The organism is Pukyongiella litopenaei, from assembly GCF_003008555.2.
Classification (GTDB): domain Bacteria; phylum Pseudomonadota; class Alphaproteobacteria; order Rhodobacterales; family Rhodobacteraceae; genus Pukyongiella; species Pukyongiella litopenaei.
The window spans coordinates 57672-112909 of the sequence record NZ_CP027665.1 but is presented as its reverse complement, the minus strand read 5'-3'; the positions used below and the strand labels follow the sequence as shown (position 1 = coordinate 112909).

The 55238-nt window shown below is 67.2% G+C and carries 57 protein-coding genes (2 of these 57 cut by a window edge); 14 read left to right on the top strand and 43 right to left on the bottom strand.

Going from position 1 to position 55238, the window contains the following annotated elements; genetic code table 11:
• The 21 genes from C6Y53_RS00580 to C6Y53_RS00480 form a co-directional block, all read right to left on the bottom strand.
• Positions 1-516, bottom strand: the 5' portion of a protein-coding gene (locus C6Y53_RS00580) for a phage baseplate assembly protein V (RefSeq protein ID WP_211299430.1). It extends 132 nt beyond the left edge of the window; the window shows 516 of its 648 coding nt (coding positions 1-516); it begins with the start codon at positions 514-516; the stop codon falls past the left edge of the window.
• Positions 513-1598, bottom strand: coding sequence for a hypothetical protein (locus tag C6Y53_RS00575; RefSeq protein WP_106470666.1), 1086 nt, complete (start codon positions 1596-1598; stop codon positions 513-515). The genes C6Y53_RS00580 and C6Y53_RS00575 overlap by 4 nt, the downstream gene beginning before the upstream one ends.
• Positions 1598-4522, bottom strand: coding sequence for a M23 family metallopeptidase (locus C6Y53_RS00570; protein ID WP_149615427.1), 2925 nt, complete (start codon positions 4520-4522; stop codon positions 1598-1600). Before C6Y53_RS00570 ends, C6Y53_RS00575 begins: the two co-directional genes overlap by 1 nt.
• An 11-nt stretch (positions 4523-4533) precedes the next feature.
• The gene (locus tag C6Y53_RS00565; RefSeq protein WP_106470664.1) at positions 4534-7959 is read right to left on the bottom strand and encodes a hypothetical protein; all 3426 of its coding nucleotides are present in this window, start codon (positions 7957-7959) and stop codon (positions 4534-4536) included.
• A 1-nt stretch (position 7960) separates the two neighbouring features.
• Positions 7961-8557, bottom strand: coding sequence for a hypothetical protein (locus C6Y53_RS00560; RefSeq protein ID WP_106470663.1), 597 nt, complete (start codon positions 8555-8557; stop codon positions 7961-7963).
• On the bottom strand, positions 8554-9576 hold the full coding sequence (locus tag C6Y53_RS00555) for a hypothetical protein (RefSeq protein WP_149615426.1): 1023 nt from the start codon (positions 9574-9576) through the stop codon (positions 8554-8556). The genes C6Y53_RS00560 and C6Y53_RS00555 overlap by 4 nt, the downstream gene beginning before the upstream one ends.
• Before the next feature lie 3 nt (positions 9577-9579).
• A complete protein-coding gene (locus C6Y53_RS00550; RefSeq protein WP_106470661.1) occupies positions 9580-10029 on the bottom strand; it encodes a hypothetical protein in 450 nt (149 codons plus the stop codon).
• A 1-nt stretch (position 10030) separates the two neighbouring features.
• A complete protein-coding gene (locus tag C6Y53_RS00545; protein ID WP_106470660.1) occupies positions 10031-10516 on the bottom strand; it encodes a hypothetical protein in 486 nt (161 codons plus the stop codon).
• A gap of 15 nt (positions 10517-10531) precedes the next feature.
• On the bottom strand, positions 10532-11614 hold the full coding sequence (locus C6Y53_RS00540) for a phage tail sheath C-terminal domain-containing protein (protein ID WP_106470659.1): 1083 nt from the start codon (positions 11612-11614) through the stop codon (positions 10532-10534).
• A 48-nt stretch (positions 11615-11662) separates the two neighbouring features.
• Entirely contained in the window at positions 11663-12751 is a 1089-nt protein-coding gene (locus tag C6Y53_RS00535) for a LamG domain-containing protein (RefSeq protein WP_106470658.1), read from the bottom strand.
• Positions 12752-12989: 238 nt separating this feature from the next.
• Positions 12990-13817: a PaaX family transcriptional regulator C-terminal domain-containing protein gene (locus C6Y53_RS00530; RefSeq protein WP_106470657.1), complete on the bottom strand. Its 828-nt coding sequence runs from the start codon at positions 13815-13817 to the stop codon at positions 12990-12992.
• Positions 13807-14571, bottom strand: a complete 765-nt coding sequence (locus C6Y53_RS00525) for a Phenylacetic acid catabolic protein (protein WP_106470656.1) — start codon at positions 14569-14571, stop codon at positions 13807-13809. Before C6Y53_RS00525 ends, C6Y53_RS00530 begins: the two co-directional genes overlap by 11 nt.
• A 12-nt stretch (positions 14572-14583) precedes the next feature.
• Positions 14584-15654 carry a 2Fe-2S iron-sulfur cluster-binding protein gene (locus C6Y53_RS00520; protein ID WP_106470655.1) on the bottom strand — a complete coding sequence of 357 codons (1071 nt, stop codon included), beginning with the start codon at positions 15652-15654 and terminating at the stop codon, positions 14584-14586.
• A 12-nt stretch (positions 15655-15666) separates the two neighbouring features.
• A complete protein-coding gene (gene paaD, locus C6Y53_RS00515) occupies positions 15667-16125 on the bottom strand; it encodes a 1,2-phenylacetyl-CoA epoxidase subunit PaaD (RefSeq protein ID WP_106470654.1) in 459 nt (152 codons plus the stop codon).
• A gap of 1 nt (position 16126) precedes the next feature.
• On the bottom strand, positions 16127-16888 hold the full coding sequence (gene paaC, locus C6Y53_RS00510) for a 1,2-phenylacetyl-CoA epoxidase subunit PaaC (protein WP_106470653.1): 762 nt from the start codon (positions 16886-16888) through the stop codon (positions 16127-16129).
• A complete protein-coding gene (paaB, locus tag C6Y53_RS00505; protein ID WP_106470652.1) occupies positions 16888-17220 on the bottom strand; it encodes a 1,2-phenylacetyl-CoA epoxidase subunit PaaB in 333 nt (110 codons plus the stop codon). Before paaB ends, paaC begins: the two co-directional genes overlap by 1 nt.
• A complete protein-coding gene (gene paaA, locus C6Y53_RS00500; RefSeq protein WP_106470651.1) occupies positions 17217-18191 on the bottom strand; it encodes a 1,2-phenylacetyl-CoA epoxidase subunit PaaA in 975 nt (324 codons plus the stop codon). The genes paaB and paaA overlap by 4 nt, the downstream gene beginning before the upstream one ends.
• Before the next feature lie 414 nt (positions 18192-18605).
• Positions 18606-18992: a RidA family protein gene (locus C6Y53_RS00495; protein ID WP_106470650.1), complete on the bottom strand. Its 387-nt coding sequence runs from the start codon at positions 18990-18992 to the stop codon at positions 18606-18608.
• A 5-nt stretch (positions 18993-18997) separates the two neighbouring features.
• Positions 18998-20266 carry an ATP-dependent Clp protease ATP-binding subunit ClpX gene (clpX, locus tag C6Y53_RS00490; protein WP_106470649.1) on the bottom strand — a complete coding sequence of 423 codons (1269 nt, stop codon included), beginning with the start codon at positions 20264-20266 and terminating at the stop codon, positions 18998-19000.
• A gap of 150 nt (positions 20267-20416) precedes the next feature.
• The gene (locus tag C6Y53_RS00485; RefSeq protein ID WP_106470648.1) at positions 20417-21049 is read right to left on the bottom strand and encodes an ATP-dependent Clp protease proteolytic subunit; all 633 of its coding nucleotides are present in this window, start codon (positions 21047-21049) and stop codon (positions 20417-20419) included.
• A 113-nt stretch (positions 21050-21162) separates the two neighbouring features.
• Positions 21163-22095: a zinc ABC transporter substrate-binding protein gene (locus C6Y53_RS00480; protein ID WP_244614907.1), complete on the bottom strand. Its 933-nt coding sequence runs from the start codon at positions 22093-22095 to the stop codon at positions 21163-21165.
• 79 nt (positions 22096-22174) lie between these two features.
• Here C6Y53_RS00480 and C6Y53_RS00475 point away from each other — a divergent pair, with 79 nt between their 5' ends.
• From C6Y53_RS00475 to C6Y53_RS00465, 3 genes are read left to right on the top strand one after another with little or no spacing between them, the layout of a single operon-like run.
• On the top strand, positions 22175-22672 hold the full coding sequence (locus C6Y53_RS00475; RefSeq protein ID WP_106470647.1) for a Fur family transcriptional regulator: 498 nt from the start codon (positions 22175-22177) through the stop codon (positions 22670-22672).
• Positions 22669-23421 carry an ATP-binding cassette domain-containing protein gene (locus C6Y53_RS00470; RefSeq protein ID WP_106470646.1) on the top strand — a complete coding sequence of 251 codons (753 nt, stop codon included), beginning with the start codon at positions 22669-22671 and terminating at the stop codon, positions 23419-23421. The genes C6Y53_RS00475 and C6Y53_RS00470 overlap by 4 nt, the downstream gene beginning before the upstream one ends.
• Positions 23421-24251, top strand: coding sequence for a metal ABC transporter permease (locus C6Y53_RS00465; RefSeq protein ID WP_106470645.1), 831 nt, complete (start codon positions 23421-23423; stop codon positions 24249-24251). Before C6Y53_RS00470 ends, C6Y53_RS00465 begins: the two co-directional genes overlap by 1 nt.
• Here the strand turns inward: C6Y53_RS00465 and C6Y53_RS00460 are convergent.
• On the bottom strand, positions 24219-25055 hold the full coding sequence (locus C6Y53_RS00460; RefSeq protein WP_106470644.1) for a 3-oxoadipate:acetyl-CoA acetyltransferase: 837 nt from the start codon (positions 25053-25055) through the stop codon (positions 24219-24221). The genes C6Y53_RS00465 and C6Y53_RS00460 overlap by 33 nt on opposite strands.
• A 172-nt stretch (positions 25056-25227) precedes the next feature.
• On the bottom strand, positions 25228-25683 hold the full coding sequence (locus C6Y53_RS00455; RefSeq protein ID WP_106470643.1) for an Lrp/AsnC family transcriptional regulator: 456 nt from the start codon (positions 25681-25683) through the stop codon (positions 25228-25230).
• 72 nt (positions 25684-25755) lie between these two features.
• On the opposite strand from C6Y53_RS00455, the gene C6Y53_RS00450 reads away from it, so the two are divergent.
• The gene (locus tag C6Y53_RS00450) at positions 25756-26352 is read left to right on the top strand and encodes a LysE family translocator (protein WP_106473869.1); all 597 of its coding nucleotides are present in this window, start codon (positions 25756-25758) and stop codon (positions 26350-26352) included.
• Positions 26353-26364: 12 nt separating this feature from the next.
• Here the strand turns inward: C6Y53_RS00450 and C6Y53_RS00445 are convergent, their stop codons facing one another.
• A complete protein-coding gene (locus tag C6Y53_RS00445; RefSeq protein ID WP_244614906.1) occupies positions 26365-27204 on the bottom strand; it encodes an AraC family transcriptional regulator in 840 nt (279 codons plus the stop codon).
• Positions 27205-27318: 114 nt separating this feature from the next.
• Between C6Y53_RS00445 and C6Y53_RS00440 the strand changes: the two genes are divergently transcribed.
• The gene (locus C6Y53_RS00440) at positions 27319-28281 is read left to right on the top strand and encodes an acetyl-CoA carboxylase carboxyltransferase subunit alpha (protein WP_106470642.1); all 963 of its coding nucleotides are present in this window, start codon (positions 27319-27321) and stop codon (positions 28279-28281) included.
• A 39-nt stretch (positions 28282-28320) separates the two neighbouring features.
• On the opposite strand, the gene C6Y53_RS00435 is transcribed toward C6Y53_RS00440, so the two are convergent.
• From C6Y53_RS00435 to qhpG, 9 genes are all read right to left on the bottom strand, one after another.
• The gene (locus tag C6Y53_RS00435) at positions 28321-29211 is read right to left on the bottom strand and encodes a dihydrodipicolinate synthase family protein (RefSeq protein WP_106470641.1); all 891 of its coding nucleotides are present in this window, start codon (positions 29209-29211) and stop codon (positions 28321-28323) included.
• A 13-nt stretch (positions 29212-29224) separates the two neighbouring features.
• Entirely contained in the window at positions 29225-30946 is a 1722-nt protein-coding gene (locus C6Y53_RS00430) for an AMP-binding protein (protein WP_106470640.1), read from the bottom strand.
• Between the two features lie 244 nt (positions 30947-31190).
• The gene (locus C6Y53_RS00425) at positions 31191-31823 is read right to left on the bottom strand and encodes a S8/S53 family peptidase (protein WP_106470639.1); all 633 of its coding nucleotides are present in this window, start codon (positions 31821-31823) and stop codon (positions 31191-31193) included.
• Positions 31820-33562, bottom strand: a complete 1743-nt coding sequence (locus tag C6Y53_RS00420) for an ABC transporter ATP-binding protein (RefSeq protein WP_106470638.1) — start codon at positions 33560-33562, stop codon at positions 31820-31822. The genes C6Y53_RS00425 and C6Y53_RS00420 overlap by 4 nt, the downstream gene beginning before the upstream one ends.
• The gene (gene peaD, locus C6Y53_RS00415) at positions 33559-34638 is read right to left on the bottom strand and encodes a quinohemoprotein amine dehydrogenase subunit beta (protein ID WP_106470637.1); all 1080 of its coding nucleotides are present in this window, start codon (positions 34636-34638) and stop codon (positions 33559-33561) included. The genes C6Y53_RS00420 and peaD overlap by 4 nt, the downstream gene beginning before the upstream one ends.
• A gap of 11 nt (positions 34639-34649) precedes the next feature.
• Positions 34650-34973, bottom strand: a complete 324-nt coding sequence (qhpC, locus tag C6Y53_RS00410; protein ID WP_106470636.1) for a quinohemoprotein amine dehydrogenase subunit gamma — start codon at positions 34971-34973, stop codon at positions 34650-34652.
• Positions 34970-36406: a quinohemoprotein amine dehydrogenase maturation protein gene (gene peaB, locus C6Y53_RS00405; protein ID WP_106470635.1), complete on the bottom strand. Its 1437-nt coding sequence runs from the start codon at positions 36404-36406 to the stop codon at positions 34970-34972. The genes qhpC and peaB overlap by 4 nt, the downstream gene beginning before the upstream one ends.
• Positions 36407-36422: 16 nt before the next feature.
• Complete coding sequence (gene peaA, locus C6Y53_RS00400) at positions 36423-37958, bottom strand: quinohemoprotein amine dehydrogenase subunit alpha (protein WP_106470634.1); 1536 nt, start codon at positions 37956-37958, stop codon at positions 36423-36425.
• The gene (qhpG, locus tag C6Y53_RS00395; RefSeq protein ID WP_149615425.1) at positions 37934-39343 is read right to left on the bottom strand and encodes a flavin-dependent monooxygenase QhpG; all 1410 of its coding nucleotides are present in this window, start codon (positions 39341-39343) and stop codon (positions 37934-37936) included. The genes peaA and qhpG overlap by 25 nt, the downstream gene beginning before the upstream one ends.
• Positions 39344-39494: 151 nt before the next feature.
• Here qhpG and qhpR point away from each other — a divergent pair, with 151 nt between their 5' ends.
• The 4 genes from qhpR (at position 39495) to C6Y53_RS00375 (ending at position 41880) form a co-directional block, all read left to right on the top strand.
• A complete protein-coding gene (gene qhpR, locus C6Y53_RS00390; protein WP_106470632.1) occupies positions 39495-40535 on the top strand; it encodes an AraC-like transcriptional regulator QhpR in 1041 nt (346 codons plus the stop codon).
• Between the two features lie 90 nt (positions 40536-40625).
• Positions 40626-41009, top strand: coding sequence for an NADH:ubiquinone oxidoreductase subunit NDUFA12 (locus C6Y53_RS00385; protein WP_106470631.1), 384 nt, complete (start codon positions 40626-40628; stop codon positions 41007-41009).
• 50 nt (positions 41010-41059) lie between these two features.
• Positions 41060-41512, top strand: coding sequence for an outer membrane lipid asymmetry maintenance protein MlaD (gene mlaD, locus C6Y53_RS00380; protein WP_106470630.1), 453 nt, complete (start codon positions 41060-41062; stop codon positions 41510-41512).
• The gene (locus C6Y53_RS00375; protein ID WP_106470629.1) at positions 41509-41880 is read left to right on the top strand and encodes a DUF2155 domain-containing protein; all 372 of its coding nucleotides are present in this window, start codon (positions 41509-41511) and stop codon (positions 41878-41880) included. The genes mlaD and C6Y53_RS00375 overlap by 4 nt, the downstream gene beginning before the upstream one ends.
• Here C6Y53_RS00375 and aat read toward each other — a convergent pair.
• From aat to C6Y53_RS00355, 4 genes are all read right to left on the bottom strand, one after another.
• Positions 41844-42476 carry a leucyl/phenylalanyl-tRNA--protein transferase gene (aat, locus tag C6Y53_RS00370; RefSeq protein ID WP_106470628.1) on the bottom strand — a complete coding sequence of 211 codons (633 nt, stop codon included), beginning with the start codon at positions 42474-42476 and terminating at the stop codon, positions 41844-41846. The genes C6Y53_RS00375 and aat overlap by 37 nt on opposite strands.
• 16 nt (positions 42477-42492) lie before the next feature.
• On the bottom strand, positions 42493-43842 hold the full coding sequence (accC, locus tag C6Y53_RS00365; protein WP_106470627.1) for an acetyl-CoA carboxylase biotin carboxylase subunit: 1350 nt from the start codon (positions 43840-43842) through the stop codon (positions 42493-42495).
• A gap of 9 nt (positions 43843-43851) precedes the next feature.
• On the bottom strand, positions 43852-44349 hold the full coding sequence (accB, locus tag C6Y53_RS00360; protein ID WP_106470626.1) for an acetyl-CoA carboxylase biotin carboxyl carrier protein: 498 nt from the start codon (positions 44347-44349) through the stop codon (positions 43852-43854).
• Positions 44350-44488: 139 nt separating this feature from the next.
• Positions 44489-45598 (bottom strand): hypothetical protein, encoded by a 1110-nt coding sequence (locus C6Y53_RS00355; RefSeq protein ID WP_106470625.1) that lies wholly within the window; start codon positions 45596-45598, stop codon positions 44489-44491.
• Between the two features lie 81 nt (positions 45599-45679).
• Between C6Y53_RS00355 and C6Y53_RS00350 the strand changes: the two genes are divergently transcribed.
• The 5 genes from C6Y53_RS00350 (at position 45680) to C6Y53_RS00330 (ending at position 50306) form a co-directional block, all read left to right on the top strand.
• Positions 45680-46615 (top strand): LysR substrate-binding domain-containing protein, encoded by a 936-nt coding sequence (locus tag C6Y53_RS00350; RefSeq protein ID WP_244614905.1) that lies wholly within the window; start codon positions 45680-45682, stop codon positions 46613-46615.
• A 237-nt stretch (positions 46616-46852) separates the two neighbouring features.
• Entirely contained in the window at positions 46853-47704 is an 852-nt protein-coding gene (locus C6Y53_RS00345) for an amino acid ABC transporter permease (protein ID WP_106470623.1), read from the top strand.
• Between the two features lie 39 nt (positions 47705-47743).
• Positions 47744-48577, top strand: coding sequence for a transporter substrate-binding domain-containing protein (locus C6Y53_RS00340; RefSeq protein ID WP_211299429.1), 834 nt, complete (start codon positions 47744-47746; stop codon positions 48575-48577).
• Between the two features lie 59 nt (positions 48578-48636).
• Positions 48637-49542 (top strand): amino acid ABC transporter permease, encoded by a 906-nt coding sequence (locus tag C6Y53_RS00335; protein WP_106470621.1) that lies wholly within the window; start codon positions 48637-48639, stop codon positions 49540-49542.
• Between the two features lie 11 nt (positions 49543-49553).
• Positions 49554-50306: an amino acid ABC transporter ATP-binding protein gene (locus C6Y53_RS00330; protein WP_106470620.1), complete on the top strand. Its 753-nt coding sequence runs from the start codon at positions 49554-49556 to the stop codon at positions 50304-50306.
• A 6-nt stretch (positions 50307-50312) separates the two neighbouring features.
• Here the strand turns inward: C6Y53_RS00330 and C6Y53_RS00325 are convergent, their stop codons facing one another.
• The 6 genes from C6Y53_RS00325 to C6Y53_RS00300 form a co-directional block, all read right to left on the bottom strand.
• A complete protein-coding gene (locus tag C6Y53_RS00325; RefSeq protein ID WP_244614904.1) occupies positions 50313-50915 on the bottom strand; it encodes a helix-turn-helix domain-containing protein in 603 nt (200 codons plus the stop codon).
• A gap of 4 nt (positions 50916-50919) precedes the next feature.
• Positions 50920-51501, bottom strand: coding sequence for a carboxymuconolactone decarboxylase family protein (locus C6Y53_RS00320; protein ID WP_244614903.1), 582 nt, complete (start codon positions 51499-51501; stop codon positions 50920-50922).
• Between the two features lie 27 nt (positions 51502-51528).
• Positions 51529-52596 carry an aromatic ring-hydroxylating dioxygenase subunit alpha gene (locus C6Y53_RS00315; RefSeq protein ID WP_106470617.1) on the bottom strand — a complete coding sequence of 356 codons (1068 nt, stop codon included), beginning with the start codon at positions 52594-52596 and terminating at the stop codon, positions 51529-51531.
• Between the two features lie 185 nt (positions 52597-52781).
• A complete protein-coding gene (locus tag C6Y53_RS00310) occupies positions 52782-53546 on the bottom strand; it encodes a FadR/GntR family transcriptional regulator (protein ID WP_106470616.1) in 765 nt (254 codons plus the stop codon).
• Positions 53515-54474 carry an ABC transporter ATP-binding protein gene (locus C6Y53_RS00305; RefSeq protein ID WP_106473867.1) on the bottom strand — a complete coding sequence of 320 codons (960 nt, stop codon included), beginning with the start codon at positions 54472-54474 and terminating at the stop codon, positions 53515-53517. Before C6Y53_RS00305 ends, C6Y53_RS00310 begins: the two co-directional genes overlap by 32 nt.
• A protein-coding gene (locus C6Y53_RS00300) for a dipeptide/oligopeptide/nickel ABC transporter permease/ATP-binding protein (protein WP_106470615.1) crosses the window boundary here: on the bottom strand, positions 54471-55238 show its final stretch. The gene runs 1098 nt beyond the window's last position; only the last 768 of its 1866 coding nucleotides appear in the window; its start codon lies off the right edge, out of view; the stop codon is at positions 54471-54473. Before C6Y53_RS00300 ends, C6Y53_RS00305 begins: the two co-directional genes overlap by 4 nt.

Here is a 55238-nt window from a genome sequence, read left to right as displayed (position 1 = left end):
ATCGCTGTCCACGGTGATCTGCGCCTGCCCGCCGCCGACGTCGATCGACACCACCGGATCGTCATCCTGCAGTTTCAGGTCCAGCGACGACCCCAGCCGCACCGTGGCCGATGCCGCATCGGCCGAGGTCACATGCAGGTCGACGCCTTCGCCGTCGCCCGCATCCGACGGCAGCCGCAGCCGCGCGTCGCCCTCGGCGTTTTCGGGCGGGCGGTCCTCGTCATTGTAGAAGCTGCCCAGGATCACCGGCGCGTTGGCCGACCCGCCGAGATACTGCACGATCACCAGATCGCCCACATCCGGGATCGCGGCCAGCCCCTTGCGCGGCGTCATCACCGGCACCCGTTCCAGCACGGCGTCGCTGTCGCGCAGGCGCACGGTGCAGGCATAATTGTCGCTGTCCGAAGCGCTGGCATGGGGGTGGATGTCCTGCACGACGGCGAGTTCCGGCATGCGCAGCCCGCGCATTTCCTCGCGAATGATGCGGCGGAGATCCTGGTAGGCATCGGTATTCACAGCAATCCTCCCAACAGGCCGAGCGCGCCGGCATCCGCATCCGCGCGCGCCAGCGTCACGCGGTTGGAAAACCCGGTTTCCGGGTCCGTGCGCAGGGTCGATGACATCACCCGCCACGGCCCGTCCTGCGCGGTGCCCGACAGCGCGAGGATCGCACCGGGCTGCGCGTCGGGATAGGCGGCCAGCAGCAGCTCGCCGGGGGCGGCGTCGCGGGCCAGCGCCCGGCCGCGGGCCCGGGCGAAACCCTCCACCGCATCGGGGCTGCGCAGCCACGGGGCGGATATGTCGCGCAGGGGCGGCGCGCTGCCACCCTCGGCCTGGTTCGGGCCGGCATCCTTGCGCAGCCAGGCCCATTCGGTCGCGCCCGCGCCGGTGATGCGAACCGCCCCGGTGGCGGCGCGTTCGGTCAGCCGTGCCGACAGGATCGCATCGCCCGCCGCGACCGGGATTTCCTCGCCGGCGCTGGCATCGTCGATCAGTTCCAGCCGGCCCTCGTCGTCGAACCGGGCCAGCCGCCCCATCGACGCTGCCAGCCGCGCGACATGATCCAGCACCGACACACCGTCATCGGCGAAATAGCGCGGCAGGTTCGGCCCGCCCGAGGCGGTGGTGTCGACCCCGGCCTCGGAACACAGCGACGCGATCACGTCGCCCGGCGGCGTTTCGGCAAAGCTCGTCGATACCCGCGCCTGCGCCAGCCGCCGTGCCCCGTTGCCCAGACCCAGCCGCACCGACCCGTCCGAGCGGTGTTCGCGGCTGTCCAGCGTGAAGGCAAAGGTGACCGAGCGGTTGCCGACCGTGACGCCGAGGCTGCCGGTTTCGCCGAGCGGCGGCAGCGGGTCCGCGCCCGGTGGCGGGCGCAGATGCAGCTCGGCCCAGTCCACGAACGGCGCAAAGCCGCGTGCAAGCTCCAGCGCCAGCACGCCGGTTTCCAGCCCCGCACCGCCGTCGAACGGGCCGATATCGGGCGCCAGCCCGCCCAGATCGCCACCCGGCCCGCTACTGCCAAAGCTCAGTGAGATCCGGGGGGCGGTGAGGCCCGGCGTCGTCTCGGCGTCCCTGTCCAGCAATCCGAAAACCATCAGCCGTTCCTCGATTCATACCAGGTGGTGCTCTTGAGAACGCCATCGTTGAGGAAGCTGTTCACCGGCAGGATGCCGACCCGCATGTCACGGAACACGAACGGGATGGCAAAGACCGTGGACGGGGCACCGGTGCCGTCATCGGGCAGCACATGCATGTGCAGGTGGTTGTGGAAACTCATCCCGGTATCGCCCGCCAGCGCGATCAGGTCGCCCTGCGACACCGGCGTGCCCGCGCCGGGATTGGTGCTCTCGGGTGTCGGCGTGGTGCCGCCGAAAAACGGCGCGTTGGTCACGCCGTTCTGCGACAGGTGGCCATAGACCGAATAGGTCTGCACCGGCCCGGTGCCGAAATCGTCATGTTCGGTGTCGATCGTGTCATGGCGGATGGTCAGGAAATTCCACGCCCCCGTCGTGCTGTCGCCCATGCCCTCCTGGAAGGCCCAGACCACGCCGCCGCGGCTGCAGGCGATGGGTTCGCGGAAATCATGGTCGAAATCATAGGCATAGGCCTGCTGTACCGCGTTGTTAGCCGGGGTGTCGAAATCCGAATTGGTGATGTTGTTGTGGCTGAACAGGCCCAGATTGGCCTGGCCGCAGAACCGCGACACGCCGGCCGGGTAGGGCAGCAGATAGGGCGAGGTCTCGCGGCCCGGATAGCCCCGGAAACTGCCGCCGCCCGCGCGATATCGCCCGCCCTCGGTGGCGTTTTCGCGAAAGACGTAGAGATAGAGCCAGTAGAGCCCGAACATCTTGGCCGCCGAGATGCCGCCGGTGATGAAGAACCGTTTGAAATCCTCGGCCCAGGCGATGATCTGCGCCACCAGCGATCCGCTCAGTCCCGCCAGCAGCCCCATGCCGACACCGCCGGCCAGCCAGTGCACGGCCATGGCGCTGGTGCGCTGGTCCTCCAGATCGTCCCGGTCCGGGTTGAACAGCATGATCGAGTAATTGTCCTGCGGAAACAGCGAGATCAGAGCCATGGCGAACATCGAGTCCGAAAACGCGACGAACGGTTCCTGTTTCTGGTGATTGCGCGCGGGGTCGCCGGACAGGGTGGACGGCCCGTCACGGGGGCCGCCGAAATTCAGCAGCACCACGAACCCGATCATCAGGTCGCGCAGCGCGTTCGACATCTGGATCGGTCCCAGCGTGCGGAACACATCGCCCATCAGCACCGTGATCCAGTGGCGGAATTTCTCCGTCGGCGCGTCCGATTGCAGGTTCTGGAAACTGGCGCCGAAGGTCGCGATGCCCTTGAGCCCGACGAAACTGTCCATCGACTTGCCCCAGCGGCGCAGATGCGGGTCGCCCTCGATGAGATGCGCGGACAGGGGCTTGCCCAACAGGATCTGTTGCACGAGATCGGCATATTCGATGGCGCAGACGGTGGCGTTCTGCGCCTCGTGGCCGGGCTGGATTTCCAGCGTGTGCCAGATCGCCTTGGCGGCATCGGCCAGCAGCGACCAGACCTGGGCCCAGATCTCGCAGAACTCGGGTTTGGCATGGGCAAAGGAAAACCACAGCCCGTGGCGGACATGCCCGGCAAAGATCGGGGCCTGGAACCATTTCACATCCGTGCCCGCATGCATCGGCATGTCGTCGCACATCACGAATTTGCGGTCGCCGGTGACATAGACCTGGTGATGTGGCCATTTGAACGTACCCGCCGCCCAGCGGCCGAACCAGCGGGTGCTGTCGGCGTCGAGCGCCGAAACGCGTCCGCCGAACACATGTTCGACCACCCGGCGGTTGTAGAGGAACAGGTCCTGATCGTCGCGATAGGCGGAGCGCAGCTCCTTGATATTGTCCGGCAGGTCGGTTTCGGCGATCAGCGTATCGTCGCCCAGGTCGAGGATCGGCCGGGTCTGGATGATACGGTTCAGCGCGGCGACGATGCCCAGCAGCCTGTCGCGGTCCGGGTCGCCCCCGGTGAAAGTGTCGAGCGGGTCGCGCTCGGCGTCGGTCATCGCCTGGCGGATGGCGACGATGACCGGGTTGGTCGATGTGCGGAAGGTGGTCAGAAATGTCTCGGGCGTATCGAGTTCGGACAGGCCGACCAGCGGCAGGTCCTCGTCCTGCAGCACGAAGCTGGCGAAATAGGAATACTCGGCGGCATCGGGCCGGGGCACCACGCCGGCGCCGACCGGTTGCGGAACGGTGGCCACCGCCTCGCCCGCGGCGACGGCGGCATTCAGGACCTTCTCGATCCCGTCCAGCGCGCAGCCGGCTTCGCGCAGCGCGTCCTGCACGCCCGAGGATTGCAGCAGCCGGTGCAGGCCGCGCGCCATCGGTTCGACCTCGAGGCCCGGCGGCACCAGCAGATGCGTGTGCAGGCCCAGCCGGGCCAGCGTCACCCGCGCCAGGTGTATCCGGCGCCGCGCCTGCGCATCGGTGGGCGCGGGCAGGTCCGAAAGGCGGCGGCGCAACGCGGCGATGTAGTCGGCGATGCGCGCGGCGAGGAAATCGGGCCCGAACCCCAGGTCGTCCTCGATCAGCGCTTTGACGAATTCCAGCTCGGACCGGATCGCCGGGAGCGTGGTCGCCTCGGTCGCGCTCTTTCCCAGCGCCAGCAATTGCCGGATCAGGCCGATGACCAGCGACGGGTCGGCTTGGGCCGTTGCGGTGTCGTCGAGCAGCCCTTGGACAAAGGCGCGGGCCGGCATGAACCGCGCGTTCAGCCGCGCCACCGCGCGGGCCTGCCGGGTCTGGTTGTCCGCGCCAGTATCGGTGAACCAGGCGATGATGGTCTGGCCGACCTCTTCGGCGGCGGCCTGCGCTTCCTTCGCCAGCGGTCCGTCGGCCAGCGCATCCTCGGCAAAGATCGCGATCAGCCGGGCGATATCCTCGGCCAGACCCAGCATCGGGTCGGGACTGTCCCGCCCGATGGCGTAGGGTTGAAGCAGCGCGGTTCCCAATGCCATCCTCTGCTCTCCTATCCCACGCTGACGCTCAGGCTGACGCTGCCACCGCCGCCACCGGGCCGCGCCGCCAGCAATGCGCCATAGGCGGTGTTGATGCGGTCCATTTCCTTTTCCAGTTCGTCCTCGAGCCCGCGCAGCGCCTCGATCAGCGCGTCGAAGATCGGCGTGATGTCCAGCGCCTCGACCAGCGGCAGCACGTCCGCCTCGTAGGATTGCTGCACCGCGTCGCCGATCAGCGTCGCCGGATCAAAGCCCTGCAACGTGGCAATCAGATCGGCCACCGTTTGGTCGAGCGCCTCGATTTCGGCCTGCGGCAGGATCAGCGACAGGTCGAGCGCGTCGATGATGTCGCCGAATTCGCGGTCGAGCGTCACGATCAGCGGCCCCGGTCCGGCGGCTTCCACCTCGGCGCGCACGGCCTGGAATACGCCTTCGAGCGCGTCGCGCAGAAACGCCAGGTCGATATTGCGGATCGTGTCGACCACCTGTTGCACCGCGTCGGTGATCGATTGCAGCGATGCCGGGCCGGTCAGGATGTTGCCCACCGCGCCGGTCAGCCGGGTGGACAGGTCGGCAAACCCGTCCGCCACGGCACCCACCGGCACCGCCGCCGCGCCCAGCTGCGCGATGATGTAGCGCACCGGCACCAGCGCCTTTTCGATCTCGGCCTCGACCGCGCCGCGCAACAGGCCGGCGGTCGCGGCGCCGTTCCGCAGGTCGGTCAGCAACCCGTCGGGCCCGTGCAGCGCATCCGCGACATCCGCTGCCATCGTATCCAGCGCGGCGCGGGCGTCACGCAGCGCCTCGTGCAGGACCGCCGCCGCCCGCAATCCGCCGGTATGGGCGGGATCGAGCGGATCGAACCGGTTCAGCACGTTTTCGATGGCGGTCCGTTCGGGGCCCGCCGGCAGGGCGCGCATCAGCGGCAGCAGCCGCTGGCGCAGGGCCACCATGCGCGACAGCGCCGCCTCGGGGTCCAGCCCGTCCAGCGCGGTCAAGAGCGGCGCGACGGCGGCGTCATGGGCCGCCAGCAGGTCGGGGCCGCGCGCGGCGTCGATGGCGGCGGTGATCTCGGCCAGCAGCGTATCCAGCGCGGCGCCGTTGGGAACCGTGTCGATCTTGGCCAGCGCCGCATCGCGCCAGGCGTCGATCGCGGCGTCGGGGTTCTGCAACGCGGTCAGCGCGGTGGCGGATTTGGCCAGCGCCTGCTGGATCGCGTTCACCGTGTCCAGAACCGCCTGGATGGTGTCGAACACGTCGTCGATCTGGTCGAACACCTCGTCGATGGGGGCCGCGTCGATCACGTCCTGTATCGCCTGTTCGATTGCCGCCTCGATCGGGGCCAGCAGCGTGTCGGGCGACAGCCGGTCAAACTCGGTCAGCAACGCGTCGAAGGCATCGGAGACCGGCGCCAGCGCGCGCGACGGGGCGGCGATCTGTTTCAGCCGGACCTTTTCGGCGGCCAGCGCGGCATCCAGCGGCGACAGCAACGCGCTGGGCCGCACGCCCTGGAGCGCATCGCGGGCCTCGGCAAAGGGCGGCGCCAGCTGCTGGGTGATCAGCGTGCCGGGGTCGAAGGCGCGGATACGGTTCACGACCTCCCGGGGCTTTTCGCGGATCTGCGCCAGCAGGTCCACCGGCCCCTGTTCGATCTTCACGCCCAGCTCGTCGATCAGCGGCTGGGTTGCCGGGCGCAGGTCGGGAGGCAGCACCGACAGGGCCGCATCGAGCATCCCGATCAAGGCGTCGTTCAGCTCGGTATCGTCGAGCGCGCGCAGCCCGGCCTCCATCTGTTCGATCAGCTTGATCACCTCGTCGGTGACCGGCGCGAAGGACAGGTTGCCCGCGGCCTCGGCCGCCTGATCGAGTGTCGAGCGGATATCCTGTGCGGCGGACAGAATGGCGGGGTCCTGCAGGATCGCGGTGATCTGGGCCACCGCATCGGTCACCGCGTCGGCGATGGTTTGCGGGTCGAGCGTGCCGATCGCATCGGCCACCGCCTGCACCGCCGTGGCCAGCGCATCGCGCAGCGGCGCGAATGCCGCCCGAAGCTCGGTTTCGATGCTGTTGCCGATCTGGGTGATGCCGGTGCGGATCTCGGTGGCCAGCGCGTCGAGCGGCAGTGCTGCAATCGCGGTTTCGACCTCGGCAAAGGCGGCGCGGGTTTCCTGCGCGACCGTCGCCAGCGCGCCGCTGATGTCGTCGGCGATGGATTGCGCCTCGGCCGCGACGGTGCCGACGCCGCCCTCGATGGCCGAGAGATCCAGCTTTTCGCCCAGGTCCTCCATGAAATCGGTGATCGGGGTCAGCTGATCCAGCAGCGCCTGGCGGGCGGCGGCATCGGCGGGGGCCGGCATGTCGAAGGCGCGAAAGAACGTGCCGGGGTCGATGGGCTCGAGCTGGGCGGCCAGATGCAGCAGCCGGTCATGCAGATCGGCGGCCAGCCCCGCCAACCCGGCCTGTCGGCCGGTCGCGGTCGGAACCAGCGGCGTGAAATCCGCGGCCTGCAGGGTGCGGATGCCCTCGAATGTAGCGACATGGCCGTCGAGCGTGGCCGCCTGCGTGGCGGCGGTTGCCGGGTCGCCGGCCTCGAGCGCCTCGGCCATGGCGGTGGCGGCGGCGTCGTAACCTGCGGCAAATCCCGACAGGTCCGTGACCCGCAGCGGCGTCAGCAGGGCGAGCGCGGGTGCCGTGCGCGCGGCGATGGTTCCCGCCGTCGCAGCCTGCAGGCGGTTGCGCAGGGTGGTCAGGGTCGCGGCCAGTTCGGTCCCGATTTCGGCCGGCGTGGCCAGCGACCAGCGCCCGAGCGTCTGCACCGGCATCAGCATGTCATCGAGCAGTGGCACCGCGATCGGCAGGAAATCGGCCCGCGCCGGATCGAGCGTCACCGAGGCGAGAAAGTCGATCAGCGTCGCGGGTGTCAGCGGGCTCGGCAACTGGTCGATCCGGGCCGAGATATCTGTCGCCCGGTCCAGCGCGACGGTCGCGCGCGAGGCGCCCGAGGGCGGGGGCGGTTCGGATCCGGGCGGGATCAGCGGGTCGGGCGGGGCGCCGGGGCAGGTGAACTGCGCCTTGGCGATGTCCTCGATGGCCCGTGCCGCCTTGAGCGTGCGCGCCATCAGCGGGACCAGCTGTTCGGTGACAAGGGTGGCAAAGCGGGACAGGTCCGCCAGTGCGTCCGGGGCCGCGCCGCCGGTGATCTGCGGGATCGCCGCGCGCGCCCGGCCCAGCCCGGCCTGCACGTCGCCGCCATCGGGGAGCGCGGGGCCGGCCACCGCCGCCAGCGCCGCGAGGAACTGCGCAAGCCCGTCCGGGTTGTCCCGCAGGTTGGCGGCGAGCCGGGCGATCTCGGCCAGTTTTCCGATCTCGCCGCCCAGCGACGCGTTGAACGACGCGCCGTCGGTTCCGATCTCGAGCTGGAGCAGCAGGTTGGCCATGTCACCCGCTCCCGAACAGGGACTGGATCGCGGGGCCGACGCTGCCCAGCCCGTCGATCAGGGCCCCGGCCTCGTCGGCGGCACCGCCCACCAGCGATGACGGATCGCTGAAATCGGGGATGTCGCCGAGCGCGGCAACCGCGTCGAGCGCATCCGTCACCCCGTCCACGAACCCGGCGGCCTGATCCAGCAGGTCGCTGTCCAGCGCCCCGAACGGATCGTCGGGCGGCGGCGGCGGCGGGCTTTCGCGCAGCACCATGTGATAGGCCAGTTCGCCGGGCCGGGCGGCGTGTTCCTCGACAACGAGGCTTTCGATCAGCACGAACTGGATCTCGGTGGCCTCGATGATGTCGGCCACGAAGGTCATCGGCTCGGCCTCGGCAAAGCGCTGGCGAGCCGCTTCGAGAAACCCGTTGCGTTCCTCGGTTTCGAACACCGAGCCGGCGATACGGATTTCTGCCGGATCGGCGCCAAGGTCCTGGAACAGGCTGCCGCTGCGCCCGGGAACACGGTGTTCGTGCAGCTTGCGCCGTTCCTGCGTGCGCATCATCGAGATGCGGGGGATTTCCCAGTCTCCGAGCATCGGCGTGACGGTCATCGCGGTTCCACCCCGTTGCGCCAGGCGAGATCGCCAAGGTGTGGTTCGGTGTCGCGGCGGCCCCGATGCGCCCCGAGCGCGTCCGGCTGTGCAGACGTGGCGGGATCGGTGCGGGGCAGGTCGGGACCGTCAGATATCCGGGTTCTGCCGCTGACAGTGAATTCGGGCGAGGTGGCCGGGTTTTGGGGGTGTTGCAGATTGGCAGGTCCGGACGGTGTAGATTGTCCAGGGGAGCGCGGCGGCGCATCCGCCGCTGTGACAGGCGCTGCCGGTGGGGACATGGCGGCGGTTTCGACCGGTTGTGTCGCCGCCGGGACGGGCAAGGCCAGCCCGGCCCGTGCGCGGCGCCGGGCGAGATCGGCCAGCGCATGGGGGGCCGGTTCCGCCGGTCGCCGTGGCGGATCAATCACGGCCCCGCTAGTGTGTATCGCCCGGGTTTCGTTCGGCGCCGGGGCGTGATCTGGCCCGGCGTCAGCGGACCGGGGCAGGGCGAGGTTGCGCCGCTGCGCGCGGCGCATATTGGCCACATCCTTCAGGCCGATGGGTTTGCGGGGCGTCCCGGTCAGGGTGCTGCCGCGTGGCTTTCGCGTGTCCGTTGCCGGTTTGCCCGCATCCGGATCGCGGGCCGGGGTCGGCAAGGCGGTTTCGGCCGTCGTCCTGCGGGTGGTCCGCGACGGTGTCGCCCCCGACGGATCGCTGACAGGTTCGGGCCGGTCGCCGGTCCGCCCGGCGGGGGCGAGCGGCGCGGGTTGCGACAGGCTGCGCAGCGGCGGCTGGAGCGGGGCGGGGCGGTCGCGGCGCGGCTCAGACCCGGCGTTCCCGCCACCGCCGAGCAGACGCATCAGCAGCTCGGGCGGGGCAGGCGGCGCAACCAGCGCATCGACCGGCGCGGGGCGGGTCACATACGCCTCGGCCCCGGCCAGCAGATCCAGCAGATCCCGCGCAGGCTGCTTCAGGCGACGGATCAGGGCCAGCGCCCGCCGCACCTCGTCACGGGATGGGGTCGGTCCCGCGGACATGGGTCACCCTCCGCGACCGCGCAGCGCGGCCACATGCAGCATGGTTTCGCCCAGCGTCAGGCGGCCGACCTCTTCGGGGGTCCAGCCCAGTTCGCGCGAGAGCAGCAGCGAGGCCTGCACCAGCGGATCCTCCAGTGCGTCCATCACCTCGGCTTCGGTCGCGGTGATGCCGCTGATGCGATTGACCTCCGACAGCAGGAATTGCAGCAGCCCGGCGGGCAGCGCCCCGATCTGGTCGAGCGACAGGGCCGGGTCGACCAGCGCCTGCCGCACCATCAGCGCGCCGCTCAGGTCGTCATTGTCGCGCGCGGCGCGGGCGATCAGGCGCAGGTCGCGCACGGTCAGCGGGCGCAGCATCACGCGGCGGTCATCGGCATCCGGCAACAGCGCCTCGGGGATGTCCACCGCATGTTCGGTCGCGGCCCCGGCGATCAGGTCCTCGGCGGAGATCACGTCATTCCTCCGCGACGGTCACATAGAGCGCCTGGAACCCCACCTTCTCCATCACGAATTCGTCCTCGGGCAGGCTGTAGACCCAGGTGTCGAGCTTGACGTCATGCAGGGTGAGGGTGTTGAGCGATCCGCTGGAGGGATTGGCCAGGCGCAGCGTGATGTTCATCGCCGGCTGCACCCAGTTGCCGCCCGGACGCCCGCCGCGCGCCTGGCCCAGCATCAGCCCGATCAGTGCGCCGTTCACATAGGCCCGGCCCACGGTGCCGCGGACATTGACATTGCCCGGGCGCAGCTGGCTGGCATAGCGCTGGCCGATCTCGTGATAGGCGCGCACGTCGCTGGTCACCTCGACCCGCACGTCCTGCACCCGGCCAACGGCGGTCAGTTCATGCGCGTCCAGCACCTCTTGTGCGGCTTCGCCTTCGGTGGTCTGCGGCGCCGACAGCAGGATTGCCCCGTCCGCCCCTGTATAGACATCGGTATTCATTGGAAATCCGTCCTCTTACTGCAGCGTGATGGTCACGGCGACAAAGTCGATGCTGAACGTCGGTTGCAGCAGCATGTTGACGATGGCGCGGCCGTTGATTTCGTCCTGGCGGGTCGCGGTCACCTCGAGCCGGTAGTCGGTCAGCTGTTCGTCCACCAGCATCGTGGTCAGGAACCCGTCCAGCGCGCTGTGCAGCGCGGCGCGGACCCGTTCGTTGTTGAGCCGTCCGACAAAGGCGTTCGACACCTGCCGGGTCCCGGCCTTGGCAAAATCGACGATCCGCCGCGTCGTGACCTGGCTGAACCCGCCATTGTCGGTGGTCAGCCCGCGCACGACACGGGTGCCGTTGCGCTGTTCCAGCGCCAGGATGCGATTCTGCACCAGCCCCGCGCGTTCGGCATAGGAAAACCGCTGGGCAAGATCGCCCACGCCGACCAGAACCTTGTTGGTCGGGCTGACATGAGGCGCCAGCGACGAGACCAGCGCCGCGACTGGACCGGCGATGTAATTGCCCGGCAGCACCACCGGCGTGTCGGGCGCGCCGGGGTTGAACACCGCATAGCCGGGCGCGGCCAGGATGATGCGGTCATTGGTCTGGGCCTGGCCCTGGATCGCCGCCGCATCGGCCCCGTCCGCGCCGATCACGCAGATCAGGTCCTGGTTGTTGTTCTCGGCCGATTCAACCACCGGCGGGATCACCGCCAGCGCCCCGGCCGTGTCCATCTGCGGCGCGACCAGGATCTGCACGTCATCCTTGATCAGTTCGTTGAAGGCCGCGGTCATCGCGGTCTGGTCCGAGGCGTCGGTGACGCCGCGGGCAAAGACCGTGCGCGCGCCGTTGCGATACAATTCGCCGATCTGCGCAGTCAGGTTCAGCCTGCCACCGCCGCTGGCGATGACCGAGGCCGCGCCAAAGAACTCTTCGGCCTCGGACGCGGTGGACAGGGTGCGCGTGGTGCCTGCCGCGCCGGCCGTGGTCTGGCCCACAATGCCGATATTTCCCGCCGAGATACCCCGGACGCCGATGAGCCCCTCGGAATTGACCCTGATATAGGTCCCCGGGAGGATCAGATTGGCACTTACAAAGGTTTCCGCCATGTGTCTGTTTCTCCTTTGGTCAGAGGCCCGAAAGCCGAAAAAAGTCAGTCAAAGTCTCGAAAGCCGGAAGCTACGGAACCGAGCCGTGTCGGCCCGCCGGCAGAACAGGCCCACCGATCCCGGCCCGGTCAGCGCCGGGTCGCGGCCCGACAGCACGATCTGTTCGTTCACCGCCAGTTCGATCCGGTCGCCATCGGCCAGCAGCCGCAGCCGCAGCCAGGTGTCGGGGGCAAAGCCCTGCGTTGCATCCTGCCCGCCCGCGTCGAGAAGCGACCCGCTGCCGCCGATGCGTTTGCCCATGACACGGATGTCGGCCGGGCTTTCCAGGACGACGAACCCGAAATTGTCGATATCTGCAAAGCGGAACACGAAGCCGATGCCGCCGATGCTGCCACAGCGCATGTCGGCATTCACCACGAAATTCGTGAGATCGCCGGCCAGCGTGGGCGACAGGATCAGGTAGGTGCCGATCTTGTTGCCGGCGATGCCGTTGTTGCCGCCCGAGGCGGTGCCGGTCTGCGTGACCTCCTGCGCGGCGGCGTCATAGGCCCAGTTGCCATCGCTGCCCGAACCGCCGGACCGGTCCAGCGCCACGAAATCGCCCAGCGGATCGGCCTGGAAATCGCTGGCATAGACCCGCCCGCCGCGTTCGGTCAGCCCGGCCTGCGTGATGTCCAGCGGCACCGAGTCCAGTGCGCCTTCGGACGCCAGCGGCACGGGCCTGTGTTCAAAGCTCACCGAACAGATGATATCGCGGCCGAACGGGGCGCCGATGCCGTCGGCGGCGCGCAGAACCGGCGTTTCGCGGTCGGTCAGCCGTTTCAGCTTGAAGATGCCGTTGCGGCGCAGCTGCTGCGGGTCCGCCCTGAGCAGGTCGTTGGCGGCCTGAAGCTCGGCATCCGCCAATGCGCCGGAATTGTTGCCGAAAACGCGAATGGCGATCTCGGCATCCAGCCGCCGCGCGTAGAGTTCCGCCTGCGGGTCGGTATTCACGCCGACGAACCCGCCGATACCCGCCAGGCGCGGCGTGTTGGACAGAACGATGACCTGGGGCGTGGGTGCCGGTCCCGCTGCGGTCAGCAGGCCGCTGATCTCGGCGCTAAGCGCGTCAATGGCCTGTCCCAGCGGAGCGAGCATCAGCTTTGTCCCCCCTGGCGGATCGGGACAGACGAAACTACTTTTTCACGGCCAGCCACAGCAATAACCACCTTTCGGCGAATGCGGGAAACAAATGGCAACGCAACGTATGCGCGAATAAAACAATAATTGAGTGTAGGGCGAATTTCTGAGTCGCACAACATCCGCGTCCGGCCCGATGCGGCGTTGCGGGGTGGGTCAGCGGCGATTTGCCGGTCGCGGCCCGCACCCGGTGCGATCAGGCCGTGATGTCGGCGACCAGGTCATCCGGATGCGGGCGGGGCAGGCGGTCCAGCAGTGCGGTGACCCGGCTGCGGCAACTGCCGCCGCGCCAGGTCTCGGGAAAGACGTGATCGGGCAGGGTGGGTGCCTTCAGCGCGATCCGGCGCCAGCCATGGACCAGCAGCACCCGCAGCATGGCGGTTTCGATCGGGCCGAAACGGGGCCGGGAGCCGCAGAGATCATCGAGCCGGACCAGCCGCGCCTCGAATTCGTGGGCCATCCGCACCAGGTTTTCGTCGCAGACCCGGGTCCTGATCCAGCCGGGCACATGGGTGTCGGCGGGCAGGGGCAGGTGCAGGTGGCCGGGATCGCGCGGCGGATACGTGGTCAGCCCCGCATGAGGCAGGATCCACACGATCCCGGAGGCGGCGCCCTCTGGCATCTCGGTCCGGTCCGCGAGCACCAGCCATGCCAGCTCGGCCGGTGCGGTGCGCGCATAGATCAGCGGGGACGCGGCGCGGCTCTGGGTGCGCCCGGAGGGCGTGAGGCGGTAGAGGCTCTGCCGACCGGCGCGCTCGCTTTCGATCCAGCTGTCCTTGCGCAGGCGATGCAGGGCGACGCGGACCGCCTCGGGTTTCAGCCGCATCCGGTCGGTGAGCCGGTTGATCAACTGACCCCCGAGCCGGGCGCTGCCGTCGCGGGCGAGGTCTCCGAAGATGGTGACCAGCAGCGACCAGACCCGCGGTGGCCGGTCGCCCAGCAGGCAATCGACCAGCCCGTCGATCCCGGGTGTCCACCCCGGGCCGGGGCCGGGGAAGGGGATGAGGGCGGCGTCAGGCTGCACGAAAGGTGAGGCCGAGCCGGTCCAGCGCCTGGTCCAGACGTTCCTGCCACAGCGCGCGCAGGTTCGGGCCGGGCTGGTCGCGCAGCCCCCAGTCCCTCAGCTGCGCCATGCGCCCGGCGCTGATGTCGCCGAACATCGCGGACACGCGCGGATGCCAATAGGCGAGGCTCTCCGCCACCGCATCGGTCCCGCCGCTTTCCAGCAACCGGACGATCCCTTCCTCGGCCAGTTCCGCATGGCGCCGTTCCACCGGCAGGACGGTGCGGATCGCATCGGCCAGCGGCTGGTAGGAGCATTTGACCATCTCGTCGAGCTGCACGCAGACGCCCAGCCCCATGCACAGGTTCATCACCACCGCGTCGGTCCAGCCGTCGAGCGGGTAGTTCAGAACCGACAGGCGCATGTCATGGGCGCTGCGGGTGCTGCCCGGCGCGGTGTCGCGGGGCAGGCGGTCGGTCCAGGGATGGTGGGTCGCATAGCGGTCGGTATCGGCGCCGAATTCGCCCATGATCCGCAACACCCTGTCGGCGTTGTCGGTCTTCTCCAGCACGATACGCGCCGCCGCGATCCGTTCCTTGATGCCCGGCCCGGCGTTGATCACGTCGGCAAACCCGGCCGCGCCGGCCAGTTCGCTGTCGACGAATGTGGCCATGATCTTCATCAGTTCGGCCCGGTAGCGGGGTGGCACGTTGGCCGGGTTGGTCAGGCGGCCGCCGCGGGCGAGGTATTCGGTGATGTTCATCTCTTCCGACATGGGCGCTGTCTCCTATTGGTCGTAGTCGACGACCACGCGGTCGGTGACGGGATAGGACTGGCAGGACAGGACATAGCCCTGCGCGACCTCGTAATCCTCGAGCGCGTGGTTGGCGACCATCTCGACCTCGCCTTCGAGAACCCTGCATTTGCAGGTCGAACAGACCCCGGCCTTGCAGGCAAAGGGCGCGTCCAGCGCGTTTTCGAGCGCCGCGTCGAGAATGGTCACGTCCTTGCCCATCTCGAATGTGCGCGCGGTGCCGTCCATGGTGATCGTCGCCTGCGTCGCCCTGGCCGCGGTGCCCGCATCGCCCGAAGCAGCCGGTTTGCGCGCGATCCGTCCCGGCTGGGATGACGCGAACAGCTCGAACTTGATCTGCTCGTCGCTCAGCCCGTGGTCACGCAGCGCCGCGGCGATGCCCAGCATCATCGGCTCGGGGCCGCAGATGAACGCCCGGTCGATGCTGCCGATGTCGATCCAGTGGTCGAACAGGGCCGCGCATTTGGACTGGTCGACGAGGCCTGTGAACAGTTCGATTTCCTGCGCGTCCGCCTCCAGCACATGGATGACGTTCAGCCGCCCCATATGCAGGTTCTTCAGATCCTCCAGTTCCTCGCGGAACATGATCGTGTTCACGCCCTTGTTGGCATAGACCAGCGTGAAGGTGCTGCGGGGTTCCTCGGCAAGCACGGTCCTGAGGATCGACAGCACCGGGGTGATCCCCGAGCCGCCCGCGAAACCGAGATAGTTGCGGGCCCTTGCCGGGTCGATCGGGGTGTGGAAACTGCCCATTGGCGCCATCGCCTCGATCACCATGCCGGGTTCGAGAGCCTCGTTGGCCCAGGTCGAGAAGGCGCCGCCGTCGACCCGCTTGATGCCCACCTGCAACAGCCCGTCGCCACGGCCGGCGCAGATCGAATAGGACCGGCGCAGCTCGGTGCCGTCGAAATCGCGGCGGAAGGTCAGGTACTGGCCGGGGATGAAATCGAAATCCGCGCCGTTTTCCGGGGCCAGCGACACCACCACCGCATCGCGGATGGTTTTCCTGACATCGGTCACCGTCAGTTCATGAAATCGCGCCATGGGACCTGTTCCTCAGATGCATTTGAAATAGTCGAAGGGTTCGAGACAGCCGTTGCAGCGCCAATGGGCCTTGCACGGGGTCGAGCCGAACTGACTGACGCGCACCACGTCGGTGTCGCCGCAATGCGGGCAGCGTTCCGGGCCGCCGGCCGGTTGCGGTGGCGCGATGCCGTAATCCTCGAGCTTCGCGCGCCCCTTGGCGCTGAGCCAGTCGGTGGTCCAGGGCGGCGAGATCCGGGTGCTGATCCGCAACGCGTCGATGCCGTGGTCACGCAGCGCGGTTTCGATATCCATCGAGATGACGCGGGTCGCCGGGCAGCCGGAATAGGTGGGCGTGACCGCGACCTCGAGCGTGTCGCCATCCCAGGCGACGTCGCGGACGATCCCCAGGTCGACCACCGAGATCACCGGGATCTCGGGGTCGGGCACCTGGTCGAGCCAGCCCCAGATGTCTTCGACCGCCGGTTTCATCCTACCAGGTTGCGCCGGGATAGGCGCGCTGGAGCCACTGCATCTGCGTCAGCAGATGGCCCAGATGCTCGGAATGGCGAAACCCGGCCTTGCCGCCGCCATGGGCAAAGGTTCCTTCGGGAACCTGCAACGTGGCCTCGCCCAGCACCTTGAGCACATGGGCGTCGTAATCCGGGCGCAGATCCGCCGGATCGGGGGCGATGCCCGTCTGCGTCATCGCCGCATCCACGTTGTCGGGGGCGAACATTTCGCCGACATAGGGCCAGAGCAGATCCAGCGCCGCCTGCATCCGGGCATGGCTTTCCTCGGTGCCGTCGCCCAGGCCGATGACCGTGTCCGCCGACCGTTCGACGTGATAGCGCGCCTCTTTCAGCGCCTTGGCGGCAATCCCGGCCACGCGGCCATCGCCGGAGTCGGCCAGCCGTTCCAGCATGATCCGATGCCAGGCATCGAACAGGAACTGGCGCATCATGGTCTGGCCGAAATCGCCGTTGGGCTGTTCGGCCAGCAGGAGGTTCCGGAAATCCCAGGCGTCGCGCAGCATTGCCAGATCGTCCGCCGTGCGGCCCTTGCCCTCGATCTCGCCGGCCAGCCCGAGCCACATCTGCGTCTGCCCGATCAGGTCCAGCGCGGTATTGGCGAGCGCGATATCCTCTTCGAGCACCGGGGCATGGCCGCACCATTCGCTGACCCGATGACCCAGCACGAGCGTGTTGTCCCCCATCCGCAGCAGGAACTGGAACAGGGCCGCATTCGCGTCCATCACATCGCCCCCACTTCGTCGGGAATGTCGAAAAAGGTCGGGTGGCGATAGACCTTGGATTCCGAAGGCTCGTAGAACGGCCCCTTGTCCGACGGCGACGACGCCGAGATATGGCGCGCTTCGACCACCCAGATCGACACGCCTTCGTTGCGGCGGGTATAGACATCGCGGGCATTCTTGATTGCCATTTCCGCGTCGGGTGCGTGCAGCGACCCCACATGGCGGTGGCTCATGCCGTGCTGGCCGCGGATGAAGATTTCCCACAGCGGCCATTCATGACGTTTCGGGGCGTCGCCTTCGGTGACGGGATATGCGTTTCCGACCGAGCTCATTCTGCTGCCACCTTTCGTGCTGCACGTTTCTGCGCATGGGCCAGAAGCCCGTCGCGCACCCATTTGCCGTCGTCCCATGCCGCGTTGCGGGCGGCCAGGCGTTCGGTGTTGCAGGGGCCGTTGCCCTTGATCACCTCGAAGAATTCGGACCAGTCCGGTTCGGAAAAATCATATCCGCCCTTGTCCTCGTTCCATGTCAGGTCCGGGTCCGGCACGGTCAGGCCCAGATACTCGGCCTGCGGCACGGTCTGATCGACGAATTTCTGCCGCAGCTCGTCATTGGTGTTCATCTTGATCTTCCACGCCATCGACTGGGCGGAATGGACCGAATCCTTGTCCGAGGGGCCGAACATCATCAGCGACGGATACCAGAACCGGTCCAGCGCATCCTGCGCCATCCGTTTCTGTTCCGCGGTGCCGCCGGCCATCTTCATCATGATGTCGTAGCCCTGCCGCTGGTGGAACGATTCCTCCTTGCAGATGCGGATCATCGCGCGGGAATAGGGGCCGTAGGAGGTGCGCTGCAGCGGCACCTGGTTCATGATCGCGGCCCCGTCGACCAGCCAGCCGACTGCACCCATGTCGGCCCATGTCAGGGTGGGATAGTTGAAGATCGAACTGTATTTCATCTTGCCCGACAGCAGGTCGCGGGTCAGGTCGTCGCGGCTGACGCCCAGCGTTTCGGCGGCGCAATAGAGGTAGAGCCCGTGCCCGGCCTCGTCCTGCACCTTGGCCAGCAGGATCGCCTTGCGCTCGAGCGTCGGCGCGCGGGTGATCCAGTTGCCCTCGGGCAGTTGCCCGACGATTTCGGAATGGGCGTGCTGGCCGATCTGGCGGATCAGCGTCTTGCGATAGCCCTCGGGCATCCAGTCCTTGGGTTCGATCTTTTCGCCGGCGTCGATCCGGGCCTGGAAGGCCCGGGCCTCGGGGCTGTCATCGGCGGCGCCGGACTTGACCATCTGTGCATACATCTGCGCGTTCCTTCCCAGTTAGACGCCAGCGGGGATCGGTGTCATGCCGCGGGGCGGCGGGCGGTCCGGCGCTCCGGTCGCCGTGCTTCTGCCACCCCCGGCCTGACCGCATTGTCGCCACGGTCGCACCGTCGCGCCAGAATTTTCTGCCGGATCGGCGCTGCCGCGCTTTGAACGCCCGTCGGGGTGGTTGCTGGCATCGGATCCTCCTCACAAAACCGACCGCATGGTCGATTTAGCTGTGAATGCAGATTTGCTCAAGAAAAAAGTTACAGGTATGGGATTGTGCGCCCGCGGATGTAACATATCGGGGCGCGGCGCGGGGATGTCGGCAATCGCCGCGCGGATGGACATCCGGGCGACAGGCGAAAACGGAGGGGCTGAGCCTGACTGCGGCGGCGCGGGCAGGGGGCGCTAGGCCCCGGGCAGGCGCGCGGTGACTTCGATCTCGATCTTCATCTCGGGTTCCTGCAGCCCCGCGACCATCATCGTCGCCGCTGGGCGCGCCCGCGCAAAGGCTTCGGAGACCAGCGGCCAGCAGGCGGGCCAGAGCGCGGCATTGGGAAGGATGTAGCGCACGCGCACGACGTCATCCAGCGCGGCCCCGGCTTCGGACAGCGCCCCGGCGATCGTGGCCAGCGCGTTGCGGCACTGGTCCTCGACCGTCTCGGGCATGGTCATGGAGGCGTAGTCATATCCGGTGGTGCCTGCGACAAAGACCCAGCCATCGGCCACGACCGCGCGGGAATACCCGATCCGCGTCTCGAAGGGCGATCCGGTCGAGATGTGCCGGACCGGCATCGCGATCAGCCCGCCGTGGCGGGTTCGCGTTCGGCGTCGGCGTGGATCATCAGCGGCGCCGCGTCAGAGGTCACCGCCTCTTCGTTCACGACAACCTTGGTGACGCTGTCGAGTCCCGGAAGTTCGAACATCGTGTCGAGCAGGATATCCTCGAGGATCGACCGCAGGCCCCGCGCGCCGGTCTTGCGTTCGATTGCACGCTTGGCGATCGCCTTCAGCGCGTCATTGGTGAAGGACAGTTCGGTGTCCTCCAGTTCGAACAGGCGCTGATACTGCTTGACCAGCGCGTTCTTGGGCTGGGTCAGGATGGTGACCAGGGCCTCCTCGTCGAGATCCTCGAGCGTGGCCAGAACCGGCAGGCGGCCGACGAATTCGGGAATCAGGCCGAATTTCAGCAGGTCCTCGGGTTCGAGATCCTTGAAGATCTCGCCCACGCCGCGTTCGTCATTGTCGCGCACATCCGCGCCAAAGCCCATCGCCGAGCCCTTGCCACGCTGGGCGATGATCTTGTCGAGCCCGGCGAATGCCCCGCCGCAGATGAACAGGATGTTGGTGGTGTCGACCTGCAGGAATTCCTGCTGCGGATGCTTGCGTCCGCCCTGCGGCGGCACGCTGGCAACCGTGCCTTCCATCAGCTTCAGCAGCGCCTGCTGCACCCCTTCGCCGGATACGTCGCGGGTGATCGACGGGTTTTCGGACTTGCGGGTGATCTTGTCGACCTCGTCGATATAGACGATCCCGCGCTGCGCGCGTTCGACGTTGTATTCGCTGGCCTGCAGCAGCTTGAGAATGATGTTCTCGACATCCTCGCCCACATAGCCGGCCTCGGTCAGCGTGGTGGCGTCGGCCATGGTGAAGGGGACATCCAGGATCCGCGCCAGCGTCTGCGCCAAGAGCGTCTTGCCGCAGCCCGTGGGGCCGATCAGCAGGATGTTGGATTTCGCCAGTTCGATGTCGCTGCTGGTCTTCTGCGCGTGGTCGAGCCGCTTGTAATGGTTGTGAACCGCCACCGACAGCACCCGCTTGGCCGTGGCCTGGCCGATCACATAATCGTCGAGCACCTGGCAGATATCCTTGGGCGTGGGCACGCCATCGGTGGATTTCAGCCCGCTGGCCTTGGTTTCCTCGCGGATGATGTCCATGCACAGTTCGACGCATTCGTCGCAGATGAACACCGTGGGGCCGGCGATCAGCTTGCGAACCTCGTGCTGGCTCTTGCCGCAGAAGCTGCAATAAAGCGTGTTCTTGCTGTCGCCGTTAGAATTCGTCGCCATGCTCAACCTTTCCCGCTTCGGTTGCCGCCCCGGTACGTCCGGGAAACATGCGCCCGCCCACCGCACAGCTTAGGGCAGCGTGACAGGCGCCACAATGTCAAAATACCCGACTTGCCGCAGGGGGGTGCGGCACGGCAGAGGCCGCCTGCATCATGCGTCGTCATCGCCGCCCTTGGCGCGGTTCTCGACGATTTCGTCGATATGGCCCCATTCCCTGGCCTCTTCGGGCGACATGAAATTGTCGCGGTCGAGCGCCTTTTCGACCGTTTTCTTGGACTGGCCGGTATGTCTGACATAGATGTCATAGAGCCGGTCCTTGAGCTTCTGCGTCTCGGCCGCGTGGATCATGATGTCGCTGGCCTGGCCCTGGTAGCCGCCCGAGGGCTGGTGCACCATGATCCGGCTGTTGGGCAGCGAGAACCGCATTCCCGGCTCGCCGCCCACCAGCAGAACCGAGCCCATCGACGCCGCCTGGCCGATCACCAGCGTCGAGCATTTCGGCTTGATATATTGCATCGTGTCATAGATCGACAGCCCGCTGGTCACCACGCCGCCGGGGCTGTTGATGTAGATCGAGATTTCCTTGTTCGGGTTCTCGGCCTCGAGATGCAGCAGCTGGGCGACGACGAGATGGCTCATGCCGTCATGGATCGGACCGTTGATGAAGATGATCCGTTCCTTGAGCAGGCGCGAAAAGATGTCATAGGCGCGTTCGCCGCGACTGGTCTGTTCCACCACCATCGGCACGAGGGTGTTGGCATAGGTATCGACGGGATCAAACATGATGGGCTGCCTGCTCTGGTTTCCGCCGGGACCATACCCGACGATACGTTTCGTAAGTCTTAGTGTCGGCATCCGGGGGCTTCAAGGGCTGAACACTTGCCATCTGCGGCCGGTCAGCCGCCGGCGCCGAGGCAGGCGGCCACGGTTTCGGCCAGGTTTTCCAGCAGGCGGGCATAAAGCGCCGGGCCCGGTTCGAGGCCGGAGCCCAGCGGGTCGAGCAGGGCCACCGTGACATCCGCGTCCCCGGCCAGCATCGTCAGCAGGCGGTTGCTGTTCTGCGGTTCGCCGAACGCGCAGCGCACGCCGTGGTCGCGCAGGGTCGCGCGCAGGTCGGCCACGCTTGCGGGCCCGGGATCGGTGGCATCGCCCGACCGCACCGCCCCTGCGTTGGTCAGGTCATAGCGCGTTTCGAAATAGCCATACCCGTCATGGGCGGTGACGAAGGGCCGGTCATGAACGGCGGCGAGCTGGTCCGCGAGCCTCTGGTCCAGCGCCGCGAGATCGTGCGCCGCGCGCGCGGCGTTTTCCCGGTAGAGCGCCGCGTTGCCGGGATCGGCTTCGGCCAGCGCCTCGGCGATCGCGGCGAGCCAGGCGATGCCGTTGCCCGGATCGAGCCAGGCATGGGGGTCGGTGTCGCCATGGGCCTGTGCGTGATCGTGCCCGTGATCGTCGTCATCATGGGCGTGCGCGTGATCGTCGTCAAAGGTCAGCTGCCGGGTGCCGGGGGCCTGCAACAGGGCCAGACGCTGGGCCGATGGTGACAGGGTGGCCAGCGGATCGGTCAGCCATGGCGTCAGCTCGGGCCCGATCCAGATGACGATATCCGCCTGCTGCAACGCGCGGGCCTGCGAGGGGCGCAGCGCGAACCCATGCGGCGATGCGCCGGGGCCCAGCAGCACATCCGGCGCGCCCAACGTGCCGGTCACCTGCGCCACCAGAGACTGGACGGGCGCGATATCGGTCATGATGCGCGGCGGGCCGGCCCAGGCCGGGACAAGCGAGAGAGCCACGCAGGAAAACACGGACAGCAGACGATGGAATTGCACGTTCGGACCTCTGATTCGGGCTGGTGTCGGGCCGGAACCGATAGTATGGATGTTATAACATATCAACCCGAACAGGCCGATGACCCAGAGCTCCCAGCCCGCCTTTGCCCCGCATGACCACAGCCACTGCATATCGGATGCCCTGCGCATGGCCGAACGGCGCTGCACCGAGCGTGGGGTGAAATTCACGCCTGCGCGCCGGCGCGCGCTCGAGATCCTGCTGGCCGAACACCGGGCGCTGGGGGCCTATGACATTCTCGACCAGTTCGCGGCCGAGGGGCTGGGATCGCAGCCGCCGACCGTCTACCGGGCGCTGGAGTTCCTCGTCAGCAACGGGCTGGCGCATCGGATCGAGCGGCTGAACGCCTATGCCGCCTGCAGTTGCCTCGGGCGCGATCACGTCCCGGCCTTCCTGATCTGCCGGGCCTGCCGCGCGGTGGCCGAGGCGGAAACCGGGCTGGAACAGGGCCGTCTGGGCGAGGCGGCGCGCGCGACCGGTTTTTCGCTGGAACGGGTGGTGGTCGAGGCCGAGGGGTTGTGCCCGGCCTGTGCCCGGACCGAGGCTGCCGCGCCATGACGCAGGCGCTGATCGAAACCGTCGGGCTGGGCCTCGATCTGGACGGAAGGGCGATCCTGCGGGGGATGGATTTCAGCATCGAACCCGGCGAGATCGTGACCATCGTCGGGCCGAACGGTTCGGGTAAATCCACCTTTCTGCGCATGCTGATCGGGGCCATCAGGCCAAGCTCGGGACGGGTCGAACGGATGCCCGGCCTGCGGATCGGCTATGTGCCGCAGAAACTGGCCCTCGATCCCGCCCTGCCGATGACCGTGAACCGGTTCCTGAACCTGCCGCGCCGCGTCGGTGCGGCCCGTGCCGCCGATGCGCTGGCGCTGGCCGGCGCGCCCGAGGTCGGCGACCGCCAGATGGCGGACCTGTCGGGGGGGCAGTTGCAGCGCGTCCTGCTGGCCCGCGCCCTGCTGGAAGACCCGCAGCTGCTGCTGCTCGACGAACCGACCCAGGGGTTGGACCAGCCCGGCGCCGCCGCTTTCTATCGCCGCATCGAGGAGGTCCGGCGCGGAACCGAATGCGCGGTGCTGATGATCAGCCACGATCTGCATGTGGTGATGGCGGCCTCGGATCGGGTGCTGTGCGTGAACGGGCATATCTGTTGCCAGGGCACGCCCGAGATCGTCGCCGACGCGCCCGAATACCGGGCGCTGTTCGGGTCGGGAACCGGCGGGGCGCTGGCGCTCTACCGCCACGAACACAGCCATTCCCACGACGATGACTGCGCAGGGGCAGAAGAGGGGCAACATCACTGATGCTGGACGATTTCGCGATCCGGGCGGCGCTGGCGGGGCTGGGCGTGGCGCTGGCCGCCGCGCCGCTGGGCTGTTTCGTGGTCTGGCGGCGCATGGCCTATTTCGGCGAGGCGACCGCCCATGCGGCGATCCTCGGCGTGGCGCTGGCGCTGGCGCTGGACCTGCCGCTGCTGCCCGCCGTGCTGGCGGCGTCGCTGCTGATGGCGGCGGCGGTGACACTGCTGTCGGGGCGCGGCTTTGCGATGGATACCGCGCTCGGGGTGCTGGCCCATGCCGCGCTGGCCGCCGGTCTGATGGCGGCGGCGCTGTTCACCGATGCGCGGCTCGACCTGATGGGGTTCCTCTTCGGAGACATATTGGCCGTGGGCCGGTCGGACCTGGCCGTGATCTGGACCGGCGCGGCGCTGGTCATCGGTCTGACCGCGTGGCGCTGGCAGGCGTTGCTGGCGGCGACGCTGAACCCCGACCTGGCCTGGGCCAGCGGTATCGATCCGCGCCGCGAACAGGCCGGGCTGACGATCGCGCTGGCCGCGGTGGTGGCAGTGGCGATCAAGGTGGTCGGCGTGTTGCTGGTGGCGGCGCTGCTGGTGATCCCCGCCGCCGCCGCCCGACCGCTGGTGCGCACACCCGAGGCGATGGCGGCCGGGGCGGCGCTGATCGGGGCCGCCTCGGCGCTGGGTGGCATCTGGGCGGCCTTCAGGCTGGACGCGCCCACGGGCCCCAGCATCGTCTGCACCGCGGCGCTGTTGTTCCTGCTGGCCTCGCTGATCGGCGGCCTGCGCGGGGCCGCCGGCAAATCAGCCCGGTCCGGGACGAAGCCCGAGAATTGACCGCGCCTGCGAGGGCGTGGCCACGGGGCGGCCATGTTTCGCGCATAGCTCGGCCGTCCGCCGCACCAGCGCGGCGTTCGAGGGCGCGAGCGTGCTGCGATCCAGCCGGATGTTGTCCTCCAGCCCGGTGCGGGCATGCCCGCCTGCGGCAATCGACCAGTCATTGACCCGGATCTGCCCCGCCCCAACGCCGGCGGCGCACCACGGCGCGCCGGGCAGCAGGCGATCGACGGTGCGGACGTAGAAATCGAACACCTCGCGATCCACCGGCATCGCGTTCTTCACGCCCATCACGAACTGGATATAGGGCGCGTCGGCGATGCGGCCCTCGCGATGGAGTTTCACGGCCTGGAATATATGAGACAGGTCAAAGGCTTCCACCTCGGGCTTGATGTCGTGGGTCAGCATTTCGCCGGCGAGCCAGTCGACGAGCTCGGGCGGGTTCTCATAGACGCGGGTGGGAAAGTTGTTGGAGCCCACCGACAGGCTCGCCATGTCCGGGCGCAGCGACAGCATGCCGCCGCGTTCGGTCCCGGCCCCGGACCGACCGCCGGTCGAGAACTGGATGATCATGCCGGGGCAATGGGTCTCGAGCCCCTCCTTCAGCCGTGCGAATCTCTCGGGGTCGGAGCTCGGGGTGCCATCTTCGTTGCGCACATGGGCGTGGCAGATCGAGGCCCCGGCCTCGAAGGCCGCCTGCGTGCTTTCGACCTGTTCGGCCACCGTGATCGGAACCGCGGGATTGTCCGCCTTGGTGGGAACCGACCCGGTGATGGCGACACAGATGATGCAGGGGTTCGGCATTGGGAAATCCTCGGATCGGTTCCAGTGGATGCGCCAGCCCGTTCCCCGGAGGCTCTGCCCGGGGTCGGCCGGCGCGGTCCGTCCCATCCTGCGCATCTGCGCTGGCGCGGCAAGCCCCTGTCGCGCATCGGGGCGCGTTCCCGTCCATGTCGCGGCAGGCCCGGAACCCGGGTCAGGGGCCGCGCAGATCCTTGGGCGATCCCATCACCACATAGGTGGTCAGCGCGGTCACATGGGGTGAGGTGCCCAGAACCTCGGTGTGAAAGGTCTTGTAGGCGGGCAGGTCGGCGCATTCGACCCGCAACAGGTATTCGATGGTCCCGGTGATGTTGTGGCATTCCGCCACCTCGGGGGCGCGGGCGACGCTGCGTTCGAACGCCTCCTGCGCGGCCTTGGTGTGTTCGCCCAGCCCGACGCCGACATAGGCCACGAAGCCGACACCGCGGGCAGCGGGGTCCAGCACCGCACGGTATCCGGTGATCACGCCTCTGCGTTCGAGATCCTGGACCCGGCGCAGGCAGGCCGAGGGCGACAGGCCGACTCGACCGGCCAGCTCCAGGTTGCTGATCCGGCCGTCGGCGGAAAGCTCCTGCAATATTCGGTCATTCATTTTGTCAGAACGTGTCATGGATTGCTGCAATAGCCCGGAATGGCTGAAAAAGGCAATCTCATGCCGGTAATGTTGCGCAATTATTGCGCCATGACAACCGACCTGATCACCGCCCTGGCCCTGTTTGCCTTTGTTTCCTCCGTCACGCCGGGACCGAACAACCTGATGCTGATGGCCTCGGGGGCCAATTTCGGGTTCCGCCGGACGCTGCCGCATATGCTGGGCGTGGCGCTGGGGTTCGTGGTCATGCTGTGGCTGGTCGGCGCCGGTCTGGCCGGCCTGTTCGAGACCGTGCCGGGCAGCCATACCGCGCTCAAGGCGGTCAGCGTGGGATACCTGCTGTGGCTGGCGTGGAAGATCGCCAATGCCGCGCCCACTCGGCCCGGCGCCGGGGGCGGGCGGCCGATGACATTCCTGCAGGCGGCCGCCTTTCAGTGGGTCAATCCCAAGGCCTGGGCGATGGCGCTGACCGCCGTCACCGTCTATACGCCCGACCGCAGCCTGGCCGCCATCGCGGTGGTGGGGCTGGTCTTTGGCGCGATCAACCTGCCCTCGGTCGGGTCCTGGACGGTGCTGGGCCAGCAGATGGCGCGGTTCCTGACCGCCCCGGCGCGGCTGGTCCTGTTCAACCGCGCCATGGCGGCGCTGCTGGTGGCCTCGCTCTACCCGGTGCTGTGGCCGGGCTGACAGGAGGCGGGGTCACGCCAGCGGCACGCAGATCTCGGTCAGCAGGTCCTCGGGCGCGGTCTGCGAGGGATCGTTGAGATAGACCTCGAACGGGGCGCGGTTGGCGGGGTCGCGACCGCAATCGGGCAGGAACCCGCTATACATCGCCTCCCATGCGGCGGCGAGGCCGGAATAGTCGCCCTTGACCGTCATCACCGCATGGGGGCCGGCGGGCAGGTCCACGGCGTGCAGATCCGCAGGCATGTCCAGAGTCTCCGCCACGATTACGCCGGCCTCGCTGTGCAGCTCCGATTCGGGCGTTTCGCCCGGATCGCTGTAATAGACCGCCGCCATGCCGCGTGCATGGGGCCAGAGATTGCGGGCGGTGAACACGGCGCTGACCTCCTGGAAGGCGCGGCCGATCTCGGGAAAGGGGCCGGTATGGGTCAGCGCGGCAAGCCGCCGGGCGGGCAGGTCCCTGATTTCGGTGGGGTGCATTACGAGGTCTCCTCTGGTCAGTTCGGTGGGCAGGGCGTGCGCCACGCCGGCGGCACGGAATTCACCGGGGCCCTGGCCGTAGAAACGGCGGAACAGGCGGGCAAAGCTCTGCGGGTTGTCATAACCCGCACGGGCGGCGACGATCTCGACCGGCCAGTCGGTCTGCACCAGCCAGCAGGCCGCGCGATGGGCGCGGATGCGGCGCACGGCGCGGGCGCAGGTTTCACCGGTCATGGCGCGGAACACCCGGTGCCAGTGAAAGCGCGACATCGCCGCAACATCGGCCAGCTGGTCCAGCGACAGATCGCCGTCGGGATGGTCATATATGTACTGGATCACGCGGCGGACGCGGGTTTCGTAGTCGGTGCGCGACACTTCCTTCTCCTTTGTCCGCAGGCATAGCGGGTTGCCGGTCACAAATCTTGCTTTGTTGCATCCCGCCCCGGCTGCGTTCATATAGCCGGACATGATCCGCTCACGCGAGGCTGCATGACCCAGTATCTGGATTTCGAAAAACCGCTGGCCGAAATCGAAGGCATGGCCGAGGAACTGCGCGCCAAGGCCCGCGCCAATACCGAGATGGATGTCTCGGACGAGGCCGCCGCGCTTGATGCAAAGGCCGCGGCGCTGCTGGGCGATCTCTATCGCAACCTGTCGCCGTGGCGGAAATGCCAGGTGGCGCGGCACCCGGAGCGGCCGCATTGCAAGGATTACGTCGAGGCGCTGTTCACCGATTTCACGCCGCTTGCCGGGGACCGGGCGTTTGCCGACGATCTCGCCGTGACCGGCGGGCTGGCCCGGTTCCAGGATTGCCCGGTGATGGTGATCGGCCATGAAAAGGGCAGCGATACCAAGTCGCGGCTGGCGCATAATTTCGGCATGGCCCGGCCCGAAGGCTATCGCAAGGCGGTGCGCCTGATGGACATGGCGGGCCGGTTCGGCCTGCCGGTGGTCACGCTGATCGACACCACCGGCGCCTATCCCGGCAAGGGGGCCGAGGAACGCGGCCAGTCCGAGGCGATCGCGCGGTCGACCGAGATGTGCCTGAAGATCGGCGTGCCGCTGGTGTCGGTGATCATCGGCGAAGGCGGCTCGGGCGGGGCGGTCGCCTTTGCCACCGCGAACCGTCTGGCGATGCTGGAACATTCGGTCTATTCGGTGATCTCGCCCGAGGGCTGCGCGTCGATCCTGTGGAAGGATTCCGAGAAGATGCGAGAAGCCGCCGAGGCGCTGCGCCTGACCGCGCAGGATCTGCAGAAGCTGGGGGTGGTCGACCGGGTGATCCCCGAACCCAAGGGCGGTGCGCATCGCGACACGGGCGCGACCATCGCGGCGGTCGGCAAGGCGCTGGCGAGGATGCTCAAGGATCTCGACGGCATGAGCGCCGAGACATTGGTCAAGGATCGCCGGCAGAAGTTTCTCGACATGGGCAGCCAGGGGCTGGCCGCCTGACCGGGGGTCAGACCCGCTGAACCGAAACCGCGGCGCGGGTCAGTCGGCCGCGGCGGCGATCCTGCTGGCGAACAGGTGGTCCAGATCTCTGCGCGCCCCGTCGGCCAGCGAGGTGAAGGGCGGCACCACATTGGTCCATTGCGCGGGCTGACCCAACTGCCTGCCCACCAGGTATTTCACCGCCGGGACGAGGGGATGGCGGCTGATCGCGGTTCTGATCGTCCCGATCCGGTCCAGCAGTGCGGGATCGGGCCGCGCGCGATCTGCCCAGACCCGTCCGCATAGCGGGGCAGACAGGTTGACGGTTGCCGAGATGACGCCCGCGAACCCCGATCGCGCGGCCTCCTCCAGCGAGGTTTCGGAACTCGGGAACACCGCGAAGCCCGGCAGGCGGCGGGCCAGGTCTCGGCACCAGGCCAGATCGCCCGAGGAATCCTTGATCCCGGTGAACCGTTGCGGGTGGGCGCGGTGCAGCCGTGCGATCAGGCCGGGCGGCAGGCCGATCCCGGTCATCTGCGGGAAATTGTAGAAAAAGATCCGGATCCGGCGCCCCGTCAACGCGCTGTCCAGGGCCTCGAACCAGCGGAACAGGCCGTCATCAGTGCCGGGTTTGTAGTAATAGGGCGGCAGGACCAGCGCGACCGGATAGCCCAGATCGTCGGCATGCAGGGTCAGGCGGATCGTGTCCGCCAGCGCCGGCGTGCCGGTTCCGATCATCAGGCGGCTGACATCCAGCGCGTCCGCCGCCCAGCCCATCACCGCGCGGCGCGTGGCGGCATCGAAGCTGTTCGCCTCGCCGGTCGAGCCGAGAATGTTCAGCCCGTCGCAGCCATTGGCCAGCGCCCAGCGGCAATGATCGAGAAACGGCTGTCGCATCGGCGACAGGTCCTCGTCCACCGGGGTGGGAACGGCTGCGACGATCCCCTGCATCACGGCATCCTGTTCAGGCCGACGCGCCGGCCTGTTCCTTTTGCAGGATCTCGACCATCAGGTCCCGCATGATGAATTTCTGCGGCTTGCCGGTGACGGTCATCGGCAGTTCCGGCACGATGCGGACATGGCGGGGGATCTTGAAATGCGCGATCTGCCCCTTGCAGTAATCCCGCAATTCCTCGCCATCAAGCTCGACCCCCGGCCTGGCCACCGCCCAGGCACAGATTTCTTCGCCGAATTTCTGGTCGGGGATGCCGAAGACCTGGACCTCGCTGATCTTCGGGTGCCGGAACAGGAATTCCTCGATCTCGCGCGGATAGATGTTTTCGCCGCCGCGGATGATCATGTCCTTGACGCGCCCGACGATGGCACAGAACCCGTCCGCATCGAGCGTGGCGAGGTCACCGGTATGCATCCAGCCGTCGCGGATGCTGGACGCGGTCGCCGACTTGTCGTCCCAGTATCCGATCATCACCGAATAGCCCTTGGTGCACAGCTCGCCCTTTTCCCCGACCGGCACGGTTTCGCCGTTGGGATCGACGATCTTGACCTCGAGATGCGGGTGGATGCGTCCCACGGTCTCGCAGCGCTTGTCGGTGGGATCGTCGGTAAAGCTCTGGAACGACACCGGCGAGGTTTCGGTCATGCCATAGCAGATCGTGACCTCGTCCATGTGCATGTCGTCATGCACCCGGTGCATCACGTCGATCGGGCAGGGGGCGCCGGCCATGATGCCGGTGCGCAGGCTGGACAGGTCGCGTTTGCGGGTGTCCAGTTCCTGCAGCATGGCGACGAACATGGTCGGCACGCCGTAAAGCGCCGTGGCGCGTTCGGCCTCGATCACATCAAGCGTCTGCGCGGGGTCGAAGGCTTCGCCCGGAAAGATCATCGTCGCGCCCTTGCTGACGCAGCCCAGCACCCCCATGACCATGCCGAAACAATGATAGAGCGGCACCGGAATGATCAGCCGGTCGGCTTCGGTCAGGTCGATCCTGTCGGTGACGAAACGGGCATTGTTGACGATGTTGAAATGCGACAGCGTCGCCCCCTTGGGCATGCCGGTGGTGCCCGAGGTGAACTGGATATTGATCGGATCGTCGGGTTTCAGCCCGGCGGTGATCGGGTCGAGCGCGGCGATATCATCGGCGCTGCCCATGTCGCGCAGCGCGTCGAAGGACAGGATGCCCGGGCCGGGCTCGGGGTCCATCACGATGATATGGCGCAGATCCGGCAGCTTGGCGGCGCGCAGCGGCGCACCTTTCGTTTGCGCCAGTTCAGGCGCGAGGGTCTGGATCATGCCCAGATAGTCCGAGCTCTTGAAGGCCCGAGCGGCGATCAGCGCCGTGCAGCCGACCTTGTTCAGGGCATACTCCAGCTCGGCCAGGCGGTAGGCGGGGTTGATATTGACCAGAACCAGCCCGATCCGGGCGGTCGCGAACTGGGTCAGCACCCATTCGAACCGGTTGGGCGACCAGATGCCGACGCGATCTCCCTTTTCCAGGCCCAGCGCACGCAGGCCGGCGGCCAGCCTGTCGACCTCGCGGCTGAACGCGCGATAGCTCAGCCGCAGGCCGGCGTCGGAAAAAACCACCGCGTCCCGGTCCCCGAAACGGGCGACCGTATCGTCCAGAAGATGCGGGATCGTAACAGTCGCAAGCGCGGGTTCGAGCGCCCCCCGGACATGAGAAAGCCCGTTTTCAGGCGCGGTCGTGGGGTGGTTTCCGGATGTCATCGAAAATGTCTCCTTGGGCAGGGCCGGGGGGATGAAAGGTCTCTTTACGGGTCAACATGGCATGGCGCCGAGGTGATGCCTAGCGGACCTTTTGACCTAGGGGAAGGCCGGTGGGTGCGGCCCGTAGGCGCGAGCGGGCCGGTGAAGGTCTCTGCCCGCGTCATTCGTCGGCGTGGCGCGGTGGTCACGCCCGGTCGATTGCAGATCGTCGGCGGGTATTTCATGGCCGGTGCCGCCTGCCGGCCTAGGATGCCGGGATGCGTTCGCGGCCCTGAAAGGGCGCGGTCTGCGGCATCAGGTCCGCACGGCCCGCGTCATGTTCGCGCGCCAGCAGGCCGGTGAAATGCGCAGCGGCGATGCTGGCCCCGCGGATCGCCGGATCGGGGCCGGTCGGGCAGGCGCCGAACCGCGCGTGGGGCAGGTCGAGCCGGGACCATTGCGCCGGTCCGCACCGGGCATCGCCCTGAACCGCGACGACGCCGTCGCAGCCCGCCGGATAGACCGGCGCCCCCCGCGCCGGGGCCGAGGCCACCAGCCATTTGCCCGCCGCGCGGACCGCTGCCACCGCACGGACCAGTTCGGGCGGGTTCCGCGCGATCCCGAACGAACACTGCACGATCCGCGCATCCGATCGTGCAGCGCGTTCGAGGGCTTCGCAGACCGCGACGACAAAGGTGTTCAAGTGGCCGGGAAACACCACATGGCTGTCGAACGCGACCCCGGGCGCGTTCCGCATGATCGCGGCCGCCATCTGGCCCGCGTGCCGGGCGGCGGGGCTGCGGTCTGCGTCCGGGTGCGGCTGGCAATGCAGGTGGCGGTGCCGGCAGGCTGGCATCACAACGGGCAGGGGGCCGTCGATCAGCGCCACGACCATCATGCCGATGCCCCGTTCAAGTCCAGAACGCGGTCGAACGGCCCATATGCCTCTTTCGTCGCATGGGTGGTGATGATCCGGGTCCGGTCGGGGAAAACCCTGTCGATATGGGCGATGATCCGCGCCACGCCGGGTGGGTCGACCTCGGACAGGGCTTCGTCCAGGATCAGGATATCGAACGGTCTCAGAAGGGCGCGGGCGAGGCAGATCCGCTGCCGTTCGCCACCCGACAGGGTCAGGCCGCTTTCGCCCAGCACGGTGTCCAGCCCGCCCGCGTGGCGGAACCGGTCGGCAAGCCCCAGCATCTCCAGCAGGTCCCGGACGCGCCCGTCGGCATCCCCAGCACGCCAGAAATCGTTAGGCAGGAACAGGTTGTCGCGCAGGCTGGCCCGCACGATCAGGGGCCGTTGCGACACGAACGCGATATGGCGGCGCAGCCGTTCCGGTGCGATCGCGTCGATTCGGACGCCACCCAGGCATGCGGTTCCCGACAGGGGCGCCTCCTGGCCTGTCAGCAACATCAGCAGGCTGGTCTTGCCCGCCCCGCTCGGCCCCGAAAGCGCCAGCTTCGTGCCTTGGGGAATGTCCATGCTGACCGGTCCGGCCAACGGTTTGCCATCGCGGCCCCAGCACAGCCGGTCGAGGCGCAGCGCGAACCCGGCCGGCTCGGCGGCAGCGGTTGCGGCGGGTGCCGCGCCGCCCATCAGCGCGTCCAGCCGTCCCAGCGCCACCTTGGCGCGGGCCTGCGCATGCCACAGCCCCAGCAGCGACTGCATCGGGCCGATCATGAACCCCATATAGGCGATGAAGGCGATCAGCGATCCCAGCGGCCAGTCGCCCCGGATCACCACGATGCCCCCGGCCACGAAGATGCAGGCGCGCATCAGCGCCGACAGGATCTGCGGGACCGCGCGGGTAAATTCGCCCCAGCGCTGCTGGATCATCAGGCGGCGGTTGAGCCGGTCCTGGTCGGACAGGCTGCGCGCGCGCGCCCAGCCGGTGCCGTCGGCGATCTGCAGGGCGGGCAGGGCATGCAGCGTTTCCGACAGCCCGGCGGTCAGGCGCCCGCGCGCGCTGCGGGCCGTGCCGGCCAGCCGCTCGGTGCGGGGGCGTGCCCAGACCAGGAACAGCAGTTCCACCGGGGCGAGGACCCCCGCCACCAGACCCAGTTTCCAGTTCAGCACCATCAGCATGGCAGTGCCGCCGACCAGCCGCACCACCGAGGACATCCCGCCGAGCAGCGCAGTGAAGGCAAATTGCTGAACCTCGCCGGCATCCCCGTCGATCCGGGCCAGCATCTCGCCCGCCCGCTGCCCGGCAAACCAGCGCTGCGGCCTCGCGATCAGCGCGTCGAGCAGCGCGCGCCGCAGGTCGGCCAGCATCCGCACCGAGGCCCGCATGTGCAGGATGTTGTTGACCGCGCCGAGCCCCACCGCCGCCAGCCCCACCGCAAACAGCGCCGCCGACCATCCGACCAGCGCCCCGGTGTCTCCGGCCATCAGCCCGTGGTCGATCACCAGTTTGCTGAGATAGGGCGGGATCAGGCCCAGCCCCGCCGCGACGAACCCCAGCAGCAGCAGGACCGCCAGCCGATGCCGGTAGGGTCCGAGAACGGGCATCAGCCATGTTGCCGGCGCGGCGCCGAACAGCGCCGTCGCGAGGCGGGCGAACAGATATGCAAACGGCCGGGGCAGCGACGGATGCCCCGGCCCGCGCCGGCCGGTCTCGGCCAGCCCGGTCATCCCTGCGGCACGACCTGCAGGGTCGCTACCGACATGTCGCCGCCCGAGGGCATCCGGATCTCGCCGATCCGTTCGAGCGTTTCGGTGTCATAGATGCCGATATCGTCGTTGGTGCCGCCGACATAGACCTCCTTGCCGTCGCTCGAGATGTTGATGACGTAATAGGTGTGCGGCAGGTCCACCCGTTTGACCAGTTCCTGTGTCTCCAGGTCGTGTTTGGACAGCTGGGTATAGACCGCGTAGAGGTGCTTTGGATCATGCGGCGTGCGCACGGCCGAGAACATCAGCACCTCGAAGGACGCGAAATCTGCGATCTCGGTTTCGCCGGTGGTCAGGTCCACCGTTTCGTAGCCCCAGACGAAATCCGCCATTTCCTGCTGCGTTTCATCGGTGAACCTGGCGGCGGTATACATCAGCAGGAACTCGTCGTTCTGCGACCCGGTCGGCCAGAAGGCCAGCACGTCCGGGGGGCTGTAGGTCGGCCGGTCCCAGCTGGCATTGGCGATCGCGGTTTCGGTCTCGCCGCTGGCGGGATCGACACGGAAGATGTCATGCCCGGCGATATAGACCTGGCCGTTGCGGTCGGTTGCCATCAGGGTCGACCGGCGCGGGGCAGGGTGCAGCGCCACCGGTTCGGCGCTCAGCCCGGCGCCGGTGTCATAGACCGCGAATTCGGCCGGCAGCACCTCGAAGCGGTCGGCATGCAGCCGCACCGGGTTGCGCACCGTGTAGAGCTGGCTGCCATCCTTGGATACCGCCAGCGAGGCGATCGACCGGCGGATCACGTCCTCGGTCGATTGCGCCGCGTGAAACACGGTGTCGCAGGTTTCGATGTCCACCCCGATCACGTCCTGCCAGTTGTTGACCAGCACATAGGCGATGCTGTTGTCCGGCGACATCGCGATGATGCCGGGCAGCGGGTTGCTGGCCAGGTTGCAGTCGGTTTTCAGCGCGCGCTGTTCGGCGTCGAACACATAGAGGTTCGACGGCCGCGCCACGGTGACCAGCAGATCGCCGGCCAGGGCGGGCAGCGCCGCAAACGCGGAAAGGGCCGCCGCTGTCAGTAGCTTTCTCATCGGGTCTCTCCTCAGGTCTCGGCGTCTTTGGGATAGGCGGCGCCCAGCGACCGCCAGTCCCGGGCCGCGTTGTCAGCATTGTCGTCCCAGCCGGTGTGGTTGACGGTGATGTCGGGAACCTGGGCGGGCCACCAGCAGGGATCGGAACACCCGTAGAGATCGGCCTCCATCGGCTGGCACAGGGCGGCGACGCCCCCGAAGGGATCGACCTCCCATCCCGGATCGAAGGTGGTCGCGCACCCGGCGGTCACGGTCTGCATGGCCCGGACCTCGTCCATCCTGTCTTCGGCCGCCGCCCGTTCGACGCGTTCGGCTTTCTGGTTGAGCGGTTTCATTTCCCAAACGCCCTCCTCGGCGAGATATGTGTGTGAAAATATTCGGGGGCTTCGCGGATTAGCCGTGAATAGATCCCGATCCCGAAATCGACCCAGTCGCGCATCAGGTCGCAATAGTGATAGGCCGGTTTCAGCGGGTCCGAGAAATGGGCATAGCTTTCGTGATAGCAGCCGCCCGCGCACAGGTTGCGGATGCGGCAGGTGGCGCATCCCTTCTCGGTCCGGTCCGAGCGCGATTTAATGAACCCGGCCAGCTCCTCGCGCGCGATGCCGGTTTCCACCGAGCCGAACGGGTCCAGTTCGGAGCCGACGAACCGGTGGCACAGGTTCAGCGCCCCGTCATGGTTGACCGCCAGCATCCCGACCCCGGCGCCGCAGGGCAGGGCCTTGGACCGGCCTTCCCACAGGTCCTGCATCAGCTGGTGCATGTTGGAAAACCCGATATTGCGCCCCTCCAGCGCCTCGGCCAGGAACAGCGCGCCCAGCGATTTCATGCCGGAAAACACCTCGCCCAGTTCGTCGCCGCTGAGGTTGAACGCGTCCATCTCGCCCGAGGTCACGGGCGAGAACCCGACCTCGGCGAAACCGATATCGTTCTTGAGATGATCCCAGATTTCGTGGATCCGGGTCACCCCGGCGGTCAGCGTCACCCGCACGCCCACCGGTTTCGACCGATACCGCGCCAGCAGCATGCGCGCCTTCTTGGCCACCGCGTCATAGGTGCCCTTGCCGCCGACCGTCTTGCGGTTGAGATCGTGCATCGCCTTGGGCCCGTCCATCGACACGGTCAGGCCGAAACGGTGCCGGTCCAGCCAGTCCACGATCTCCTCGGTCAGCAGCGTGGCGTTGGTCGTCAGACTGAAATTCACCGCGCTGCCCAGCGCCGCGAAATGCGGTTCGGCCCAGTCGACCACCTGCCGGATCAGGGGCAGGTTCGACAGCGGCTCGCCGCCGAAGAAGACGATGTTGTAGCTGTCGCGGCCGGGATTTTCCCGCAGCAGCAATTCGACCGCGCGGCGCGCCGTGTCAAAGGCCATCTTCTGGCCCCGGGATGGGATCGCCAGGTCCTCCTTGTAGCAGTAGGAACAGGCCAGGTTGCAGCCGGTGTTGACGTTCAGGACGATGGTCGTCAGCGGAAAGGCCTCGATCTCGATCGGCGGGCGTTCCGGTTTGAGCGGTCGGCCGTCATTGACCACGTCCAGCCGCAGGAACGCGTCGAGCCGCGCCGCCGCATCAGATGCCGCGGCCTCTCCGAACCGCCGGTCGATGTCGTCGCGGGAAAACCCGGCGTCGTGATCGGCGGCGAAATCCAGAACGGCGCGGTCGATGTCATCCATGTCGAACAGCGACGTGGTGGGCACATGGAACAGCACCTCGCGCCCGTCCACCGCAACCCGGTGCGCATTGGCCGGTTGAAAGTGAAAATCCTTCATCGGGGTCTCCCTTCGCTTACCGGATCGGCGGGTCGATGAACCGCTGGACCGTGACGATCAGCGTTGCCGCGCTGGTTTGGCCCATCGCGTTGGCGACGATCTTCAACTCGCCCGCATTGTTGGTGGTGAACGGCCGGTCCGGGTTCGGGCCGGCGAGCGCCGGGGTGAAGATCCCGACCTGGTCGATCTGGCCGGCATGGCCGGCGTCGTCCATCCGTTCGGCCTGTTCGTGCAGGTTGGACACGCTCCATTCCGCCGCGATCCGGCCGATGCGCACGTCATCGTCGGTTCCGGCCTCGCCATCGGGCCCGTTCCACAGTCCGATCGCCTTGAAACGGGCAGGCACGGCAGCCGGGCTGATGTCGCTGCCGCCGCCCACGCGGGCGATGGTAAAGGCCGGTTCGACCGCGATACCGTCGAGCGAGGCATAATGGGCGATGCTGCCCTGCGCGTCGCCGCTGGTGAAGGTCACGATGCCGTTGCCTTCGGTCTCGAGCGTGACCGCGGCACCGTAGTCGTTGGCCGTCGCGGCCCCGGCGCTGGCGTCAAGCGTGCCCAGCCCGCTGCCCACCACCTGCACCGTGGCGGCGCCGGCGGGAATGGCCGAGGGGACGGTGCCCAGGATCACGGCCCCCGAATCTGCCCCCGTATCTGCCCGTGCGCCGGTCAGGCGGCCGCCGAGGCTGTCGGTGTCGCGCAGGAACTGCCGCCCTTCGATGGCGGTGCCATCGGCCGACACCGCCAGCACCTGCCGATAGCTTTCGCCGCCGATATCCAGCGTCGCGCGCCATTCATAGCCGGTATAGAGGTTCATGTGACCGCTCACCGGCAGGCTGGCGCCCTCGGCGGTGACCATCGTGCCGCTGACCTGATAAGGCGATGCCTCGCCGGAAACAGTCAGCCGGCCATAGGCCTCGCCCGCCCGGGGCAGTTCGGTCATCACGATCCAGTCACCCGCGACGGCGGTCTTGTCGTGGTTCTGCCAGTCGGTCCATTCCCGGGTTTCCAGCGGATAGGTTTCGGCAAGGAAAGGCGCCATTTCCTCTTTGGCGATCCGATACCATTCGCGGTCCCGACCAAGCGCCTGATATTCGATGGTCGGGTAGTTGCCGACATGGAAATCCATGTGCAGCAGCCATTCCTCGGCGGTTCTGCGTTGAAGCGCGGCCCGGGCCTCGGTATGGCAGCGCGCGCACATCGACCCCATCGGTTCGTCCGGGGCCTCCTGCGCGTCGGGATCCTTTTCCAGCGCATAGCGGAACGGGAGTGTTTCAGCCGGGGCCAGGCCGCGGGTGTCGGACAGGAACTGGACCAGGCTGCGCCGTTCGTCGGCGGTCACCTCCAACCCGTGCTGGTGCTGCATCCGGACGATGGTCATCATCCAGCCCTCGGGCGTCTTCCGCTGGCCTTCGATCCGGCTCAGATCAGCGCCGGTCGCGGTGTGGCACCGGCCGCATTTGTCCTGCAGCATCTGCTGATCCGCGCTGGCGACCTGGGCGCCGAAGGCCGTCATCAGGGCCAGGGCGCTCAGACAGCTTGCTTGTTTTCGCATGTCGATTTCTCCTCGTCGAAAGTCCGGAAGCGGATCGTCGGGCCTTGGCCCAGCCCGCGGTCGATCAGCCAGCCATGCACCCGTTCGGCCACATCCGCCGGGCTTTGGGGCAGGTATCTTTGGTGAAAGACGGCCGCCGCAGGCAGCGGGCGCCCCCGTATCGCACGCAGCACCGGGGCGATTTCCTGCCCCATGACAAAGGCCGCGCCGCCGGGATCGGCACTGGTCACCAGGACCTCGCCCCGACCCAGTTCGCCGTTGCGCAGCAGCACCCGTGGTTCCAGCCGCGGGGTGGCAAGGGCCGGATGGGCCGGTTCGGTATCGGGCCAGAGCCGCCGCGCCCGCCAGAAACCGCCGGTCTGACCGGAGGTGGCATAGAAATCGCGCCCGATCCGCGCCTGGCGCCAGAAGGTCTCGACCACGCGGTCGCGATAGAACGCGCGGGCAAGGTCGGTCTTTCCGCCGAAAATCGCCCGCGCCAGCGGCAGCGCCATCAGGGCCGATGATATCGCCCAGAACAGCCCGTGCCCCGACAGCGGATCCAGCGCCACCGCCGCATCGCCCAGCCGGGGGCAGCGCAGGTCCAGCACCGGTGCGTTGAGCCGGGACGCGGCGGCGCTGACAACGGGCCGGGCGGGGGGCGCGATGCCGGGGGAGCCGGGAGCCCCGGCGCCCAGCACATGCTGCCAGAGCCGGCTGACCCGCGCCTGCGCGCCGCGCAGATTGGCAAGGGCGCTGGCATCGCCGACCACCTGCATCCAGTCGCGTCCATCGGCGAGCCGGGCCTGCCACGTCCAGCCCTCGGGCCGGGCCTCGATCACCGATCCGGGGTCATGGCCGTCCGGCCGGGTCACGAATCCGGCCATGCTGATCGTGTCGGGGCCGGTCCAGCCGCCGCGCCGGGTGCCGGAACGCGGAAGGCGCGGCGCGCGGCGGCCACGGGCCTCGAACAGCAGGCCAGCCCGCAATTCGCGCCCGTCCGCCAGCCGGATCATGCCGGTTTCGGGCAGGACGGAGGCAATCGCGCCTTCGAACAGGCGGACACCTTCGCGCCGTGCCTGCGCCAGCAGCCCGTTGTCGAACCGGGCGCGGCGCACCACATGTTCCACGTTCTGGTCGCCGCGAAGATCGCCCCAGATCGCCCGCCGCTGGCTGGGCGGTGCGACACCGTCCAGCGCGATCCGGTGGGCGCGCAGGATGGCCGCGACGCGCGGGGACAGGCCTTCGATGCGTTCGCGGGAGGCCGGCAGCGTGGCGATCCCGACCCGGAACCCGGCCCGTGCCAGCAGGATGGCCGCGACCGCGCCCGCGGGCCCGCCGCCGGCAATCGCGATATCGAACAGATCGAGCCCCTGCGCCATCCGGCCATTAGGGGGACCGGTCATTCCCGGTCGCCAGAACATTGCCGGACACCGACACGACATTTCCGGACAAAATGAGGCACGGCCCGTTTGAAACATGTGCGCGCGACTGATTTTTGTTGGTTGCACGCCCGGCGTAGTGCTAGCGTGACCGGGTTCACGACAAGCCAGTTCGATGCCAGACAGCTACCGACCGAACATCGTTTCAACCGCTCTCAACGATCCCATTCGCGTTGCGAAGCAGAAGGGCGGCGATGTCGCGCGGATCTGTGAACGCGCCGGTATCAGCGACGACCTGACGGGCGACATGATGTCGCTGGACGATTTCGTCCGATTCATCCAGGTCGCGTCCGAGGACCTGGGCGCGCCGGATTTCGGCTGGGAGGCCGGCGCCAGCTTTGACCTGCGCAACATAGGCGAGGTCGGGCGGTTCATCCTCGAGGCGCCGACGCTCGGCGCGGCATTGACCCTGTTCCGCAAGGCATTCGCGATGGTGCAGAGCGATTCCGAACTGAGCGTCACCATCGAAGGTGACGAGGCGGTGCTGAGCTATCGCATCCTGGACTTGAGCATCTGGCCCCGGCAGCAGGATATCGAACTGACCCTTTCGGTTTTCCACCGGCTGCTCAAGACGCTCGCCGGCGCGGACTGGCGGCCGACGCTGATGACGCTGGAACATGACACGAGCGCGATCTGGAAGAACGCCTCCATCGGGCCAAACTGCCGGATCCGCTATGAGGCCGCCACCAACAGCCTGCGGTTCCCGGTCGCGCTGCTTGACCTGCCGATGAAACCCGTCGACAGCAAGGGGTTCACCATCCTGTCGAGCGCGCTGTCGCAGGAGGCATGCAAACGCGAACGCGAGGCGCCCGTCACCGTCCGGGTCCGGCGCGAGATCATCCGCAGGCTGGGGCGCGACACGGTGGACCAGACCGAGATCGCGCGGGTTCTGGGCTATTCGCGCCGCACGCTGCGCCGCCGGCTGGTGGCCGAGGATCGGTCTTTTTCCGGCATATTGTCGGATTGCCGGATCCGCTATGCCGAACATATGCTCTGCGCCTCCGGGCGGCCATTGTCGCAGATTGCCGACCGGCTGGGCTATGCCGAGGTTTCCGCCTTCGAGCGGGCCTTCAGGACGCGCAAGGGCATCACGCCGGCGCAGTTCCGCAAGCATGACGATACCGGCAAGGACGCGACCCCGGCTCTGTCCGGGTGATCCCGCGCCCGGCGGCGGGGGCCGCCGGGTTCTGCTGGACCTTCCGCGCCGCTTGGTCCATATCATGCCCAACGGATTTCGGAGGTTTCCATGGGAATCGGGTCATCATTGCTGCGCGCGCTGACGTGGTGGAACGGGCAGACGCTCAACACCCAGCTTTTCACCTGGCGCAAGGGGGTGAAAGTGGGCGAGGACGAACAGGGAAACGTGTTTTATCGGAATGCCGATGACAGCCAGCGCTGGGTGATCTTCCAGGGCGAGGTCGAGGCCAGCCGGATCAGCCCGGACTGGCATGGTTGGCTGCACCGCACATGGGACGAACCGCCGTCGGACAAGCCGCTGGCGCACAAGGATTGGGAAAGGCCGCATCAGGAGAACCTGACCGGGTCGGCGCTGGCCTATGCCCCCGCCGGGTCGCTGCGGCAGGCACGTCCGGCCGACCGCCGCGACTACGAGGCCTGGAGCCCCGAGTAACTCTGAGCAACCCCGGCCTACCGGGCGTGTAACCCCGAGGAACCCGCGACATGTCGCACAATACGACCGAGATCATCGTCGGCGGCATCGTGCTGGCTGCCGCCATCGGCTTTGGCGTCTATGCCGGGCAGGCCACCGGCCTGTCGCGGGATGGCGGCGGTTATGAGTTGCATGCCTCGTTCCGGTCGCTGGAAGGGATCAACGTGGGCACCGATGTGCGCCTTGCGGGGGTCAAGATCGGCACCGTCACGGAAGTGGACCTGAACCCCGAAACCTATCGCGCGGATACCACGTTCACCGTCCGGCAGGGGATCGACGTGCCCGATGACAGCGCCGTGGTGATCTCGTCGGAAGGCCTGCTTGGCGGCAATTTCGTCGAGGTGATGCCCGGCGGTTCGCCCTTTTTCTTCGATCCCGGCGACGAGGTCGAAGATACCCAGGGCGCGGTCAGCCTGATTTCGCTGCTGGTCAAGTTCGTCACTGCCAGCGGGGTGGGCGAGTGATCCGGGCCATCCTGTTGTCACTGGCGCTGTCGCCGGGCATTCCGCCCGCGCTGGCGCAGAACCAGGAACCGGCGTCGTCGGGCCGCGGCGCGGTCCTGCGCGGCCTGGACAAGGTCAACGGTGAAACCGTCGATGTGGAACTGCAAAGCGGCGGGCGCGTGCCCGTGTTCGGGCTGACCGTGGATCTCGCCGATTGCCGCTATCCGAACGAAAACCCCACCGGCGATGCCTTTGCCTGGCTGACGATCCGAGAAACCGGCCATGACGAGGTATTGTTCGAGGGCTGGATGATCGCCTCGTCGCCCGCGCTCAACGCGCTGGATCACAGCCGCTACGATATCTGGGTATTGCGCTGTATCACGTCCTGAGCCACCGGGATCGGCGGTGCGGCAAACCCGGCCTCGCGCCCGAGCGCCTGTTTCAGCCGCCGCATATACGCGGCGCGGGGGATCTCGATCGCGCCGAGTGAGGCCAGGTGATCGGTCACGAACTGGGTGTCGAACAGGGTGAAGCCGCCTTCGCGCAGGCGGTCGACCAGAAAGGCCAGCGCGATCTTCGAGGCATCGGTGCGGCGCGAGAACATGCTTTCGCCGAAAAACGCGGCCCCCAACGCAACGCCATAGACCCCGCCGGTCAGCGCGCCATCCTGCCGGATTTCGAGGGAATGGGCGAAACCGCGCCGGTGCAGCGTGACATAGGCGCTAGCAATCTCGTCGCTGATCCAGGTTTCGCTGCGGTCGGCGCACCCGGCGAGCACGCCCTCGAAATCGCGGTCAATCGTTACCTCGTAATCGCCCCGGCGCAGCCGCCGCGCCAGCGATCGCGAGATGTGAAACCCCTCCAGCGGGAGAATGCCGCGGCGCTTCGGTTCGACCCAGAAGATATCGGGGTCGTCGCGATGCTCGGCCATCGGAAAGACGCCATGCGCATAGCCGGCCAGCAGGATCTCCGGTGTCAGCGCCATGTCGGGGCCGCGCCGGTCAGCCGGGCAGGTGGCTGTCGAGCCAGTGTTCCAGCCAGTGGATGTTGTAGTTGCCCGACAGGATATCCGGTTCCTGCAACAGCGCGTTGAACAGGGGCACGGTGGTATCGACGCCATCGACGATGAGCTCGCCCAGCGCCCGGTGCAGCCGCGCGAGCGCCTCGGGCCGGTCGCGGCCATGCACGATCAGCTTGCCGATCAGGCTGTCGTAATAGGGCGGGATCGAATAGCCGTCATAGAGCGCGGAATCCATCCGCACGCCCAGCCCCCCCGGCGTATGATACTGGCTGATACGGCCGGGGCTGGGGGTGAAATTCGGCAGCTTCTCGGCATTGATCCGGACCTCGATCGCGTGACCGTTGATCGCCAGGTCGTCCTGGGTAAAGGACATCGGTTCGCCCGCCGCGACAAGGATCTGTTCGCGCACCAGGTCGACCCCGAAGATGCCCTCGGTCACCGGATGCTCCACCTGCAGGCGGGTGTTCATCTCGATGAAGTAGAATTCGCCGTTCTCGTAGAGGAACTCGATGGTGCCCGCGCCGATATAGTTGATCCGCGCCACCGCATCGGCACAGATCCGGCCGATCTTCGCGCGCTCCTCGGCGCTGATGCAGGGGCCGGGGGCTTCCTCGAACACCTTCTGATGGCGGCGTTGCAGCGAACAGTCGCGTTCGCCCAGATGCACCGCGTTCCCGCGCCCGTCGCCGAAGACCTGGATCTCGATATGGCGCGGCGTGGTCAGGTATTTCTCGATATAGACCTCGTCATTGCCGAAATTGGCCTTGCCCTCGGCGCGCGCGGTCAGGAACGCCTTTTCCATGTCGGCGTCCGAGGCGGCGACCTTCATCCCCTTGCCGCCGCCGCCGGCGGTGGCCTTGATGATGACCGGATAGCCGATCTCGGCCCCGATGCGCCGCGCCTCGTCCAGATCGGTCACGCCGCCGTCAGAGCCTGGAACGCAGGGTACGCCGAGCGATTTCATCGTATCCTTGGCGGTGATCTTGTCCCCCATGACGCGGATATGTTCGGCGGTCGGGCCGATGAAGGTCAGCCCGTGATCCTCGACCGCCTGCACGAACTTGGCGTTTTCGGACAGGAACCCGTAGCCGGGGTGGATCGCCTGCGCGCCGGTGATCTCGCAGGCCGAGATAATCGCCGGGAAGGACAGGTAGCTCTGCGGGCTGGGCGGGGGGCCGATGCAGATGCTTTCGTCGGCCATACGCACATGCATCGCGTCGCTGTCGGCGGTGGAATGCACCGCCACCGAGGCGATGCCCATTTCACGCGCGGCCCGCACCACGCGCAGCGCGATCTCTCCGCGGTTGGCGATCAGGATCTTGTCAAACATCGCCGCGCCTTACTCGATGATCACGAGCGGGGTGCCGAATTCCACTGCGGCGCCATCCTCGACCAGGATGCGCTTCACGGTGCCCGAAGTCGGCGCCGGGATGTGGTTCATGGTCTTCATCGCCTCGACGATCAGCAGCGTGTCGCCTTCGGAGACCTGCGCGCCGGTGGTGATGAAGGCGGGCGCGCCCGGTTCGGGCTGCATGTAGACCGTGCCGACCATCGGCGACGTGACCGCGCCGGGATGGCTGGCCGGGTCCTCGGCGGGTTCCGCCGGTGCTGCCGCGGGGGCCGGGGCAGGGGCGGCGGCGGGTGCCGCGGCTACCGGCGCGGGGGCAGGGGCCGCCACCACCGCCGCGTGCGAGGTCACGCGGCTCACGCGCACGTTCAGGCTGTCATCGGCGCCATAGTCGCGTTTGACCTGAATTTCGCCCAGATCGTTTTCGCGCAAAAGCTCGGCAAGCGCGGTGATGAAGGCCACGTCCGATTCGTGCTTGTTCTGTGTCATGTCATCCCTCGAGAGGTTCCGCCTGTTTGCCCGTGTTCGGACAGCAAAATTATGCCGCGTTATAGGCCATGCACCGGCCGGAGAAAAGCACCGTTGCGCGCCGGGTGACGATGCGGGCCCCGTGTGCGGACCAGGCCCGTCAGATGCCGGGGGCGGGCAGCGGGTCCGCGCAGGGCAATCCGATATTGCGGTCGGGTTGCGCGAACAATGCCCCGGCGCAGGGATAGCGCCGCAGGATCGCGGCGGCGCCCGGCACCCGTTCGGCGTGGAACCGGCCGGCCTCCCACAGGGTCACGCCATCCGCCTCGATCGTCGGGTCGATCACGTTCCAGCTGATTTCACCCGGCGCATAGGCGCCGCAGGTGTGGAAATGCAGGATGCGCGGATTGCCGAAGGCGGCCCCGCTCCAGCGTTCGTAGCTGTCCCGCGCCGGCCAGGGATAGCCGCAGCCGGGATGGATGCCCGCATGCCAGGAATGCACGAAATTCCGGTCGATCCCGTAGCGTCCGGCGACATGGTCGTAATGGGCGTTGGCGCGGGCCACGTCGCCGGCGCCGCCCTGAAACCCGGTCAACCGGCCGCTATTCATCAGGGCATGCACGGGGCCGTCGAACTCGACCGTGTAATTGTCGTAGTAGCGCGACCCGGTTCCGGTCAGGAACCCCGACAGGGCCGCCCGGCCGGAAAAGCCGTGCGCCGGCACCGGGGCAAAGACCGACATCGGAAACCGCAGCACCGACGTGTCGTCGGACGGCGACAGGTCCATCTCGGGGTGGCCGGTGATATCGGTTCCCGCCCGGCAGGTGATCCGAACCTCGCGGGCGCGGGCGAGGCAGGAATTGACCGCGTCTTTCAGCGCGACGAACGCCGCGTGATGGCTGGTGGCAAAGCCCGAGCCGAGCAGATCCCGCGACAGGGCAAAGCTGACGATCACCCGCTTGCCCGGGGGCATGTCCGAGAACCGCAGCTGATCGCCCAGGCGGGCGAAGAACACGATGATGTCGGCATCCTCGCATTGCCGTAGAAAACCGGGCGTCAGGTGCGGATCGTCCGGGTTGAAACCGACATCGGCCAGCTCCACCGACAGGCCCAGCGACCGGGCCGTATCGCCGACCAGCGCAACCACCCGGTCGTCGAAATACCCGTATTCGGGTGGCTCATAGGCGATCAGAAGCCGTTCGCCGGGCCGTGCCCGCGCGCAATTCCGAAGCAGGTTGAGCGCACCGCGCCCGGCCAGGACATCCGGCATGTTCCCGTTCCCCAAAACGCAGGGAGTGTCGCAGCCGCCGGCGCGTCGATCTATTTGAAAATTGTAACGTTTAATATTAGCATGGCTTATATGATAGCCAATGTTCCGTTTTCCGCGCTGCGCGCTTTCGAGGCGGTGGTGCGCCGGGCCGGATTCAGCGCCGCCGCCGAGGAGCTGGGGGTCAGCCAGAGCGCGGTCAGCCAGCATGTCAGAACGCTCGAGCAATGGCTGGGCCGCGAACTTCTGACCCGCGGCGCCCGGCAATCGGTGCCGACACCGGATGGAGTGCGGCTCGCGCAGGCGATTTCAGAGGGGCTTGGCAGGATTTCCGAGGTCTGCATCGACCTGCGCGACCGCCGCCGCGACGATGACAGGATCGTCGTCGGCTGCCCGCCGGGCTTTGCCTTTCTGTGGCTGTTTCCGCGCCTGATGCAGTTCGACCAGGCGCATCCGGACCTGTCGGTTTCGATCGCGACCGAGGTCGGGCGGTCGTCGCCGGGCGATGTGGATATCGGTATCCGCTATGGCTATGGCGATCATCCGGGCATGCAGGTCGAACACCTGATGCATGAACGCGTGTTCCCGGTCTGCGCCCCGTCGCTGCTGCGCGCGGCCGATCCGTTGATCCGCCTGTCCGACCTGACCCGGCAGACCCTGTTGCAGGACGAATATTCCGGTTTCGGCGCGGACAGCCCGAACTGGGAGTTCTGGGCGCGGGACTGCGGGCTGACCCTGCGCGCGCCGCGGCGCAGCCGCCAGTTCGGGCAATCCAACCTCGTGGTGCAGGCGGCGGTCGAAGGCATCGGTGTGGCGCTGGGGCGCGAACCGCTGGTGGTCGATGCGCTGCGGGACGGGCGCCTCGTCCGGCCGTTTCCGCAGATCGCACGCTCGCCGTTGTCCTATTGGCTGGTCCGCCCGCGGCGCAGGCCCGCCACCGCCGGGCTGGCGGCATTTCGGGGCTGGATCCACCAGGCGGCCGCAACCCAGCCCGGTATTCCCGACGCGGTGCTGGCCTGATTAGCTGGACTTATGCCGGGATCGCGGCGACCTGTTCCCGCGCGAGGACCGGGAGCGCGTGCGCAATCGCGGTCGGGGGCGGCGGATGCGCCTGATCCGGATGCGCCAATGCGCGGCGGCGCGGAACCGGTATCCCTTTCATTGCATTTGTGAAAACGTCATGGCGGCGCGGCTTGACAACGCGACAATCGTAAACCGATAGTTTCGGGATATCTTCAGCCGCCGCCAGGAGAGCCGATGCCGGGACGAGTAGCAGAGCCCACGCCGCGTGACCTGCGAAGGCGCGAACAGGCCGGTTCGGATGTCCGGATGATCTGGCGCCGGATCTCGCAGGTCGCGCAGGCGGTGCTGGTCTTCGTGCTGCTCGGCTATCTGATCTGGCGCGGCGCGGCGGCGATGGACTATGGCTGGCAATGGTATCGGGTCGAGCCGTTTTTCTATCGCGTGATCGACGGCGAACTGATCTGGGGGCCGCTGGTGCGCGGGTTGATCCAGACGCTCAAACTGGCGGCGATCGCCGGTGTGATCGCGATACTGATCGGGTTCGTGACCGCGTTTGCCCGCCTGTCGCAGTCGGTCTCCGGCCGGATCATCGCCACCTGTTACCTGGAGGCGATCCGCAACACGCCGTTGCTGGTTCAGCTGTTCCTGTTCTATTTCGTGCTGGCCCCGATCTTTGGCATCGACCGGTTCTGGTCCGGCATCCTGTGCCTTGCGTTCTTCGAGGGCTCGTTTGCCGCCGAGATCATTCGCGGCGGTATCCAGGGCGTGGCGCGGGGCCAGTATGAGGGCGCCGACGCGATTGGGCTGGGCGTTGTCGACAAGTACCGGTTCATCATCATCCCGCAATCGCTGCCGTTGATCCTGCCGCCGCTGACCGGGCTGCTGATCTCGCTGATCAAGCATTCCGCCATCGTCAGCGTCATCGCGGTGTCGGAACTGACCACCGCCGGGCTGAACCTGATCGCCGACACGTTCATGGCGTTCGAGGTCTGGTTTCTCGTGGCGGGGCTGTACCTGGCGGTGACCCTCACCCTGTCGATCTGCGTCAGCCTGTTTGAACGATCCCTGAACAAGAGCAAACGGTGACCAAGCCGTGTCAGACACATAGATACCCGGAGGAAGACAATGAAAATACTCAATTCAATCAAGGCAATGGCGGTCGCTGTTGCAGTAGCGGCAAGCAGCGTCGTGGCAACGACGGCACCGGCCAGTGCGGATAGCGTGCTGGAGGACATTCTGAAGCGGGGCAAGCTGCGGGTGGGAATGTCGACCTTTGTGCCATGGGCAATGCGCGACAACGAAGGCAACCTGATCGGGTTTGAAATCGACGTTGCCACCAAGCTCGCCGAGGACATGGGTGTCGAGGTCGAGTTCGTGCCGACCGCCTGGAGCGGGATCATCCCGGCGCTGATCGCCAAGAAATTTGACGTCATCGTGGGCGGCATGTCGATCACGCCGCAGCGGAACCTGACGGTGAATTTCACCATACCCTATGCGCATTCGGGCCAGACCATGGCCGCCAACACCGAACTGGCCGGCGATTTCAAGGACCTGGCCGACTACAATGACAGCGCGGTGACACTTGCCTGCCGCCGCGGCGCGACACCGTGCAACCTGGCCGAGAAGATGTTCCCCAAGGCCAGCATCCGCCGGTTCGACGATGACGCGCAGGCGTTCCAGGAGGTGGCGAATGGCAACGCCCATGCCACCATCGCCTCTGCGCCCAAGCCCGAATTCACTGTCGAGGCCAACCCCGACATCCTGTTCATGGCCAATGGCGGTGAGGCGCTGAGCAGCAACGACGAGGCCTTTGGCCTGCGCAAGGGCGATCCGGATGCGCTGAATTTCTTTTCGAACTGGATCCGGGTGAACACCACCAACGGCTGGCTGCAGGAAACCCATGACTACTGGTTCAAGGGCCAGACCGCATGGAAGGACATGGTCGCGCCCGATCAGTGATCCATCATGTCCCGGCGCGCGGCTTCGGCCGCGCGCCGGGCGTCCCGAAAGACTGATCCATGGACCGCAACTCGCCGCCGCCCGCCCCGCGCAGGAAACGACTGACCCCGGTGGATATCGCGATCTTCGCGGCTGTCGCCGCGCTGGTCGTCTATACCGGCTATCGGGTGAACGCGGTTCTGGTCTATCACTGGAACTGGCCGCGCGTTCTCAACTTCGTCCTCCGCTACGATCCCGAAACCGGCCGCTATGTCGCCAACCTGTTGCTCTACGGGCTGGCGACCACGCTGCGGCTGGCGCTGTGGGGGACGGTCCTGGCGACGGTGATCGGGATCGTCATGGGCTATTGGCGCACGGTCGACAACCTGACCCTGCGCATACTCAGCCGCAGCTATGTGGAACTGATCCGCAACATTCCGCCGCTGGTGTTCATCTTCATCTTCTATTTCTTCATTTCCAGCCAGATCTTTCCCGCGCTCGGGCTGGACGATCTCGACGCCGAAGGCCCGCTCGTCGACAACTGGCTGTTCGCGGTGCTGTTCGGCGATCCGGCGTTGCTGTCTAATTTTCTCGCCGGGGTGCTGTGCCTGGCGATGTTCGAAGGCGCTTATGTCACGGAAATCGTCCGCGCGGGCATCCAGGCGGTCGGCAGGGGCCAATGGGAAGCGGCGCGGGCCATCGGCCTGTCGCGCACCAACGTGCTGCGCGACGTGATCATGCCGCAGGCGCTGCGCAAGATCCTGCCGCCGCTGGCCGGTCAGTTCATCACCCTGATCAAGGATTCGTCGATCGTGTCGCTGATCTCGATCCAGGAACTGACCTTTGCCGCGACCGAGGTCAGTTCGACCACGACCAAGGTGTTCGAGACCTGGATCCTTGTCGGCGCCATGTATTTCGTGCTGTGTTACAGTTTCGCGCTGCTGTTCGGCTGGCTGGAACGCCGCGCTGCCCGCAGCCGCCGCTAGGAGAGCCCTGAATGCCCGATGCTCCACCCCGCCCGCTGGTCGAACTTCGCGGCGTGTGCAAATGGTACGACGATTTCAGCGCTCTTCACGACATCGACCTGACCGTCCACGAAGGCGAGAAGGTCGTGGTCTGCGGCCCGTCGGGGTCGGGCAAATCCACCATGATCCGCTGCATCAACCAGCTCGAGGCGCACCAGCTCGGCACCATCCTGGTCGATGGCGTCGAGGTGAGCCCGGACATGAAGAACATCGAGCGGATTCGCCGCGAGGTCGGCATGGTGTTCCAGAGCTTCAACCTGTTCCCGCACATGACCATTCTAGAAAACCTGACACTGGGCCCGATCCGCAACCGTGGTGCGTCGCGGGCCGAGGCGCGGGACCTGGCCATGCACTACCTGAACCGGGTGCATATCGCCGAGCAGGCCGACAAGTATCCCACCCAGCTGTCGGGCGGACAGCAGCAGCGGGTGGCGATTGCCCGCAGCCTGTGCATGAAGCCCAAGGTGATGCTGTTCGACGAGCCGACCTCGGCGCTGGACCCGGAGATGATCGCGGGGGTTCTCGACGTGATGATCGAACTGGCCGAAGAGGGGATGACGATGATCGTCGTCACCCACGAGATGGGGTTCGCCCGCAAGGTCGCCGACCGGGTCGTGTTCATGGACCAGGGCGAGATCATCGAGGTTGCCGGTCCCGAGGCGTTCTTCAACGCCCCGCAGAGCGACCGGGCGCAACTGTTCCTCAGCCAGTTGCTGGGCCATTGACGCCGCCTATTGCGGGCGGTGGGTGACGCTGATGAACTCGATATGGTCGCTGCGGATCTCGGTAAACCCGTGCGGCAGCTTGCCGTCAAAACTCAGCGTGTCGCCCGGCGCGAGGGCAAAGACCTGCGCGCCGCAGGCATAGCTGGCCCGGCCTTCGATCACATACATGAACACTTGGCCCTCGTGCTGGTAGCGCGGCAGGGTTCCCGCCTCGTGCCGGGCGATGTGGATCCGCGCCGACAGGAAACTGCCGCCGGGACCGGTATGTTTGCCCAGCAGCAGGTAGTCATGGCTGTGATCCGGGGTGATCCGACGCGACGGCAGCCCCTGTCCGGCCCGGACATGATGCACATCGGCGGCGTTTTCGCTGTTCGAGAACAGCGCCATCACCGAAACCTCCAGCGCATCGGCCAGCGCCTGCAACGTGCCCAGCGACGGCGAGACATGGCCGTTTTCTATCCGGCTGATCATCGCCGTGGACAGGCCCGCGGCCCCGGCCAGCTGCGCCGCCGTCAGCCCCCGTTCCTGGCGCAATCGGTGCAGGGCGCGGCCGACCTGTGCCTCGATCGCGGCGGGCGTGTCCGCCGTGTTCTTCCTGCCGTCTTTCATACGGTCAGTCATCGTCCTTGTAATAGCCGACCACGTCGCCCTCGGTTGTCGCGCCCAGCCCGTTCAGCAGCCGGTTGGAATAGTTGAAATAGGCCACCACCTGGTTGACCTCGAGGATCTCGCCATCGTCGCAGCCGGCGATCTTCAGCGCCTCGAAATCCGATTTCACCATCCTGCCCACATCGGTCGTCAGCTTGCCGGCATAGCGCAACAGCGCCAGGTCCTTGCCCGCGAACTCGTCCTCGGGGCGATGCGCCTTGAGCGCGGTGAATATCCGGTCGCTGCGCGGCTGATCGCGCAGCAGGTTGCGCACGTTCATGAAATGGTGGGTCAGCGAATAGGTGCAGTCGTTCAGGATCGAGGTATAGCTGGCCACCACTTCGAGAAACCAGAACGGCAACGTGTTGTCGTCGCTGTGCAGGACCGCGCGATAGAGCGTCACATGGCCGTCCATGGTTTCGGGCCGCAGCGAATGCACGCGCATGACCGTATCGACGGTGCCATGCGGGGTGCGGGCCTTGTCCAGCAGTTGTTTCAGCCGGCCGCTGGCCTCGTCGTCGGGGATCATCCGTATCCAGGCTGTCAAATCGGTCCTCGCTTTGCTTTGCGCGGGTCAGGCGGTTTCGCGCGCCGATGCCCGTTCCGCGTCGATCGCGTTCTGCACCTTCTTGCGGAACCGCATCGCCCCCATGTCCAGCCCCAGGTTGAGATAGGGCGTGGTGCGGTTGTCCATGCCGGTCTGGACCTGCTCCAGTATCGCCTTGTCCTCGTGGAAAGCCATCACCGCGCCGTCGAACATGCGCTTGCTCATCGCCGCATCCCCGGCATGCCCGTTGCGGTGCTGGAACCAGAAATACAGCGAATGCCGGTCGTCCACCGGGGTGATGAAATTATACGAGATATTGACGAAGGCGTTGGGCGACAGTGGCTTGTCGGGGCCGCCTTCGCCCGCCGGGGCATAGACCGACATGTTGATCGCGGTCGCGGGCAGGCGGCATTCGTAATGCTGCTTGCGGTCGCAATTGTCGCTGAATTCCAGCATGTCGGCGTAATAGGGCGGCGCCGGTTCCGAGGCGATCCAGCGCCAGATCACCACGCCGTCCCCGGTGTCATCCATCGCCAGCGGCCGGCTGTCCGTGCCCGCGCCTGCGAACGAGGTCAGGTGCACCCAGGCCACATGCGACGGGTCCAGCAGGTTGTCGGTGATGTAGAGATAGTTGCAATCCATCGCGAGCGCGCCGCGTTCGGTCCGGCCCCATGACGGGTCGTCGAAATTCGGGATGTCGATGATCGCGTCCGGGTCGGCGCGGTCGGCCGCGCCCATCCATATCCACAGGAACCCCCAGCGGTCCCGGACCGGATAGCTGCGCACCGCGGCGCGTCTGGGCACCGCATCCGGCTGCGTGGGGGCCGCGACGCAGGTGCCCGAGCCATCGAAGGTCAGCCCGTGATAGCCGCAGACCACGGTGCTGCCCCGGATCGTTCCGCAGGACAGCGGCAGTTTGCGATGCGGGCAGGCATCTTCGAGCGCGATCGGGTCGCCGCTTTCGCCGCGAAAGATCACGATCTGTTGGTCCAGCAGACGGGTCGCGGTCAGAGACTGGCCGAAATCCTCGCTGCGCCCCGCGACATACCAGCAATCATGGATGAAACCGTCGCTGCCGATCAGATCGTCCTGCATGTCCCGCGCCCTTCCTTTTCCGCCCGGTGCGGCCGTGGACCGGATGCTCCTCGCCGCTGGGGTGAGGTGTTTCCTTAGGGTAAAAATATTGAGGAACAGTGTAGTTGCGCGACGGGGTGAAGCAAGCAAATTCGAACGGCCCCGGTGCTGGCCGGTTGCCAGTGAGGCGTGCTGGCGCGGGCGCCCTATTCGGAGATGAACCGGTTCTGCATCCCGACCTCCTGCCGGCGCATCAGGGTCCAGGCGATTTCCATATGTTCGCGCATGATCGCGCGCGCGCGGTCGGGGTCGTCGTCGCGCAGCGCCCGGACCAGCGCCCGCTGGTGATCGCGGCCCTGTTGCCAAAGCTCGACATTGGGCGGCGAATAGAGCCGGCGATAGACGGTCAGATCGGTCAGCAGGTTGACCATGAAATCGATGATGAATCCCAAGATCGGGTTCTGTGCCTGTTCGGCCAGGATGGCGTGGAACCGAAGCGAGGCGACATGCTGCGCGCGTTCTTCCTCGATGTCGCCGGACGGGTCCGAATAGGCGGCGATGTTGTCGTCCAGTTGCTGCAGGATGTCGTCGGACAGCCTGCCGGCCAGCGAGGCGGCCAGTTCCGGTTCCAGCGTCAGGCGCAGCTGGTAGATGTCGCCGATCGACAGGTCCTTGAAATAGAAATAGTTGCCCAGCAGCGCCTTGGCCCGCTGGCGGCTGACCTCGTGCACGAAGCTGCCGCCGCCCGGGCCGGTGCGGGTCTTGATCAGGCCCTGTGCCTCGAGGATGCGCATCGCCTCGCGGATCGTGCCCTTGGCCATGCCGAACCGCGCGATCAGGTCGCTTTCGCCGGGCAACCTGTCCCCGGCCTGCAGGCCCTGTTCGACAACCCAGGATTTGATCGCCTCGGCGACCTGAACCGGCCTGCTGAGCCTGAGTTCATCCCCGGATCGGGTGGTGGCAGGCGGCAAGCTGGTCTTCTCCCATCGGTATCAGCTCCGGCACATCGGTGCGGCAGAGGTCGGTTGCACGCGGGCAGCGTCCGGCAAAGGCGCATCCCGGCGGCGGGTTGAGCGGGTCGGGGAGCTCGGTTCCCCTCTGTTCCGGCGCGGTGAGCGGGCGGCCCACGACCGGCGCGCTGTCGGCGAGCAGTTTTGTATAGGGATGCCGGGGGTTTGCAAAGATGTTCTCGGCCTTGCCGATCTCGACGACGGCCCCGAAATAGAGCACGATGATCCGGTCGCTGACCGCCTCGACCACGGCGAGGTCATGGGTGATGAAGAGATAGGTCAGGCCGAATTCTTCCTTGAGCGCGGCCAGGAGGTTCAGCACCTGCGCCTGCACCGACACGTCGAGCGCCGATACCGGTTCGTCGAGGATGATGATCCGGGGATTGGCGGCCAGCGCCCGCGCGATCCCGATCCTCTGCGCCTGTCCGCCGGAAAACTCGTGCGGATAACGCTCGAGGAATTCCTCGCGCAGGTTGACCGAGGCGAAGATCTCGGAGATCCGCGCATCGCGGTCGGCGCGGGGCATGTTGTGGAGCCGCCTGAGCGGGGCCTCCATCACCTGCCGGATCGTCTTGCGCGGGTTCAGGCTGCTGATCGGGTCCTGAAACACATACTGGATCAGCTTTCCGAACTCTGCCGGGTCGGCAGTGTCGAGCTTGCTGCCCTCGATCTCGATGGTGCCCGCGGTCGGGTCGAGCAACCCCACCAGCATCCGGGCCAGCGTGGATTTCCCGCAGCCGGATTCGCCGACCACCCCCAGCGTTTCACCGGTTTCGACGGCAAAGCTCATCGGTCTGACCGCGCGCACGCCCGGCGGCGCCCGGCCAAAGAGCGGCTTTTTCAGCGGAAAGGTCTTGGCGAGATTGTCGACCTTGAGCGCGGGCATCAGACGGTCTCCTCGGGGAACAGGCAGCGCACCGCGCGCGGCGCGGTACCGGCGAGCGCGATGTCGCCGGTGCGGCAGCGGTCCTGCGCCTTGTCGCAGCGCGGGGCAAAGGCGCATCCCGGCGGCAGGTCGTCAACCATCGGCGGCAGGCCGGGAATGGCCGCCAGTTCCCGCCGTCCGCCGCCCAGTTCAGGCACGCAGGCAATCAGCCGCTTGGTATAGGGATGGGCCGGGGCATCGAGCACGGCCTGGGTCGGTCCTTCCTCGACGATGCGGCCCGCATACATCACCGCCACGCGGTCGCATAGCTGGGCGACCACGCCGAAATCATGGGTGATGAAGATGATCGCCAGGCCGCGTTCGCGGCGCAGGTCGTCGAGCAGCGACAGGATCTGGGCCTGCACGGTCACATCGAGCGCCGTGGTCGGCTCGTCGGCGATGATCACGTCCGGTTCGTTGGCCAGGGCCATGGCGATGCCGACGCGCTGGCGCATGCCCCCGGACATTTCATGCGGGTAGTTGTCGACGCGGGAGTCGGCATTGGGGATGCGCACATCCCTGAGCAGCTGAATTGCGCGGGCGCGCGCCTCGGATGCGGGAATGCGATGATGCGACCGGATCGCCTCGGCCAGTTGCCGGCCGATCCGGTATTGCGGGTGCAACGTCGAGAGCGGGTCCTGAAAGATATAGGCCACCCGGTCGCCGCGCATCCGGCGCAGGCGTTCATAGGGGGCGCCGATCAGGTCGTCGCCCTGGAACCGGACCGC

Excerpts from the sequence above, each read along its gene's own strand:
- C6Y53_RS00575 (WP_106470666.1), bottom strand. The coding sequence starts at position 1,598 with ATGGTTTTCGGATTGCTGGACAGGGACGCCGAGACGACGCCGGGCCTC.
- C6Y53_RS00570 (WP_149615427.1), bottom strand. The coding sequence starts at position 4,522 with ATGGCATTGGGAACCGCGCTGCTTCAACCCTACGCCATCGGGCGGGAC.
- C6Y53_RS00565 (WP_106470664.1), bottom strand. The coding sequence starts at position 7,959 with ATGGCCAACCTGCTGCTCCAGCTCGAGATCGGAACCGACGGCGCGTCG.
- C6Y53_RS00560 (WP_106470663.1), bottom strand. The coding sequence starts at position 8,557 with ATGACCGTCACGCCGATGCTCGGAGACTGGGAAATCCCCCGCATCTCG.
- C6Y53_RS00555 (WP_149615426.1), bottom strand. The coding sequence starts at position 9,576 with ATGTCCGCGGGACCGACCCCATCCCGTGACGAGGTGCGGCGGGCGCTG.
- C6Y53_RS00545 (WP_106470660.1), bottom strand. The coding sequence starts at position 10,516 with ATGAATACCGATGTCTATACAGGGGCGGACGGGGCAATCCTGCTGTCG.
- C6Y53_RS00540 (WP_106470659.1), bottom strand. The coding sequence starts at position 11,614 with ATGGCGGAAACCTTTGTAAGTGCCAATCTGATCCTCCCGGGGACCTAT.
- C6Y53_RS00535 (WP_106470658.1), bottom strand. The coding sequence starts at position 12,751 with ATGCTCGCTCCGCTGGGACAGGCCATTGACGCGCTTAGCGCCGAGATC.
- C6Y53_RS00525 (WP_106470656.1), bottom strand. The coding sequence starts at position 14,571 with ATGTCGGAAGAGATGAACATCACCGAATACCTCGCCCGCGGCGGCCGC.
- C6Y53_RS00520 (WP_106470655.1), bottom strand. The coding sequence starts at position 15,654 with ATGGCGCGATTTCATGAACTGACGGTGACCGATGTCAGGAAAACCATC.
- paaD (WP_106470654.1), bottom strand. The coding sequence starts at position 16,125 with ATGAAACCGGCGGTCGAAGACATCTGGGGCTGGCTCGACCAGGTGCCC.
- paaC (WP_106470653.1), bottom strand. The coding sequence starts at position 16,888 with ATGGACGCGAATGCGGCCCTGTTCCAGTTCCTGCTGCGGATGGGGGAC.
- paaB (WP_106470652.1), bottom strand. The coding sequence starts at position 17,220 with ATGAGCTCGGTCGGAAACGCATATCCCGTCACCGAAGGCGACGCCCCG.
- paaA (WP_106470651.1), bottom strand. The coding sequence starts at position 18,191 with ATGTATGCACAGATGGTCAAGTCCGGCGCCGCCGATGACAGCCCCGAG.
- C6Y53_RS00495 (WP_106470650.1), bottom strand. The coding sequence starts at position 18,992 with ATGCCGGTCCGGCACATCTCGACCGGATCGCCCTTCGAGACGCGGATC.
- clpX (WP_106470649.1), bottom strand. The coding sequence starts at position 20,266 with ATGGCGACGAATTCTAACGGCGACAGCAAGAACACGCTTTATTGCAGC.
- C6Y53_RS00485 (WP_106470648.1), bottom strand. The coding sequence starts at position 21,049 with ATGTTTGATCCCGTCGATACCTATGCCAACACCCTCGTGCCGATGGTG.
- C6Y53_RS00475 (WP_106470647.1), top strand. The coding sequence starts at position 22,175 with ATGACCCAGAGCTCCCAGCCCGCCTTTGCCCCGCATGACCACAGCCAC.
- C6Y53_RS00470 (WP_106470646.1), top strand. The coding sequence starts at position 22,669 with ATGACGCAGGCGCTGATCGAAACCGTCGGGCTGGGCCTCGATCTGGAC.
- C6Y53_RS00465 (WP_106470645.1), top strand. The coding sequence starts at position 23,421 with ATGCTGGACGATTTCGCGATCCGGGCGGCGCTGGCGGGGCTGGGCGTG.
- C6Y53_RS00460 (WP_106470644.1), bottom strand. The coding sequence starts at position 25,055 with ATGCCGAACCCCTGCATCATCTGTGTCGCCATCACCGGGTCGGTTCCC.
- C6Y53_RS00455 (WP_106470643.1), bottom strand. The coding sequence starts at position 25,683 with ATGACACGTTCTGACAAAATGAATGACCGAATATTGCAGGAGCTTTCC.
- C6Y53_RS00450 (WP_106473869.1), top strand. The coding sequence starts at position 25,756 with ATGACAACCGACCTGATCACCGCCCTGGCCCTGTTTGCCTTTGTTTCC.
- C6Y53_RS00440 (WP_106470642.1), top strand. The coding sequence starts at position 27,319 with ATGACCCAGTATCTGGATTTCGAAAAACCGCTGGCCGAAATCGAAGGC.
- C6Y53_RS00435 (WP_106470641.1), bottom strand. The coding sequence starts at position 29,211 with ATGCAGGGGATCGTCGCAGCCGTTCCCACCCCGGTGGACGAGGACCTG.
- C6Y53_RS00430 (WP_106470640.1), bottom strand. The coding sequence starts at position 30,946 with ATGACATCCGGAAACCACCCCACGACCGCGCCTGAAAACGGGCTTTCT.
- C6Y53_RS00425 (WP_106470639.1), bottom strand. The coding sequence starts at position 31,823 with ATGATGGTCGTGGCGCTGATCGACGGCCCCCTGCCCGTTGTGATGCCA.
- C6Y53_RS00420 (WP_106470638.1), bottom strand. The coding sequence starts at position 33,562 with ATGACCGGGCTGGCCGAGACCGGCCGGCGCGGGCCGGGGCATCCGTCG.
- peaD (WP_106470637.1), bottom strand. The coding sequence starts at position 34,638 with ATGAGAAAGCTACTGACAGCGGCGGCCCTTTCCGCGTTTGCGGCGCTG.
- qhpC (WP_106470636.1), bottom strand. The coding sequence starts at position 34,973 with ATGAAACCGCTCAACCAGAAAGCCGAACGCGTCGAACGGGCGGCGGCC.
- peaB (WP_106470635.1), bottom strand. The coding sequence starts at position 36,406 with ATGAAGGATTTTCACTTTCAACCGGCCAATGCGCACCGGGTTGCGGTG.
- peaA (WP_106470634.1), bottom strand. The coding sequence starts at position 37,958 with ATGCGAAAACAAGCAAGCTGTCTGAGCGCCCTGGCCCTGATGACGGCC.
- qhpG (WP_149615425.1), bottom strand. The coding sequence starts at position 39,343 with ATGACCGGTCCCCCTAATGGCCGGATGGCGCAGGGGCTCGATCTGTTC.
- qhpR (WP_106470632.1), top strand. The coding sequence starts at position 39,495 with ATGCCAGACAGCTACCGACCGAACATCGTTTCAACCGCTCTCAACGAT.
- C6Y53_RS00385 (WP_106470631.1), top strand. The coding sequence starts at position 40,626 with ATGGGAATCGGGTCATCATTGCTGCGCGCGCTGACGTGGTGGAACGGG.
- mlaD (WP_106470630.1), top strand. The coding sequence starts at position 41,060 with ATGTCGCACAATACGACCGAGATCATCGTCGGCGGCATCGTGCTGGCT.
- aat (WP_106470628.1), bottom strand. The coding sequence starts at position 42,476 with ATGGCGCTGACACCGGAGATCCTGCTGGCCGGCTATGCGCATGGCGTC.
- accC (WP_106470627.1), bottom strand. The coding sequence starts at position 43,842 with ATGTTTGACAAGATCCTGATCGCCAACCGCGGAGAGATCGCGCTGCGC.
- accB (WP_106470626.1), bottom strand. The coding sequence starts at position 44,349 with ATGACACAGAACAAGCACGAATCGGACGTGGCCTTCATCACCGCGCTT.
- C6Y53_RS00355 (WP_106470625.1), bottom strand. The coding sequence starts at position 45,598 with ATGCCGGATGTCCTGGCCGGGCGCGGTGCGCTCAACCTGCTTCGGAAT.
- C6Y53_RS00350 (WP_244614905.1), top strand. The coding sequence starts at position 45,680 with ATGGCTTATATGATAGCCAATGTTCCGTTTTCCGCGCTGCGCGCTTTC.
- C6Y53_RS00345 (WP_106470623.1), top strand. The coding sequence starts at position 46,853 with ATGCCGGGACGAGTAGCAGAGCCCACGCCGCGTGACCTGCGAAGGCGC.
- C6Y53_RS00340 (WP_211299429.1), top strand. The coding sequence starts at position 47,744 with ATGAAAATACTCAATTCAATCAAGGCAATGGCGGTCGCTGTTGCAGTA.
- C6Y53_RS00335 (WP_106470621.1), top strand. The coding sequence starts at position 48,637 with ATGGACCGCAACTCGCCGCCGCCCGCCCCGCGCAGGAAACGACTGACC.
- C6Y53_RS00330 (WP_106470620.1), top strand. The coding sequence starts at position 49,554 with ATGCCCGATGCTCCACCCCGCCCGCTGGTCGAACTTCGCGGCGTGTGC.
- C6Y53_RS00325 (WP_244614904.1), bottom strand. The coding sequence starts at position 50,915 with ATGAAAGACGGCAGGAAGAACACGGCGGACACGCCCGCCGCGATCGAG.
- C6Y53_RS00315 (WP_106470617.1), bottom strand. The coding sequence starts at position 52,596 with ATGCAGGACGATCTGATCGGCAGCGACGGTTTCATCCATGATTGCTGG.